This window comes from Streptomyces sp. NPDC042259 (assembly GCF_055582085.1).
Genome location: NZ_JBVJDW010000002.1, coordinates 155998 through 212103, shown reverse-complemented (window position 1 = coordinate 212103; position 56106 = coordinate 155998). Strand labels below are relative to the sequence as shown.

The window sequence follows — 56106 nt, the reverse complement described above, 5'->3', positions numbered from 1 at the left end:
AGGACATGAGCGGGTGTTCCGTCCATGTTTGATGATCAGGCCCGCGCCGCGGTTCCGGATTTTCACGTGACGACCGCCGCTGCATCACCACGACAATACCGGCATACCCGGACCATATTGTCGTCGACTCGGGGATGCCCCCGCGTGGACGGCTCCCGCCAGGTCCGGACGGGGGGTGTGATGGGGGGTTCCGGAACCCCGGCCCGGCAGGCGAGGGCGGACCGGCGGTAACCCGGCGGGAGCCGTACTCGCAGTATCGGCGGGCACGCCGGCGGCCCGCATCCGACACACGACCTGCGGCGGCCGGGGAACGCGGGCCACCCGGTGATCGTCATGACCAGTGACGCGGGCATGATGCACGAGCGCGGCCGCTCGGGCATCAGTCGCGCGACTGGTGAACTGACGAAGGGAGCCCCGATCTCATGGTCCTGGGGCGGGAGCGGGAACGAAGCGAGCTGGCGGCCCTGCTGGACGACGCGCGCGCGGGGCACAGCCGTGCCCTGGTCGTACGCGGCCCGGCGGGCATCGGCAAGAGCACGCTGCTCGACGACCTGGTGAGCGCCGCGCAACCGGACATGCGGGTGCTGCGCGCGGTCGGCGTCGAGAGCGAGGTCGAGCTGCCCTTCGCCGGGCTGCACCAGGTGCTCCGGCCCCTGCTGTCCGGCCTGGACCGCATCCCGGCGCCCCAGGCCGCGGCGCTGCGCGCGGTGTTCGGCCTGGAGAGCACCTCGGCGGACCGCTTCCTGGTGGCCCTGGCCGTACTGACGCTGCTGTCGGACGCCTGCGAGGAGGCCCCCGCACTGGTGCTCGTCGACGACGCGCACTGGCTGGACCCGGCCTCCGCCGAGGCCCTGGTCTTCGTGGCCCGCCGGCTCGAGGCGGAGGGCCTGGCCATGGTCTTCGCCATCCGCACCGGCGCCGGGCGCTTCGACGCACCCGGCGTCCCCGACCTGCACGTCGGGCCGCTCCCCGCCGACGTGGCCGAACAACTGCTGGAACGCTCGGCACCGCAGGCGGTCCGCTCGGTGCGGCTGCGCCTGCTGAGCGAGGCGGGCGGCAACCCCCTCGCCCTGCGCGAACTGCCCGCCGCCCTGGACCCCGACCAGCTCAGCGGCAGCGCCGCGCTCCCCGAGTGCCTGCCGCTCAACGACCGGCTGCAGCAGATCTACCACGGCCGACGGGCGGAACTCCCGACCCGCTACAGCGAGGTACTCCTGCTGGCGGCGGTCGAGAACGACGGGGACCTCGCCGCGATCCTCCGCGCCGGAGGCGACCCGGACGCGGCGATCGCCGGACTGTCCGCCGCGGCCGCGGCCGGGCTGATCGACCTCGGCGAGCAGCGGGTCCTCTTCACCCACCCGCTGATCCGGTCCGCCATCTACCAGGCGGCCTCCCTCACCGAACGCCGTGCCGCGCACCTCGCGCTGGCCCACGCCATGGACGAGGAGGACGAACGAAGGGTCTGGCACCTGGCGGCCGCCACCATCGGTACGGACGACACGGTCGCCGGACTCATGGCCACGCTCGCCGACCGCTCCCGCCGGGCCGGCGGCGCGACCACCGCCAGCCGCGCGCTGCGCCGCGCCGCCGCGCTCGCCTCCTCCCCCCGGGTCAGGGCCCGGTGGCTGATCGACGCCGCCGAATGCGCCTGGACCGCCGCCGAACCCTCGCAGGCCACGGCGCTGCTCGACGAAGCGGAATCCCTGACCTCGACCCCGGAGCTACGGGCCCGCTCCGCCCAGGTGCGCGGTGCCATCACCCACGCCAGCAGCGACCCGGCCATCGCCTGCCGCATCCTGATGGACGGGGCCCGCCTGGTCCTGGAGAGCGACGCCCTGCTCGCCGGGGAGATGCTGGTGATGGCCGCCCGCTCCGCGTGGGTGGCGAACACCCCGCGCCAACTGGGCGAGATAGCCACCCTCCTCGACCGCAGCGACCGCGCCACCAGCGGGGTCAGCGACCACTTCATGGCACAGCTGCGCTGGCTGCGCAGTCTCGCGCCGGAGGAGACACCCATCGCGGTCCCCTGGAGCCACACCCCGCAGGCGTCCGCCGCACGCGTCCCGGCATGGCTGTCCGCCGCGGACCCCAAACCCTGGGTATGGCCACCGGTCTTCCTGCCGCACCTGATGGGAGACACCGCCACCACGCTCGACGCCTACCAGCGCGCCGTCGACACCCTGCGCAGGAACGGCGCGGTGGGTGCCCTGCCGATGTCCGTCGCGCCGCTCGTGGCGCTGCAACTCGTCACCGGCCAGTGGACCGTGGCCACGGCGAACGGCACGGAAGCGCTGTTCCTCGCCGACGAGACCGGGCAGCTCGGGGCCGCTTCCCATCTGCGCGCCATGCTCGCCTGGATCGCCGCGGCCCGGGGCGAGAGCGAACGCTGCCGGGAACTCGCCGCCGCATCACTGGCGATCTCCGTGCCACGGCGGATCGCCTCCTCGATCGCCGTCTCGCACTGGGCACTCGGGCTCAACGCCCTCGCCGAGCGCAAGGCCCCCACCGCGGCCCGGCTGCTGCGGGAGGTCGTCACCCCCGGCGCCCCCGCCGAACACTTCATGATGGGCTGGCTCGTCCTGCCCGACCTCGTCGAGGCGTGTCTGCGCGCCGGGCAGGTGGAGGAGGCGCGCCGGACGCTCCAGGACTTCGAGAGGCAGGCGATCCCCGCCCGGCTGCCGGAACTCCGGGCGACCTGGCTGCGGTGCCGTGCCCTCCTCGCGCCGGACGACGAGGCGGACGCCCTCTTCGGCGCGGCTCTGGAAGCCCCCGCCGCGTCGGCCTTCGACACCGGCCGCACCCATCTGCTGTACGGGGAGTGGCTGCGCCGGGTGCGCCGGATCAAGGACGCCCGGGAGCATCTGCACCAGGCCGTGTCCTCCTTCTCCCTGGTCGGGGCCGAACCGTGGGCGGACACCGCCCGGCACGAACTGCGCGCCGCGGGCGAGCTGTTGGAGGAGCCCGGTACCGACACGGGCGAGGCGTGGAGCGCGCTGACGCCCCGCGAGCGGCAGATCGTCCGCCTCGTCGCCCAGGGCATGAGCAACAGTGACATCGCGGCGCAACTCTTCCTCAGCCCGCGCACCGTGGGATACCACCTCTACAAGGTGTTCCCCAAGCTCGGCCTGACCTCGCGCAGTCAACTGCACGGGCGGAGCGTGCCGCCCGGCGGGCGGGCCGCCGACGGGGCGCTGTGACCAACACCGCGTTCCCCCTCGCGCACCCGTTCGCCCCGGCGGGGGGATCATGTGGGTCGGAGTCCACCAGGGGGGTGGGCTCCGACCGATAGAGGGGTCTGTGTACGTTCATGACACGCCACCGAATACCCGCGTCCGCCCGCAGTGCCCTGTCCGCCGCCCTGGCCGTGGGAGTGCTCGTGCCGCCGGTCGTCGGCGCGGCACCGGCCGCCGCCGCGACACCGAAGGTGACCTGCACCTCGGACAAGGCGGGACTGGCCGCCAAACTCTCCAAGGACATCACCGCGGCACTCGCCGGCCGGTCCGCCACCACCGCGCTCTCCCTGCACGACCAGGGCACGAACACCGTCTGCACCCTGCGCGGGGCCGACCGGTTCGACTCCGCGAGCGTCGTGAAGGTGACCGTCCTCGCCGCCCTGCTGTGGGACGCGAAGAAGACGGAACGGCGGCTGACCGAGCGTGAGTCCGACCTCGCCACAGCGATGATCACCAAGTCCGACAACGACGCCACGAGCGCGCTGTGGAAGCAGCTCGGCGCGACCAAGGTCAAGGGGTTCCTCAAGGCCGCGGGGATGAGCCGGACCGTACCCGGCGACGGCGGCTACTGGGGCCTCACCCAGATCACCGCGGACGACGAACAGAAGCTGATGGACCATCTGGTGCCGCGTCCCGGAGGCACGTCGGTGCTCAGCGAGGCCGCGCGCGCCTACATCCTCAAACTGATGGGGAAGGTCGTCGCGTCCCAGCGCTGGGGCACCTCGGCCGGAGCGCCGGACACGGTGAAGATCCAGGTGAAGAACGGCTGGCTGTCCCGCTCGACGCACGGCTGGCGCGTCCACAGCCTCGGCGCCTTCACCGGCGGCGGCCGCAACTACACCATGGCGGTGCTCACGCACGACAACCGCACGATGGACGGCGGCGTCGCCACGATCCAGGCGGTCGCCAAGGCGGTCCACAAGGACCTCAACCCCACCTCGCTCAAGGCGCCCGGCACCTACACCCCGACCCGCACCCCCCAGGAGGTCGTGCCGCCGCTGCCGCGCGGCTAGTCGACGCGCGTCAGCCCTCGCCCGCGCCCCGGCCGAGGTCCCCGGCGGCCCGCGCGAGGGCCTCGCGACAGGCCCGCACGGCCGGATGCCGGCTGCTGCCGCCGCGCACCACGGTGAACAGCCGGCGCGACCGGGGGCCGCCGGGAAGTTCCCGCAGCGGCACGGCCGGCTGCCGCCCGCACCACAGGAGGTCGGGGAGGAGGGCCACGGCGTGCCCCTCCTCGACGAGCCGCAGATGCAGCAGCATGTCCGAGGACACGTACCGCACGTCCGGTTCCCAGCCGACGTCGCGGCACAGGGCCATCGCCCACCGGCGGGCCGGCGTGCCCTCCGGTTCCATGACCCAGGGCAGACCGGCCGGCCCGCCCGCCGGACCATCCTCCGGCGTCCCGGCGGGCACGGCCAGGCGCAGGGTGTCCCGGCTCAGATCCGTCTCCTCCAGCTCGGGGTGGCGCGGCCGCGGGTGCCCCGGGTACTCCTCCGCGACCACCAGATCGACATCGCGTGCGCGCAGCGCCGACAGCGCCGCCTCCGGCTCGGCCTCGGTGAGGTGCACCCGCAGGGCGGGGTGCGCGGCGCGCAGCCCGGTCAGCGCGGACGGGATCAGGGTCAGCGCCGCGGTCTGGAACGCGGCCAGACGCAGCGTGCCGGTGATACCGGTCAGCGAGGCGGCCACCTCGGCCCGGGCCTGTTCGAGCCGTTCCAGCACGGCCTCGGTGTGGGCGACGAGGATCTCGGCCTGTTCGGTGAGCCGGACCCGGCGGCCGACGGGCTCCAGGAGCGGCACGCCGACCTCCTTCTCCAGCACCGACAGCTGCTGCGAGACCGACGAGGGGCTGTAGGAGAGCGCCGTGGCGACGGCGGCGAGGGTGCCCCGGTGCTTGAGTTCGCGCAACAGCCGGAGCCGGTGGAGGTCGAACATGACGGATCGGGTCCTCGGCTTTCATTCGGTTCTTCCGATGATTATCGGTCGGAAAGGTTCGCTCGACCGATGGACGGTGGCCGGGGGACCGTGGCATTCATGCACACCGACACCTCCTCCGGCCCCGCTCACCGCCCCGCACCCCGGACCGGCGCGGGGTGGTACGCGCACCCCGCCGCCCGGTCCTGGACGTGCCCGCCCGCCGGTCACGCGGTCCGTGCCTTCCACGCCTCGCTCCCGGGGTACGCTCCCACGCCGCTGACCGAGGTCCCCGAACTCGCGGCGGAACTCGGCGTGGGCCGGCTGTTCGTCAAGGACGAGTCGGCCCGGCTGGGACTGTCCGCCTTCAAGGTGCTGGGCGCCTCGTGGGCGGTCCACCGGGCGGTGTCCGCGTACCTCGGCCGTCCGGCCCCCGCGACCTTCGGCGCCCTGCGGGACCACCTCGCGGGCGGGTCCCCGGTGAGGCTGCTGACCGCGACCGACGGAAACCACGGCCGGGCCGTGGCGCACCTCGCGCGGCTGCTCGGCCTGTCGGCGAAGATCTTCGTCCCCACCGGGGTGCACCCCACGGCCGTGGCCGCCATCGCCGCCGAGGGCGCCGAGGTGGTCCCGGTGCCCGGCGACTACGACGCGGCCGTGCTGCGGGCCCGCGACAGCGCGGCGGGCCCGGCGGACATCGTCGTCCAGGACACCGCGTGGCCGGGCTACGAGCGGATCCCCGGCTGGGTGGTCGAGGGCTATGCCACCTTGTTCGCCGAAGTGGACGAGCAGCTGAGCGCCGCCTTCGCCGGGCGGGCCGGGGTGCTCGCGGTCCCCGTCGGGGTGGGCTCGCTCGCCCAGGCCGCCGTCACCCACCACCGGTCCGGCGCCGGTGCCGGGCCCGGGGCGGCGGGCCGGCCGCCGGCCCTGCTGACGGTCGAGCCCGACACCGCCGCCGGACTGCTGGAAAGCCTCACCACCGGGTCCCTCCGCACGGTGCCGACCGGCACCACGATCATGACGGGGCTCAACTGCGGGACGCCGTCACCGCTCGCCTGGCCGTACCTCCGCCAGGGGGTGGACGCGGCGATCGCCGTCGACGACGACGCCACCGCCCGCGCCGCCCGGGACCTCGGCGGCCTGGGCATCCCGGCCGGCCCCTGCGGGGCGGCCTCCCTGGCCGGGCTGCGCGCCGCCCTCACCGGCGACGGCGCGGGCGCGCGCCGGACGGCCCTGGCCGCCGACCGCCACAGCACGGTCGTCCTGCTGAGCACCGAGGGCAGGGACGCCAACCCGCACTGACCGCGAAGGCCCCGGCCCGCCCGGCAGGACACGCCCGGCAGGCACCGGCGGCCGCGGTCGCAGGCCCGCCGGGCCGGGCGCCTATGCGGCCTCGGCGGGCAGGGGAGCGCCGTGCCACCGCCAGGGAGGGGTGACGCGCGGCAGACCGGGCAGCTCCGCGCGGCCGGTCGCCCACAGCAGGGTGCGCCAAGGGTCGGTGTCCGCCGGAGCGTGGGGGAACAGCCGGGCCAGCGCCCGGCCGCACAGACCGGCCGGCGGGTCCCAGACGACCCCCAGCCCCTGGGCGACGTCGTGCGTGTGCAGCAACGTCTCCACGACGCCCATGGCCGCGAAGCCCTCCGGGTCCGCGATCCCGAACGCGTGGTACGCGCGGACCTCGGGGGACGCCGTCCGCACCATGGCCACCAGCAGGGCGCCCGTGGCCTCCAGCACCCGCAGCAGCCCGGCGGGCCCGGCCGCGGGATCGGCGACGATCACATTGGCCGGCGCGCCCGGCCGCCGCGGGGTCCACAGGAACGGTATCTCGCCGTCCAACGGGGGTGCCTCGGGCCCCAACTGGGCGGCGTAGGCGAACAGATCGTCGCTGAGATGCTCGACGGTCTCCCAGCAGTCCCAGTCCAGGGAACCGGCCTTGGCCTTCCAGTCCGCGGCGGGCGCACCGCTCAACGCGGTCACCGCCAGCGCGACGGCCAGGCGCACATCGTCCGCGGTGACGGGCTCTCGGGAACAACCATGTGTTTCAGACATGGCGCGACGGTACCAACGGCCTCCGGTCACCCGCGCCGACCGGCCCCGGGCCGGCGCCCCTAGATCGACTGGTAGCGGCTACGGCCCGGGCTTACATTCGGTTGAGTGGGCCGAAACGTCCACTGACCCTGTCGTGAGGCACGATGCGCCATGACGACCTCCCAGCCGATGGCCGCGAACGATCCGAGCCGGGCGCGGGCCGGCCCCCCGAAGCGGAGCGGCAACGGGATCGCCCTTCTCATCATCGCCTCCTGCCAGCTGATGGTGGTCCTGGACATCACCATCGTGAACATCGCGCTCCCGCACATCCAGAGTTCGCTGAACTTCTCCACCACGAGCCTGTCGTGGGTGATCAACGCCTACACCCTCACCTTCGGCGGTCTGCTGCTCCTCGGCGGCCGCGCCGGTGACATCCTCGGCCGTCGCCGGGTGTTCGTCTTCGGCGTGCTCTTGTTCGTGCTCGCGTCACTGCTCGGCGGTCTGGCACAGAATTCCGGTCAGCTCCTCGCGGCAAGGGCCCTCCAAGGGGTGGGCGGCGCCATCGCCTCGCCGACGGCGCTCGCACTGATCACCACCACGTTCACCGAAGGCCCGGCCCGCAACCGGGCGTTCGGCGTGTTCGCCGCCGTCTCCGCCGGGGGCGGTGCCATCGGCCTGCTGGCGGGCGGGATGCTCGTCGAATGGCTGGACTGGCGCTGGGTCCTCTACGTCAACGTGCCGATCGGACTCGCCATCGCCCTCGCCACGCCCCGTCACATCAAGGAGTCCGAGCGCCGCCCGGGACGGTTCGACCTCGTCGGGGCGCTGACCTCCACCCTCGGTATGGCCCTGCTCGTCTACGGCTTCATCCGGGCCGCGCAGGACGGCTGGCTGGACGGCTTCACGCTGGCCTCGTTCGGGGCGGCCGTGGTGCTGCTCGTGGTGTTCATCCTGGTCGAACGCGGTTCCCGGCAGCCGATCACCCCGCTGAAGATGTTCGCCGACCGCAACCGCGCGGGCACGTACGGCATCATGCTGAGCCTGGCGGCGGCGATCTTCGGCATGTTCTTCTTCCTCACGCTCTTCGTGCAGAACGTGCTGGACTTCAGCCCCCTCCAGGCGGGTCTGGCGTTCCTGCCGGTCAGCGCCGTGATCGCGGTGGGTGCCGGAACAGCCTCGCAACTGCTGCCGAAGTACGGCCCGAAGCCGTTCATGGTGGCCGGCGCGATCCTGGCCGCGGCCGGACTGTCCTGGCTGACGCTCACGGACATCCACTCCACCTACGCGGGCAGCGTCCTCGGACCCATGCTCGTCTTCAGCCTCGGCATGGGCATGGAGTTCGTCTCGCTGACGCTGATGGCCGTCTCAGGAGTGCCCGCCCACGAGACGGGCGCGGCCTCGGGACTGCTCAACGCCACCCAGCAGGTGGGTGGTTCGCTGGGGCTGTCCATCCTCGTCACGGTCTTCGGCACGGTGAGCCGCGACGAGGCCGAGGACCAGGTGCCGCGCTTCCTCGCGCAGGCCACCGCGGCGGAACGGGCCCGGTTCGCGCGGACCGGGCGGCTGCCACGGCCCTGGGCGGACCAGGTGCTCACCTCGGGCGTCTCGGCGGCCTTCATCGCCGCGGCGGCGTTCACGGTGATCGCCGCGCTGATCGCCCTGCTGGCCATCCAGGTACGCCCGTCCGACCTGCGGAACCTCCAGGGCGGCGCCGCTCCCGCCGTGCCGGCGGCCCCGGAACCGGCCGGCGCGTTCGCCGGCCCCGTCCCCGGGCCCGCCGGCGTAGGGGCCACCGCGCGGGAGCCCCGGAAACCGGCCGGCCGTGGGCGGTACGTCGCCGCGGGTGCCGTCACCGCCGCTGCCGCCGCGCTGTTCGCCTTCCTCAACGGCCGACGCGGGAACGGCCCGCACGGACCGCACGGCCCGGCCCGTCCGAAACATTAGCGCGGGACGCCTACGCGGACGGTGCGTCGCGCACCTGGGAGGAGGCCGCCGCCCGGGGATCCGTCAGGGGTCTCTCGGGGTCGGGTCAGGGCTGTTCCCGGATACCTGAATGATCATGCTCGGGGAGACTCGGCCGAGTGAGCCGGCGTCATGGGCGCCGCGCACCCGACCGATCCTCCTGGAGAGCAGCATGAGCCCTTCCACGCCCCGCACGACACGGCTGTCCGCCCTCGCCCTGTCCGTCCTCGCCGTCGCCGCCACCGTGGGCGGGTCCGTCACCGCCCACGCCGCGTCACCGGCGCACACCTCGGTCTCCGCATCCGCGGGACGGTCCTCCTTGGACGCCGGGGCACTGCGTGAGGCGATCACCATCCGGCCCGGCGACCAGGCGACCGGTGCCGTGGCTCTGGTGCACGCGTCGGGGCAGAAGTGGAGCGGTGCGGCCGGGGACGTCCACACCGGCAAGCGGGTATCCGACAAGGCCCACTTCAGAATCGGCAGCATCGCCAAGACCTTCGAGGCGGTCGTGCTGCTGCAGCTCTCGGCCGAAGGACGGGTGGACCTCGACGGGACGGTTCAGCACTACCTTCCGGGGCTGCTGCCGGATACCTTCCAGCCGATCACCGTCCGCCAACTGCTCAACCACACCAGCGGTCTGCCCAGCGACTTCGAGGGCGCACCGGAACCGACCGGCGACGAGCAGATCGCCACCCGCTTCGACTACTTCACCTTCGACCAGGTCATCCAGGGCACGCTGCGTCCCCGGGGCAGGGCCTGGCCCGGCCCGCACTTCGCGCCCGGCAGCAAGCAGGAGTACAACTCCTTCGGCTACCGCGTCGCCGGAAAGCTCATCGAAGACCTCACCGGCCACTCCCTCAAGCGCGAGATCACCGACCGCGTCCTGAGGCCGCTGGGCATGCGGCACACCTCGGTACCGGCGGGCAACGGAACGGTGCCCCGCCCCTATCTGCCCGGATACCTGCCCACCGGCGACGGCACGCTCGTCGACGTCAACGAACAGGGCGGCAACCCCTCCCAGATGATTTCCACGACGGCCGACCTCGACCGTTTCATGACCGCCCTCTTCACCGGCCGACTGCTGCGCCCCGCCCAGAGCGCCGAGCTGCGCGCCCTTCCCCGCGACGCGGACGGCAAGCTCCTGCCCTACGCCAACGGCTCCAACTGCAACACCGGACGCGACAAGGGCTCCGCCTGCTTCAGCGTCGCCCTGATGTCCTTCCCGCTGCCCGACGGCACGCTCATGTGGGGCAAGACCGGGCACGACTACGGATACGCGAGCGGTGTCTTCGCCACCCCCGACCTGAGCCGTCGCGCCGTCTACGCCGTGGGCACCGACTCCTTCGGCGACGGCGCGGCACCCAAGATCACCGGCCGTCTGGCGGCCGCCGCGTTCGGCTCGAACGGCTCGAACGGATAGAACGGACACAACCGCTCCGAGCGTTTCCCGCCCGCGGGCGGCCACGGCCCGACGGCCCGGAAGGGGAGGCTCACGCGCTGCTCCGCCAGCCGTACCGGCTGGTGCGCACCCGACGGCGGAACCCGGCGACCACCGGATGCCTGTCCTGCTGCTCCCGGGACCGCCGGTCGAGCTCCTCCACCAGCCGCCGGGACCGCTCCTCCACGTCCAGCTCGTCCAGGATCCGGTCGATCTCGGTGAGGATCGCACCGTGCAGCTGCCACTGACGCGGGTGCTCCAGCACCCGCACCAGGAGCAGATCGGCGGCCCGGTCCCGGCTGGCGCGGCCCGCGGCCAGCTCGCTGACCAGCCTGTCCTCCGCGTTCTCGGCGTTGGTGCTCACCTGCGTGGTGATCAGCACCGCGAAGCTCTCGACGGCGAGGGCGAGGTGGACGAACACCTCCTTCAACGCCGCCGCCACCTCTTCCTCGAACAACGGCTCGTCCGTCCGTTCCTTGGCGAGGTCGGTCAGCGACCGGCACGTCACCCGCAGCACGACGGCGGCGATCTCCAGGGCGTCCAGACCGGTCCGCAGCACCACCCGGAACAGCTGCCCCTCCTTGACCCGGGGGTTGAGCCGCAGACTGTCCTCGGCCTGCCGGAGTTCGGCGTCCACCTCGACGATGTCGTGGTCCAGCCGACGGGCCTCGTAGAGCCGGGCCGCGGCCTCCGCGACCGTCGTACGGCCGCCGACCTCGTCACCGATGTGCCGCAGCAGCCGGCCCATCCGGCGCGACAACTGCTCGATGGCCTCACTGGCCGGCTGCACCCACACCGGAGGGGCGAAGAAGACATTGAACAACAGCCCCACGACCGCGCCGATCAGCGTTTCCAGCACCCGGTCCCACGCACTCTCCGCCACCCGGGTGACCCCGAGGACGAGCATGGCGCTGATCGCCACCTCGGGAACGAACTCGCCCGCACGGACGAACCGCCCGATCACCAGGGAAGCCAGGATGATCAGCCCCAGGCTCCACCAGGTGAGCCCCACCATGGTGGAGAAGCCGATGGCGATGAACACCCCCACCACCACGGAGTTCACCCTGCGGATGCTGGTGGTCAACGTGGAGTAGAGGGTGACCTGGACGACGAGCAGGGCGGTCAGCGGCGCCGTCAGCGGCACGGGCTCGCTGCTCAGCCACAGTGCCACCACATAGGAGATCACCGCGGCCGTGGTGGACCGCACGGTCTGCGTGACCGCGGGTTCTCTGCCGCGCCGGACGAGCGTCGTCAGGGGATCGGGGAGGTCGGGCACTCTGTGCCTGTTCCCTCTCAGCCGCACCACAGACACCGTCCGACTCGGAGCCACCCGGGTGGCTCCACGCGTGCGACAGGCGGCGCTCCCACCCCGGGCGGAGGCGCCCACACCCCGGCCGCGCTCAGAGCATGCCGGGGCGCCCCGTCCGGCCCCTGTCGGCTTCTCGTGGGGGAGCGGACGGGGGCGGGACCGCGCCGGGAGAGACGGGCGGCCGGAGAACGGCGGTGATACCGGCGGACGTCCAGTGCCCCCGTGCCCCGGGGCGCCCGGCCAGATACCCCGCCGCCTGCCCGGCGGTCCACCCGTGTGCCTCCATGAGACCCGAGGCGAGATGCCGGAGATAGGCGGCGGACGGGGGACGGCCGGCCACCTCGCCGACGGCCCAGGGGGCGGTGAAGGTGAGAACGGGAAGACCGTCCAGGAACCCCGGGCACACCAGCGTCTCGTACCGCCCCGGGCCGATCCGCGCCCGGCCGTGCGCGACCACCTCCCGCAGATCCGTCTCCGGCCCCGGGTCCGTGTACATCTCCTGGGCCGCGATGCCGGAGAACTGCGCCACCGAGACGAGGTAGGCGCGCGCCGGCGCCTCACCCCCGGCGTCGGGATCGTAGAAGGCCCGGCCACCGCCCCAGACGGGCGACTCGGTGGCGAAGTACACGATCCCCGGCAGCAGTACCGCGCAGGAACGCTCGGGCTGCCGGGCGTCCGCGCAACCCGGGTATGTCCGCGCCCCGTCGGGATGCCGGCCTCCGGCGAGGTAGTACGTCAGACGCCGCGCATCCATGTTCGAGCCGTAGGCGGCGTACCAGACACGGCCGGCGGGCCCGGTGAACACGCCCAGGGGTTCGAGCCGTCGCGGGGAGACCGCCGTTCCCCCGGACACGGCCTAGTCCCCGCGCAGGGACGTCAGCCTGAGGCGGAGTTCCACCTCGTGCTCGCCCGACACCGTGCCGTGCTCCTCGACGTCGAAGGCCGCGGCCAGCTTCTGCCGGACCTCACGCACGGGGTGGGCGGGACCGAAGAGGTCCACCGTGACCGGACCGGTCAGGGGCGCGGGAACGGACTTCGCGTCACCGCGCGTCCGGGCGTCGACGATCGTGCACCAGACCACCGGGTTCTCCCCGGTGGACCGCGACGCGCGGGTCTCGCTCCGCGCCGGACCGGTGCCCTCGGGGAACGCGTTCTCCAAGGCGCCGAACACCACGTTCGCGTCCTCGTGCCCACAGTCGGTCAGATGGACACTGACGTGATCCGCACTCTCGGGGGCGCTCATCACCCGTGCTCCTCTGCCGTCGGGGACCCTGCCGGGCCGGAAAACCACTCCCACCGTACGAGGGCAAAGGAGCCTCGGCAGCACGACAGGGCCATCCGTGGCCGTGTCGACCCCCAGGGCGTAATTCGCCGTTGTGCGGGGAAAGGTCGGGAACGGCCGGGGTCGGCAGCGACAGGCCGCCCCGGCGCGCGTTCGTTCACGCGCGGATTCGGATGAGAGGCAAGAGGCATGGCAACAGGCACGGTGAAGTGGTTCAACGCCGACAAGGGATTCGGGTTCATCTCCCAGGACGACGGCGGTCCCGACGTTTTCGTCCACTTCTCAGCCATCCAGACCACCGGGTACAAGGAGCTGCTGGAAGGCGCCCACGTGGAGTTCGACGTCACCCAGGGGCCGAAGGGCCCGCAAGCGGAGAACGTCGTCCCGCAGGACTGAGCCCCGGGCGGGCCGGCCGGGAGCCGCCCGGCGGGCCCGCCCGCAGCAGGGTGTCCGTCAGGGGGGTGGTGAAGACGCGGTACGGGTCGTAGCCGTCGAGCGTGGCCACCGCCCGGTTCCAGGTGGGGTGCGGCCCGTGGCCGAAGGACTCGGGGATCCGCCCGCCCAGCACCGCCGGATCGCGCCAGGCCCCCTCCGCCGTGTGCGCCCATCGCTTGGACCACTCCACCCGCGGCGCCGCGTAGGAGCCGTCGTAGGTGCGGTGGTAGAACGCCTCCAGATCCCGGTAGAAGGAGTGTGACCCGGGGGTCTCCGCGAAGGTGGCGACCTCCACCCAGACCGCCGTGTCCCACTCGGGGCGGTCCTCGCGCGGGCGGACCGCGGAGAGCGCGGGAGCCCGCGCGCCCGCCACGCCGACCTCGGCCGGGTCGTCGAGTCCGCTGACCCGCAGCCAGACGCCGACGTTGACCGGGAACAGACCGCGCGAGCGGTAGTCCTCCAGCAGCCGCTGGTAGAACGCGGCGAACTCGGAGACCACGCGCTGCACCGAGCCCCGGCTCGTCAGGATCGCGTAACTGCACAGGGTGCAGTGCAGGGTGGTCGGCTTGAGGAACAGCAGGATGTTCTTCGACCAGCCCCACACGTCCCAGGACAGGCCGGCCGTCAGGCCCGCCGCGACGGTGGTGTACTGGAGCCGCCCGAGGGCCGGGGTCAGCGCGGGTGCGCCCTTGATGATCCGCTCGGCCAGTTCGGAGACGTCGCGGGGGGTGGCGTTGACGAAGGGGAAGTTGTACGGGGTGCCCACCGGGCGGGACAGCGGGGGGCGGCTCGGGGCGACGCTCCAGACCTGGAGCCACGGGTGGGTGGTGAAGGGGAACCAGTTGACGACGACCCGCCCGGCGCGGTCCAGATATCCGGCCAGACTGCGGGCCGCGGTGGCCTGCCCGGGCGGCGCGAACAGCTCGGTGGCCGGTACGTCGAGATGGCTGACGCAGCGGAGCCGGTAGTTCTCACCCGCCCGCAAGGTGACCTCGGTGAGGAAGGACCGGCCGAGGTGGGTCAGGAACACCGCGCAGTCGGGGTGGGACCGCTCGAAGGTCCGCTCCACGTAAGCGCCCGCGGCGCCGTCCCACACCACGGCCTTGAGCGAGGTCACCAGATTGCTCAGCGAACCGTGGCCGTGCCCCGGCATCCGTCTCTCGCCGTGGGGCGGGACCACGCTGCCGTGCCCGTCGATCGCGAGGACTCCCCCCACGGTCACGGCGCCGATGACGGGCACCGGGGTGAGCCCGAGGCCGTGCCGCTCCAGAAAGCCGAGCAGGGCGTCCATGGTCGCGCCGGGCTGGACCCGCACGGTGGCCGGCGAGAGGGACTCCATGCGCACGGCCGTCAGATGCCGGGTCGTGTCGACCAGGACGACCTTCGCCGCCGCCGGTGTCCCGTCGGCCACGGTCAGCGGTGCCCAGCTGTGCCGGGCGCCGCGGGGCCGTACGGTCCAGCCCCGGCTGCGGGCCCATTCGGCCACCGCGACCACCTCCGCGGCGTCGCGCGGGGCGCAGGTCCACAGTGGGTCCGTCCGGACCTCGCCCTCCCAGTTCTCGTAGACCTCCCGGTACAGACCGAGGGAAGCGGGGAACCCGGGCGGTGCCGCGGCGGCCGCGGCGGCCCGGGGCTCCCGGCCGGCCAGGGTCCAGCCGCCGGCCAGCGCGACCGGGGCGGCGAGTACGGTGCGGCGTGGCACGCCGTCGGCCGGCTGTCGCTCTCGCACCTGACGGCTCCTCACGATCGGATCGGGAGCCGGCGCCGGCTCCCCTTGAGCGCCTTCCGCCCATCAGAGCCCGGTTCCTGCCCCGGGGGCGCCGGAGCCCGCTCATGTTCCCCCGTTCAGGGGAAAGTTCATGAGAACGGGAGAGAACGGGAGGGGAAGGCGCCGCGGGCCGCCTCATGTGTCCAGGAGGGTCCGCAGATCGATGATCTCGTAGCCGCGGGCACGGACGGCGTCGATGATCAGGGGCAGGGCCAGGGCGTCGAGGACGGGCCCGCCGTCCGCGCTGCCGACGTGCATCTGGACGATCTCCCCGGGCGTCAGGGCGGCCAAGGCCCGGTCGACGGCCTTTTCGACCGTCATGCCGCCGGCCGTACCGAGGTAGCCGTTGGTGTCGGCGCTGAATTCGATGTCCGCGAAGCCCAGGGCGTTGACCGCCGCGATCCCTTGCGCAGTGGTGGCGCTGTAGGGAAAGCGGAAGAACGGCAGCGGCTGCGTTCCCGTCGCCTCGCGAAGGGCCCGGTCGGCCCGTGTCACCTCCTCCTGCGCCTCACGTGGGGTGAGTTCGGCGAATCGCGGGTGGCTGTGGGAGTGGTTGCCGATGCCGTGCCCGGCCGCCATCGCCCGGGCCACCGCGGGGTGGCGTTCGGCGAACTGCCCGGTCAGGAAGAACGTGGCCGGGGCGTGCCGCTCGCGCAGCACCTTCAGCACGGTGTCCACCCCGGCTCCGTCCCACGCGGCGTTGAACGTCAGGGCGACCACCGGCCGGGTGGTGGGGATCCGCCGGATCTCCCGGCCGAACAGCCGCCGCACCGGATCGGGGTCGGCGCCGTCCGCCGACGCCGGGGGCACCTCGCGCACCGCGCCGCCGGTCGCCCCCACCGGCCCCACGACCAGGGCGAGCGTGGCCGACAGGGTGGCGAGGAGCCGTGCCGCGAGGGTCATCGATCGGTTCATACCCACCCAACGCGGCGCCCCCAGGACATGACACGGCCGGATACCGGCCGCCGATGCGGCCGTCCGGGCCGCCTCAACTCGTGCCCTGGGCGATACAATTGAGCCCGGACACATCTCCCGTCAGTCCCGTACGAGGAAGGCAGGTCCGTGAGCGGTCTCAACAAGGGGCTCGCAAAGGTCGAGGTGACGCTCAAGTGGGACCCGAGTCCCACGGGCACACCGGCCAACGACCTCGACATCGTCGCCGCGACCTACTCCGCGGGCGATCCGTACGGTGAGCCCGAGTACGTCGTGCACTTCGGCAGCCGGTCGCCCGACGGCACCATCACCCTCAACAGGGACAGCCGCACCGGTCAGGGCTTCGGTACCGACGAGGCCATGACCTTGGAGCTCGACCGGTTGTCCCCCCGGTTCGTCCGTGTCGTGGTGGGCGTGGTCATTCAGCAGGGAGAGGGGCGGAAGACGTTCGGCGAGGTGCCGAACACCGCCGTCCGGGTCCGTGAGGACCGCACGGAGCTGGTGAGCGACGACTTCGTCGGTGTCCTCGACGCCACGGCGGCGACCGTCGCGGAGTTCACCCGGGGCTCCTCGGGCGAGTGGGTGTTCCGCAAGGCCGTCCACGGATTCGACGCCGACCCGGAATCCTTCGTCGCCCTGATGGGCCGCAAGCCGACCTCGCCGTAGGCCGGGTCCGGAAAGCCCCGCCCGGCCCGGGACGCCTGGCCCGCACGCCGGGTATGGCGAAAAGTCATTGGGCAGAACGGGTGTCCGACCAGCAGAATGCCTTCATGAACGACCGGCTCGACGATGTACCCGGCGCCCCCGCGGCGGCCCGGACAGCCCATCACGTCACCACGCCCCTCACCGCGGACCTCGTGCGCGGTGCCCTGGATCTGGAGCGCACCGAGCGGGGGGTGCTGCCGCACCGGCTGCCCGCCCGGGCCCGTGCGCAGTGCGCCGACGGCCAACTGACCATGGCGGAGTCCCAGCCCTCCGGCGTACGGCTGGTGTTCCGCACGCGCGCCACCACCGTCGAGCTGGACGCGCTGCGCACCAAGAACGCCTACCAGGGCGCTCCGCCCCGCCCCGACGGCGTGTACGACCTGATGGTCGACGGCCGGCCCGCCGGGCAGGCCAGTGTGACCGGCGGCAACGTCCTGATGGTGGACATGACCACCGGGTCGGCGGAGCTGCGGCCCGGCCCGGTCGGTACCGTCCGGTTCTCCGGCCTCCCCGACCGCGTCAAGGACGTGGAGATCTGGCTGCCGCACAACGAGATCACCGAGCTGGTCGCCCTGCGCACCGACGCCCCCGTCGAGCCCCTGCCGGACGGGGACCGCAGGAAATGGCTGCACCACGGCAGTTCGATCAGCCAGGGATCCAACGCCGCGAGCCCCAGCACGACCTGGCCCGCGCTGGCCGCCTCCCTCGGCGGTGTGGAACTGACCAACCTGGGCCTGAGCGGCAGTGCCCTGCTCGACCCGTTCACCGCCCGGGCCCTGCGTGACACCCCCGCCGACCTGATCAGCGTCAAGATCGGCATCAATGTCGTCAACACCGACCTGATGCGGCTGCGGGCCTTCGGCCCCGCGGTGCACGGCTTCCTCGACACCGTCCGCGAGGGCCACCCCACCACTCCGCTGCTGGTCGTCTCGCCCGTTCTGTGCCCCATCCACGAGGACACCCCCGGCCCCAGCGCCCCGGACTTCAGCGACCTCGGCGCGGGAAACCTCCGGTTCCGGGCCGCGGGCGACCCCGCGGAGCGGGCCGCCGGAAAGCTGACCCTCAACGTCATCCGGGCCGAACTGGCCCGCATCGTGGAGCAGCGGTCGGCCGAGGACCCGAATCTGCACTACCTCGACGGCCGCGAACTCTACGGTGAGGCGGACCACGCCGAACTGCCGCTGCCCGACCGGCTCCACCCCGACGCCGCCGCACACCGCCGCATCGGCGAACGCTTCGCCGCCCTGGCCTTCGGAGCCGACGGCCCGCTGGCTGCCCGGCGCGGCTGAAACGCCCGGCGCGGCTGAAACGCCCGGCGGGGCTGAAACGCCCGCTCCCGTGGTGCTCCGATCACGGTCGGAGCACCACGGGAGCGGGGGGCCGGGACATCACCCCAGTCGTACGAGCTTCGAGCCGAAGCCCGGTTCGCTCAAATCCTTCCGCAGCGCCACCGGCACCTTCGCCGCGCCCGGCCCGTCGCCCACCGTCAGCACACCGACCTCGGTACCGGCCTTGGCCTCGTGCGGAACGGCCCGGCCGCCGTCGGCGAGCTTGAAGGTGGGCTTGAGCCCCGGCCAGCCGGCGCTCTTGAGATCGGCGGTGGCCACCAGCGGGGTCCTGCCGCCCAGCCCGTCGTCGACGTACCCGACGACCTGGCCCTTCTTCACCACGGTGGCGGAGACGAGGGCGTCGCGGATGCCCGCGATCACCTTCTGGCTGTTGTCCAGCGCGCGCTTGAGATGGGCGTTGGAATCCCCGCCGGCCATGCGCTGATCCATCGTCACTCCGAGGATCAGCTGGTCCTTGTCGTCCACCGTCCGGTAGGCCGCCCACATCAGCGCACCACCGGCCGGCGTGTTCGAACCGGTCTTGATGCCGGCCGTGCCCGGCTGCGTGGACAGGAGCGCGTTGTTGTTGTAGATCGGTTCCTTCAGGCCGGGGATCGTGGCGCTGGGCGTCCGGACGACCTTTCGGAAGACTTCGTTCCGCATGACGGCCTCGGCCAGCTTGAGCTGGTCGACGGCGGTGCTCTTGGTCGACTCCTTCAAGCCGCTGGGGTCGGTGTAGACCGTGTCCTTCATGCCCAGTTCCCGGGCGGCCTTGTTCATCTTCTCGGCGAACGCGTCCTCGGAACCCGCGTCCCAGCGTGCCAGCCGCCGGGCGGCATTGTTACTGGAGGGGATCATCATCATCTGGAGCATCTGCTCCTGCGTGAACCGCTGCCCCTCCTTGAGCGGCACCCTCGACTCGTCCGTCTTCGCGGAATCCGCCTCCGCCTGGGCGTCGATCGTGATCTGCTCCCCGCTCTCGCCCTTCTTGAGGGGGTGGTCCTTGAGAATCACATACGCCGTCATCACCTTGGCGACGCTCGCGGTCGGCATGGGCTTCTGCTCACCGGACGTCCCCAGGCTGCCGGCGCCCACGACCTTCGCCGCGGACTGCCCGTGGTCGGGCCACGGCACGGAGAAGGCGTCACCCCGGAACGTGTAGGACGCCGAACCCTCCAGAGCGAGCGTCGGCTCCGGCAGCGGCCGCAGCAACTGCGCGGTCACCACACCGACCGCGAGCACCACCACCACGGGCCCCCAGATCCGCAACCGCCGGACGACCGAGCGCGTCGGTGTCCGCGGCGGGGCCGGGGTGTTGGTCAACTGCGCCAGCAGGTCGAGCGGGGGCTTCGGCCGCTGCTCCGGCTGCTCGGGCCCGGACAGCGCGCCCGGCCGGGCGGCGTCGGCGGGGGCGGGAGCGACGGCCGGGCCGGGGCCCGCCGCCGCGCGGCCGGGGGTGCCGGCCGCCGGAGGCCGGGGCGGGGTGACCGGCTCGGGCTGCCGCCGCACCGGTGGTTCCGGTGCCGACGTCACGGGCGCGGGCCGGTCGGGCTTCGGCGCGGCCGGCCGGGGAGCGCCGCCGCTCGGCGCGGCCCCGGGCACCGGGCGCTTCGCACCGGTGCCCGGGGTCCGGGCAGTGTCGTCCCCGCCGTCTTCCCCTGCCTCTTCCCCCTGGCCTGTTCCCGCGCCTGTCTCCGCGTCCGTTCCCGTGTCTTCCTTCGTGTCCTCTCCCGCGCCGACGGCGGGGAGCACCGTCGTCTCCTCCGCCGCCGTGTCGGTCCCGCCCGTCGCCCAGCGAGGCGTCTGCCGGGGCCCGGCCGGTTCCTTCGCGGCACTCGACGGAGCTTCGCCCGCCGTCGGCGTATCCGTGCCCGCCGAGAGCGAGCGCCGGGGGTCGGCGCGCGGACCCCGGTCGGTGCGAGCGTCGTCCTCCGTCACCGGGCGCGGTGCCGCGGCCCGGGCCCCGGCCTCGGCCTTCGGCGCGTCGCCCCCCTGCCCCGGGCGCTCGGCTGCCGCCTCCGGTGCCTTTGGGGCGGACGGCGCCTGCGGGGGCCCCGCCTGGGCCCGGTCCTGCTTCGACTCGTCGGGGGACTCGCTCGTCACCGACAGCTCTTTCATACGCCGCACTGCCTTGCCTGTGTTGTTGATGAGGATCCGCGTCCCGGGGCCGTGGCGGGCATGGTGGACTCCCGCGCGCCCCGTCGGCGTACAAGACGGGCGGACATACCTTCTGGTTCCCCGTGGAAAACCCCTATCTGATCATGAAGGGGGTATTCCCCGACCGGCCTCCGCGACGTCGGGCAACCGGTGGCGGGAGCGAGGGCGGCTGCGCCATGCTGGCGCGATGGACGAGGAACCCCTGAGGGACTGGGCGCGGCGGCGCGAGGCGGACCGGGAACGCAAGAAGGGGCGACTGCGCGCGGTGCCGCTGGGTCCGGGGCGGCACCGCGGATTCCATGTGCATCCCCAGGCTCCGCGCGTCATCGAGCAGTGGGACGGCTACGCGTGGACCCCGGTGACCGTCGCGGACGATCTGGCCGCGGCGCGGGGCCTCCTCCATCCCGCGGAGCCCGCCGGGGAACCGGCGGGGGAGTGGGACCGCCCGGCCCCGGGGAAACCGCCCGGGAAGCACCGGAAGCCGGAGCCCACCGACCGCCGGGAGATCTGACGGGCCGCCGCCTCACCGGCCCGCGCGCGCCCCGTGGGCGACGGACAGCCGTTCCACGGCCGCCACGACCCGCGCCGCGCCGTCCTCGGCGTTGATCCGCGCGGCGAGCGCCCGGGCCCGGTGGCGGTAGGCGGGCTCCGCCACGGCCCGTCGCAGGGCCGCCGCCAGCCGGCCGGCGGACAACTGCGCCAGTGGGACGGGCCCGGGCCCGACCCCCAGAGTGGTCAGCCGGTGAGCCCAGAAGGCGGCGTCCAACTGCGCCGGTACGGGGACGGCGGGCACGCCGGCCCGCAGCCCGGCCGCGGTGGTGCCGGCACCCGCGTGGTGAACGACCGCGGCCATCCGCGGAAAGAGCCAGTGATGCGGGATGTCGTCGACGGCCAGCACGTCGTCCCCCGCCACCGACAGCTCCGACCAGCCGGTCTGGACGACCGCGCGGACCTTGGCCGTCCGCAGGGCGGACCCGATGAGGGCGCCCAGCCGTTCGGCGTCCGCGACGACCAGGCTGCCGAAGCCCACATACACCGGCGGCGGCCCCGACGCGAGGAAGTCGACCAGCCGTGGCGGGGGCTGCCAGTCCGGCGGCGGCGACGGCCACCAGTAGCCCGTCACCCGCAGGCACGACGGCCAGTCGGCCGGCCGGGGCACCACACTCGGGGAGAAGCCGTGCAGGACGGGCATGCCCCGCCGGACGGCCCGTCGGCGTTCGGCACCGGCGCCGAGGGCAGGGAGCCCGAGGTCCTCGCGCAGTCCGCGGACGGTGGGCGTGAGGAGCCGGTCGGCGAACGCCTGGACGGCGTGGCCCACGAGCAGATCGCCCCGGCGGCCCAGGGAGCGGGTTCCGGTGAGCACGTGCGGGAACTCGCGGGTGGGGGTGAGCGGCTGGAGGAAGAGCCCCATGGCGGGCACGCCGAGCGCCTCGGCGACGGGCAGCCCCAGCGGCATGGTGGTGGTCGTCAGCAGCAGCAGATCGGTGCCCTGCCGGGCCGCGTCGAGCAGGCCCCGTCCCAGGGCGGGCATGATGACGCGGGCCACGCGCAGCATTTCCATGATGGCCCGCGGTCCGGTCCCGGCGTGCAGGACGCGCTGCCCGGCGGCGGAGGCGAGCTGGGCGCGCGGATCCACGGGCAGGGAGCGGAAACCCAGCCCGGCCTCCCGGACGAGACCGGCGAAGCCGTCGTGGGTGGCGATGGTCACCTCGTGCCCGGCTTGTCGCAGACGGACACCGAGCCCGGTGTAGGGGGCCACGTCGCCACGGGACCCGCCGGTCGCGATCAGGAGTCGCATGGCAGGCAGTATCGCGGAGCGGCGCACCGGTGTACCACCGAGTCGGCGGGACCCGCCGGAATCCGTGCCCCGGCACCCGTCGGCTTCCACCGGGCTCCCGCGCACCGCCACGGGCACGACGGCACGCGGGCGGCCCGCCCCCGGGAGCCGTCGTGCCGCCGTGGCGCGCTACGTGGCGAACGCGCTACTTGACGAAGCGGACCTCGGGGTAGGCGGCCGAGGGCCGGTTCAGCAGCGGGCTCGGACGGCCGCGCAGATGCCGGTCCATGAAGGCGGCCACGTACGCCCGGATGACGGGGGCCGCACGGTCCCCGGCGAGGGTGCCGAAGGCCCGGCCCCGCTGGTTTTCCGGAATCTGCCCGCCGAGGTCGAACCGGCCGTCCAGCCAGGGCACATCGGTGAACGTCATATGGCCGCCGGTGGGCACGTCGAGCCAGCGCTGCCAGCCGGAGAAGTGCCGTCGCCGCTCGCTCCAGTTGGCGTCGGGCACGGGCCCGCCGGACCGCTGGGCGCCGAACAGCAGCACCGGGCGGTGCACATCGCGCGCCGGCGGGGCGGTGAAGAAGTCACCGTCCATGTTGACCGCGGCGTCGACGCGCCGGTCCGTGCCCAGGGCCTCGACGGCGCTCGCGCCGCCGATGGAGTGCCCGGCCACGGCGATGCGGCCGGCATCGACGGGGACGCCGGTGCCCGGCCGGGTCAGCCGGTCGAGCAGGAAGCCGATGTCCTTGACCCGGTTGGGCACGACGCGGCCGGCGTCCAAGTGCCCACAGGTCAGACAGGGTTCGATCCGGCCGCCGGGGAACTCCACCGGGGCCTCGTAGGTGTGGTCCAGCGTGGCCACCACATAACCGCGGCCCGCCAGTTCCTCGGCCAGGGAGGTCAGCGTGAGACGGCTCATGCCGAAACCGGGGGAGAGGACCACCAGCGGGCGGGCACCGGGCGCCGCGGGGGCGTCCACGGTGGCATGGGTGCGCACGGTCGCGAGCGCGTCGGTGCCGAACACGGCGGTGGACAGCGCGGCGGACGCGTACGGGGCCGGGCGGGCGGAGGGCCGCAGGGCCGGATACCACAAGGAAGCCATCAGCTGACGGTGGCCCGCCTCCGGCTTCCACGGGTCGGTCCGGGTGGTGTCCACCAGATGCAGGGACTTGGTGCCGATCAGTTGCTTCCCGGTGGGGGCGGGCAGCACCGGCGAGGACGGTGGGGGCGCCGCCGCGGCGGACGGTATTCCCCCCAGGAGGGCGGACAGGAGGGCGAAGCACGCGGCGGCCGACCGCAACGGAAGACGAGACATGATCACACGCTACGACGGGCCGTGATCCCCCGGGACAAGGGGGGTGGTTACGCGGCGTACCGATGACGAGCGTGGGTACGCGGCGCGTATGGACACCCCTACGCAACCTCACCTCCGCACCGCCCCGACGCACGGGGCGCCATGTTTGAGCACTCCCCGACGGGTAACGCGGTGGGCGAGGTCGATATGACGAACACAGCGCACGGCTCCGACGCTTCGGGGAACGGCGCGGGGAAGGAGCGGAGCGCCGAGAAGGGGCGCCCGCCGTCCGCCGTGGAAATCCTGCGGCTCGCCCGGGCACAGTTCACCGAACTCACCGGCACCCCACCGGAATCGGTGTCCTCCTTCGAACAGGCGGAGGACGGCTGGGTCGTCCGGGTCGAGGTTCTCGAACTCGCCCGCGTCCCCGACACGATGAGCCTGCTCGCGACCTACGAAGTCATTCTCGGGCCGGACGGCGAACTCACCACGTACAAGCGCGTCCGGCGCTACGAGCGCGGGAAAGCGGACCCTTCCTAGCGGCTCGGTCCCCTCGACCGCAGGGCGTCACGCACGTCCCGCGCACACCGACCAGTCAAAGGAGGACCGGACGGCATGAGTGTTGTTCCGGCACAACAAGGCCGCGGTGGCGGCGGCGGTACCAGTGGACTCTACGACGTCCTGGAACTCGTCCTCGACCGAGGCCTCGTGATCGACGCCTTCGTGCGTGTCTCGCTCGTCGGCATCGAGATCCTGAAGATCGACATACGGGTCGTCGTCGCGAGCGTCGACACCTATCTGCGGTTCGCCGAGGCATGTAACCGGCTCGACCTGGAGGCCGGCCCGAACCGGAGCCCCGGCCTGCCGGAGATCGTCGGCGACATGACCGAGTCCGGTGCCCGCGGCAAGACCAAGGGCGCCCTGTCGGGCGCCGCCCAGACCGTCTCGGACGCCTTCCAGCAGGCCCGTGACGAGGGCGAGAGCCGTTCGGAAGCCAAGCCGCGCGCCCGGCGCAGCACGTCGAGCCGCAGGAAGGAGGAGCAGGAGTGAGCACCTACGTCTACGGCATCGCGCGCCGTTCGCACCCCAGCCCCGACGCGGAACTCGCCGGTGTCGGCGACCCGCCGCGACCGGTCCGCACCCTGGCCGAGGGGGACCTCATCGCGCTGGTCAGCGACGCGCCCGAGGATCTGCGGCCCAAGCGCCGTGACCTGCTGGCCCATCAGCGCGTCCTCACCCACGCCGCCGCGACGGGCCCGGTACTGCCGATGCGCTTCGGTGGCGTCTCACCTGACGACGCCGCGGTGAAGTCGGTCCTGGCGGAGCGCGCGGAGCACTTCGAGGAGCGGCTCACCGCCCTCCACGACAAGGTCGAGTACAACGTGAAGGCCTCGCACAACGAGGACGTCGTGCTGCACCAGGTGCTCGCGGAAAACGCCGAGCTGCGTGCCCTGACCGAGGCCAACCGGGCGGCGGGCGGCGGGACGTACGAGCAGAAGATCCAGCTCGGTGAGCGCATCGTGGCCGCCGTCCAGCAGCGCGAGACGCGCGACGCCGAACTCGTCCACGACACGCTCACGGGCGCCGCCACGGCCGTCAGCCGCGGCCCCGCCTCCACCGGCTGGCTGGTGAGCGTCTCGTGTCTGGTCGCCCGCGCCGACACGGACCGGTTCCTCGCCGCCGTCGACGCGCTGATCAAGGACAACCCCCAGCTCGAGGTGCGGCTCAGCGATCCGCTTCCGCCCTACAGCTTCGTGGAGTGACGTCCCATGGGCCTGCTGGGTGAACTGTTCCTGCTCCCGGCGGCACCCATCCGCGGCACCCTCTGGGTGCTCGGACGGGTGGCCGCCGAGGCCGAGCGGCAGTACTACGACCCGTCGGCCGTGACGCGTGAACTCGCCGTCCTCGAGGAGCGGCTGGAGGCGGGCGAGATCGACGAGGCCGAGTTCGACCGCCGCGAGGACGAGCTCCTCGACAGACTGGAGAAAGGCAAACCGTCGACATGAACAACAGGACGGCACTGGGGCTCGCCGTAGGCGCGGGCTATCTGCTGGGACGTACCAAGAAGGCGAAATTCGCCCTCACCGTCGGCACGCTGGTGATGGGCAAACGCATGAACCTCGGGCCGGGTGCCCTGACCGAGTTCGTCACCGACCGGCTGCGCGACAACCCGCAGTTCAAGGAGATCGGTGACCAGCTGCGCAAGGATCTGCGCGGTGTGGGCAAGGCCGCCACCGGCGCCCTCGTCAACCGCCGCATCGACGCGCTGGCGGACCGGCTGCACGAGAGCACCCTCGACGTGCGGGACCGCGTCTCCGGCGTCGCCCCCGCTCGTGACGAGGAGGAGCCGGACGAGGAGACGGACGAGCCCGAGGCGGCCGACGAGCACGAGGACGAGCACGAGGACGCCGACGAGGGCAAGGGCGAGGAGGAGCGGGTGCGCAAGCCCGCCCGCAAGCCGGCGGCCCGGCAGGCCGCGAAGAAGCAGGCTCCGAAGAGTCCGAAGAAGAAGCCCGCGGCCCGCAGGGCGGCCCCGTCCAAGGGAGGCCGGTCCCGTGACTGACACCAAGAGCGCGGGGAAGGGCCTGCTGGGGACCGTCGACGCGAAGACGGCCGACCGCCTCAAAGCCGAACTGCGCGACTACGCGCTCGCGCAGACCGAACGCGCGCTGGCGGGTCTCGGCCGCAAGCTCGGCGAGAGCACCGTCAAGCTCAACGACATCGCGGAGGGCCGCAGCCCGGGCTTCGCCCGGCTGGCCCTCGACGGCGGCCGCAAACTCGCCGAGGGCAAGGGCCCCTTGCGGGCCGGAGTGGAGATCGGGGCCGCGCGCCTGAAGGACGGCGCGAAGGACATGGTCAAGGGCATCGGAAAGGCCGGCGGCGGGCTCCGCAAGCAGGGACGCAAGGGCGGCGGGCGCAAACCCACCGTCGTCATGGAGTCCGTCGACGTCGGCGTGCCGGTCCGGGTGGCCTACGACCAGTGGACCCGGTACCAGGACTTCCCGGCCTTCGCCGAAGGCGTCGAGGACGCCGGCGCCGTGGACGACACCGGCTCCGAATGGGACCTCAAGGTCTTCTGGTCCAGCCGCCACTGGACGGCACACACCACCGAGCAGATACCCGACGAGCGGATCGCCTGGACGGCCCGGAGCGCGAAGGGCACGGGCAAGGGCGTCGTCACCTTCCACCCGCTCGCCGAGAGCCTCACCAGGATCCTGCTGGTCATCGAGTACTACCCCAAGGGGCTCTTCGAGCGGACCGGCAACATCTGGCGTGCCCAGGGCCGTCGGGCACGCCTCGACCTCAAGAACTTCGCGCGCTACATCGCACTGCGCGGCGAGGCGGAGGAGGGCCGGCGCGAGGAGATCCGCGACGGGGAGGTCGTCCGGGAGGACGACGACCCGCCGGCGGACGACGAGGAGTCGTACGCCGCCGAGGACGCCGACGAGGCCGACGACGAAGCCGGGGAGGCCGAGGAAGCGGAATACGACGACGCATACGAGGACGAGGACGACCAGGGCGTCGAGGAAGACCTCGACGAGGACGACGACATTGACGCCGAAGACGCCGCCGAAGACATTGACGAGGATGCCGACGAGGGCGACGCCGACGAGGACGAGCGCGGACGCCGCGGCCGGAAGAGCCGTCGATGACGATGCCGAGCCGACTCCCCGACCCCTACGTCCCCGACGGGGCGAGCGCCAACCTCGCCGACATCCTGGAACGCGTCCTGGACAAGGGCGTCGTCATCGCCGGGGACATCCGTATCAACCTTCTCGACATCGAACTGCTCACCATCAAGCTCCGCCTGGTCGTCGCCTCGGTCGACAAGGCGAAGGAGATGGGGATCGACTGGTGGGAGACCGACCCCTCCCTGTCGAGCGGCGCCCGGCGGCGTGAACTCGCCGAAGAGAACGAGAGGTTGAGGGAGCGGATCGCGGCTCTGGAGGCGGGGACGTCCGACGCGTCGGCCGAACGGGAGGAATCGCGATGACGAAGCTGTGCTACGTATACGCCGTGACCCGCCCGTTCGACACCGCCCTGCCCGAGGGTCTGGTGGGAGTCGGCGGTGGGGCCCCTCGGCTGCTGGCCCACGACGGCCTCCTCGCCGTCGTCGGTGACGTACCGGCCGACGACTTCGCCGAGGAACCGCTGCGGGCCCGGCTGGAGGACCTCGACTGGCTCACCGCGACGGCCCGCGCCCACGAAGCCGTGATCGGGTCCCTCACCGCGGTCACCTCCCCGCTGCCGCTGCGTCTGGCCACGGTCTGCAACGACGACGAGGGGGTGCGGCGTCTCCTCGACTCCGGGCGCGAGCGTTTCACCCGGTCCCTGGAGCGCCTGGACGGGCGCGTCGAATGGGGGGTGAAGGCCTATGCGCGCGAAGCCCCCGAAGCGCCACGCGAGGACCCCGAACCGGCGGGGCAGACGAATCCGGCAGGGCCATCGAGCCAGTCGGGGCAGCCGGGTGCGGCCTCGGGCCGGGACTACCTGCGGCAGCGGCTGCGGCAGCGCAATGCCCGGTCGAGCATCCTGGCGGAGGCGGACACCGGTTCCCGGCAGCTCCACGAGGAGCTGTCCCGGCGCGCGGAGGACGTCCGCGTGCACCGGCTGCAGGACGCCCGGCTGCCCGGTGTGCCGCGCGGCAACGTCCTCAACGCCGCCTATCTCCTGCCGCGTGAGCAGAGCGAGGCGTTCGTCGAAGAGGTACGGCGGCTCGGGGAACGGAGCACCGGGATCCGGGTCGAGCTGACGGGCCCCTGGGCGCCGTATTCGTTCGCCGATGTGGCCCGCGACCCGGCCCACGACGGAAGCGAGGGACGATGAGCCTCGCCCCGCACGGACAACGCGAGGTGAGCCTCGTGGACCTGCTCGACCGGCTGCTGGCGGGCGGCGTGGTGCTCACCGGGGACCTCACCCTGCGCATCGCCGACGTCGACCTGGTACGCATCGACCTGAACGCGCTGATCAGCTCGATCGGACCCAAGGTCGCCTCGCCTTTCGAGCCGTTCGACGACGAGGAGGAGGGCGTATGAGCCGACGGGTGGAACTCGGCCCCGACACGGTGGAACGCGATCTGGCGCAACTGGTCCTCACCGTGCTCGAACTGCTCCGGCAGCTGATGGAGCGCCAGGCACTGCGCCGGGTGGAGATCGGTGACCTCGCCGCGGACCAGGAGGAGCGCATCGGCATCACGCTGATGCTGCTGGAGGACCGGATGACGATCCTGCGGGAGAGGTTCGGGCTCCGGCCCGAGGACTTGAACATCGACCTCGGCCCGCTGGGCCCCCTCCTGCCCCGGGACTGACCCGGAACCGACGCCCGGAACCGGCCCGGATGCGACCCGGGGCCGGCCCGGGGCGTCGCACGGTGTACGACCACCGGAGTAGGGCCCGGGCCCGTTACGGCCGGGGCGGCCGCCGACCTAGCCTCGGGCCATGGACACAGCGAACGGGACACTCGACGAAGCCCTGGCACGACTGCACGCCTCCGGTCCCGAGTACCGGGGATATCTCAGCAACCACGGACCGATGACGGTGGAGGCCCTGGCCCGCCGGGGCCGGGCCGACGCCGTCCACCGCTGGCTCGACGCGTACGAGACGAGGCTGGAGGACGTCCCGGGCCCGCGGGCCCGGATCTCCGAGGGCACGTGGCGGGAGGCGCTGGGGGATCCGCGCCGGGTCACCGACTGGACCACGTACTTCTCCCGCCAGGTGGCCGTGCGCCCCTGGCGGGAGGTACTGGCCGAGTGGTGGCCGCGGCTGCTGCCCGGTATCGCCGGTGCCGCCGCGCACCCCGTGATCCGCGTCGGCCACGCCGTACGCACCCTTCTGGCGGAGGGCGACGACACACCACGCGTCGCCGAACTGGCCCACGCGCTCGGGTACTGGGCGGCCCGGCACACGCGACTTCCGGTGTCCGTGCGCCCCTCCGGCCGGTCCACGCCCGCCGAGGCTCTCGCCGCCCTGCCCCGCGCCACCGACCCGAGCGGGCCCCCGGTGGAGCGGTACCAGCTGCTGCCCGGCACCCCGGGCTGGTCGCGGGCCGCGGAATCCCTGCACGTCCCCACGGCCCCGCAGGCCGTTCACGACGAACTGACCGCCCTCGTACGGGCGGCCACCCTCCACTACGGCGCGTACGGCCACGGCAACCCGGTCATGCTGGTCCACGCCGCGACCGCGCCGAGCGCGGTGCTGCGCACCCTGCCCGCCCTCCCGCACGAACTGTGGGGCCCTTCGTTCACCGTGGCCTGGACGGTGAGCGCGGCCATCACCTCCGTCTACGCCGCGCACACCCCCCGGCCGGTGTCCCCCGACGCCTCCTCGATGACCCCCGAGGAGGTCTTCGAGGAGGCCGCCCGAAGTGGCGACGCGCACGCCATCAAGTTCGCGGACACGGCCCTGGACGTGGCCGCCACCAGCCAGGACGGTGACAGCCGCGCCCTGTCGGCCGCCCTGAAGGCGGTCCGGCTGATCGAGGCGGACGGCTGACACCATGCCGGGCCCGCCCGCCCCGGGCGGGCGCTCGTCAGGGAGCGGCGACCACGGCACGCGAACGGTCGGCGGCGATCCGCACCGCGAAGGCGGCCAGCGCGGTGCCCATCGCGTAGCGGTGGATCCTGGCCCACAGCGGGCGCCCGGAGAAGAACGCGGAGACCGAACCCGCGGTCAGCACGAACACACCGTTCATGACGACACCCACGATGATCTGGGTGAGACCCAGCACCAGGCTCTGCGCCGCCACATGCCCCTTCTCCGGCTCGACGAACTGCGGCAGCAACGAGACGTACAGAATGGCGATCTTCGGGTTGAGCAGGCACGTCAGCATCCCCATGCCGAACAGCCTGCGGGGCCGGTCGGCTTCCAGCTCACGGGGGGAGAAGACGGACGACCCGCCCGGCCGCACGGCCTTCCACGCCAGCCAGAGCAGATACGCCGCACCGGCCAGCTTCAACGCCAGATAGATCTCCGGGACGAGCGAGAACACCGCCGCGATCCCGGCGGTCGCCGCCACCAGATAGATGAGGAAGCCGACCCCGACCCCGGCGAGGGAGATCATCCCCGCCCGGTATCCCTGGGACACCGAACGGGACACCAGGTAGATCATGTTGGGCCCGGGGGTGATCACCATGCCGAACGCCACGACCGCGATGCCCACTATCGCGCTGATGCTGACCATGTACGTCTCCTCAGTCTCCGAACGCCTGATAATGCCGACACGGGGGAGGGAACGCTTGATCGATTGAAATGCTTCCCTTGGCGGCGGGCGATCTGACGCCTCACCAGGGGAGTGCGCTGGTGCGGGGTGGCAGGAGGGCGGTCCGAGACGGCCGGCCGGACGCCAGGAGCGGAACCGCTCCGGCCCGGGCCTCGTCATAGCGGCGCAGTACCAGACGGGCCACGGCCTCGTGCGCGCCCAGCGGCGCACCGGTGACGCACGCGCCGCAGTCCGCCGCCCGCCGGGCGAAGAACCCGGGCGCCAGCAGGTAGGGGGCCACCGCGGTGCACCGGTGGCCCCGTGCCCGCAGGGCGGCGACGGCCTCACCGGGCGTGGGGGCCGCACCGCCCGACGCACCGCCCAGGTACGACGGCACCACCGGGCAGCCCAGCCGGGCCTGGAGCAAGCGCGCCGTCTCGGCCGTCGCGGCGTTCGCCGCCGGGTCGCGGGAGCCGGCGGCCGCGAGGACGACGGCCCCGCCCCGCGCGTGCCCCGCCCGGCCGGCCTCGCGCAGCCGGTCGGCGAGCGCCGTCACCAACAAGGGGTCCGGGCCGAGGACCCGGGCCACGGGAGCCCGCACGAATCCGGCGGTGGCCAGGGCGGCGGGGATGTCGGTGCGGACGTGGTAGCCGGTGCCCAGCAGCAGCGGCACCACGACGGGGGTGTCGCGCAGCCCTTCGAGGGTCTCGTCCAGGCCGGGAGCGCCGTGGTCGAGGAAGCCGGCCCGCACCCGCAGCCCCGGCCGCAGTCTCCGCACCTGCCCCAGGAGCCGCCGGACGGTCCGGATGCCCGCCGGGTCCCGCGTGCCGTGGGCGACGGCGACCAGCACCGGGGTGCGCGGGGCACGAGAGGCGGTCATCCGGCCCCCACCAGCCGGTAGCCGCGCTTGGGCACCGTACGGACCAGGCCCGCGTGCGGCCCCAGGGCCGACCGCAGGCGGGCTATCGCCACCTCCACCGCGTGCTCGTCGGCGCGGGCGTCCGGCCAGACCCGGCGCAGCAGTTCACCGCGGCTGAGCACATGGCCGTGCCGTTCGGCCAGGGCCCGCAGCAGGGCGGCGAGCAGCGGTGGCAGCCACTCCGCCGTGCCGTCGTGGAGCAGCGCGTTGCCCTGGAGCACCAACCGCCCGGGCGGGGGCAGGAGTTCCAGCCGGCCGCGCCCCGGCAGGACGTCACCGAGGGTGCGCACCAGCGAGCCCAGCCGGCCCCGCTCCGGGCAGTGCGGCCGAAGTCCCAGCTCCAGCAGCGGCCGTGCGCAGACCGTCCCCACGCACACCCCCAGCACGTCCCCGCGCAGCGCCGCCAGCAACGCGTCGCGGCGGCCCAGGGCGGCGGCCGTCTCCAGCAGGGCGACCACCGCCGGGGCGCTGGTGAAGGTCAGGGCGTGCACCTCGCCGCGTACGGTCGCCTCCACCAGCCTCCGCAGCGCCTCGGGGTCCTGAGGCGGACCCCACCGGTAGACCGGTACCTCGATGACCTCCGCGCCGCGCTCGCGCAATGCCGCGGCGAAGCCGTCGAGCGGCGCCCCGTGTTCCTGGATCGCCACCCGCCGGCCGCGCAGATCCCGGGCCAGCAGCCACGTCAGCAGCTCGTGATTGGCCTCGGAGGCGGGGGAGTAGGCCTCGTCGACGCCGCTCGCCCGCACCGCCCCGGTGGCCTTCGGCCCCCGGCTGATGACGGTGGCGCCGCGGCACAGCCGCGTGAGGTCCGCGCCGACGCCCCACCCCTCGGCGGTGCTCATCCAGCCGCGCCAGCCCAGCCCCGTGGTGGCCACCATGTAGTCCAGCGGCCCGGCGAGGCACCGCTCGGTGGCCCGGCGCAGTGCCGTGTCGTCCTCCAGCGGGACGATGCTGAGCGCGGGCGCCTCGATGACCCGGGCACCGCGCCGGCGCAGCAGCGCCACCAGCTCCTCGCGACGACGTGCGGCCGTGACCCCGATGGTGAAGCCCGTCAGCGGCCCCACGGGCGATTCGTTCAGTGGCGCGGTGGCCGTGCGGGTAGTCCTCATGAGTGCAGCCTCCGCGCCCGGTGTTTCCACCGGATTGCCTCGCCGTCACACCCGGGTGAGATCCCCGGCCGCTCTGTTACCGCACATGTCGTGGACATCACCACGGTCTCCGGGCGGTATGAGGAACCCGTACCCCGCGCGCAACATCGCGGACGCCGCCGTGAAACGGCCGGGGACGAACCTCGTCGGTATGACGACGACCGACACGCACTGCCCGTACTGCGCACTGCAGTGCGGCATGGGGCTGCGACGCCCTTCCCCCGGCGCCGGGCCCGGCGTGCCTCCCGTGGAGGTCGTCGAGCGGCCCGGCTTCCCCGTCAACCAGGGCGCGCTGTGCGGCAAGGGGCGAACCGCCGCGGCCGTCCTGGACCCGGCCGTGCGGCTGACGTCCCCGCTCGTCCGCGACCCGGCTACCGGCACGCTCGTCCCGGCGTCCTGGGACGAGGCCCTCGGGCGGGTCGCGGCCGGGCTGAAGGAGGCCGCCGCCCGTTACGGGCCCGAGGCCACCGGAGTCTTCGGCGGCGGCGGCCTGACCAACGAGAAGGCCTATCTGCTGGGCAAGTTCGCCCGTGTCGTGCTGCGCACCCCGCACATCGACTACAACGGACGGTTCTGCATGTCGTCGGCCGCCGCGGCCCACCGGGCGGCGTTCGGCGTCGACCGGGGGCTGCCCTTCCCGGTCGAGGACATCGCCACCGCCGGGTGCGTCATCCTGGTCGGCGCCAACCCCGCCGAGACCATGCCGCCCCTGCTGCGGTACTTCACCGCCCTGCGCCGCAACGGCGGCCACCTGATCGTCGTCGACCCGCGCCGCACCCGCACCGCCGAACAGGCCGACACCCACCTGCGCCCGGTCCCGGGCACCGACCTCGCGCTCGCCCTGGGACTGCTGCACCTGGCCATCGCCGACGGCCACCTGGACGAGGAGTTCATCGCCGGCCGCACCACCGGTTTCGAGCAGGCGCGGGCGGCGGCGATGGCGCACTGGCCCGAGCGGGTCGAACAGCTCACCGGCGTACCGGTGCCGCGGATGCGCGAGGCGGTCCGGAGGTTCGCCGAGGCCCCCACCGCGATGGTCCTCACCGCCCGGGGCGCCGAGCAGCACAGCAAGGGCACCGACACCGTCGGCGCGTGGATCAACCTGTGCCTGGCCACCGGCAAGGCCGGCCGGCCCGGCAGCGGCTACGGCTGCCTGACCGGGCAGGGCAACGGCCAGGGCGGCCGCGAACACGGCCAGAAGGCCGACCAGCTGCCCGGCTACCGCTCCCTCACCGACCCGGCCGACCGCGCCCATGTCGCGGGGGTGTGGGGTGTGGACCCCGCCACGCTGCCGGGCCCGGGGGTGAGCGCGTACGAGCTGCTGGACGGCCTCGGCACCCCCGGCGGTGTCAAGGCCCTGCTGGTGGCGGGCTCCAACCCGGTGGTCTCCGCGCCGCGCGCGGCCCACGTCACCGAACGCCTCGCGGCCCTGGACTTCCTCGCCGTCAGCGATGTCGTGCTCTCGGAGACCGCGGCACTGGCCGACGTGGTCCTGCCCGTGGCGCAGTGGGCCGAGGAGACCGGCACCACCACCAACCTGGAGGGCCGGGTCATCCTCCGCCAGGCCGCGCTCACCCCGCCCGACGGGGTCCGCACCGACCTCCAGGTGCTGCACGCACTCGCCGCGCACCTGGGCGTCCCCCAGGGCTTCCCCGAGGACCCGCAAGAGGCGTTCGAGGAGCTGCGCCGCGCCTCCGCGGGCGGCCCCGCCGACTACGCGGGCATCAGCTACCCCCGCATCCGGGCCGAGGACGGCGTCTTCTGGCCCTGCCCCCACCCCACCCACCCGGGCACCCCGCGGCTCTTCCTCGACCGGTTCGCCACGCCCGACGGCCGGGCCCGCTTCGCCGCCGTCTCGCACCGCCCGGCCGCCGAGGAACCCGACGCCCACTACCCGCTGCACCTGACCACCGGCCGGGTCACCGCCCAGTACCAGAGCGGGGCGCAGACCCGGCGCGTACCCGAACTCAACGCCGCCGCGCCCGGCCCCTTCGTCGAACTGCACCCCCGCCTCGCCACGCGCCTCGACGTCACCGAGGGGCAGCTGCTGGCCGTCACCAGCCGCCGCGGCCGGGCCCTGGCCCCCGCCCGGATCACCGACGCCATCCGCCCCGACACCGTCTTCATGCCGTTCCACTGGCCCGGCGCGGGCCGCGCCAACACCCTGACCAACCCCGCCCTCGACCCGGTCTCGAAAATGCCCGAATTCAAGGTATGCGCCGTCCGGGTGGAGAAGGCGAACACCGGAGAGCAGTCATGAGCCCCCACCGGATCGCGGTCATCGGCGCCGGCATGGCCGCCGCCCGCCTCGCCCGACAGCTCCAGGCCCACAGCGCCCCCGGCCACATCGAGCTGACGCTCTACGGCGCCGAACCCCACGCCCCCTACAACCGGACCCTGCTCACCGAGGTTCTCACCGGCCGCTACACCGCCACCGACCTCCCCTACGGCGAGGGCACCACGCTCCGGACCGGCACCGAGGTCGTCACCCTCGACGTGGACGCGCACAAGATCGTCCTCGCCGACGGTGAGCACGCCGCCTACGACACCCTGGTCCTGGCCACGGGCGCGAGCCCCGTGCTGCCACCCCTGCCGGGCTCGCGCACCCCGGACGGCGCTCTCCTCGGCGGTGTCCACCCGCTGCGCACGCGCACCGACTGCCGCCGGATCGCCGACGCCGCCGCCCGCGCCGAACGGGTCGTCGTCATCGGCGGGGGAGTGCTGGGCGTCAGCACGGCGAGGGCCCTCGCCACTCTCGGACCGCGCGTCGACCTCGTCCACCGCGGCCCGCATCTGATGGAGCGCCAGCTCGACGCCGAGTCGGCGGCGGCACTGCGCCGCCAGCTGACCGGCCTCGGTATCGCCACCCACCTCGGCGACCGGTCGCCCGCCCTGCACGGCACCGGCCACGTGAGCGCCGTCGCCCGCGCCGACGGCCCCCGCCTGGCCGCCGACCTCGTGGTCCTGGCCTGCGGGGTCCGCCCCCGCACCCGACTGGCCCGGGCCGCCGGGCTCGACGTGCGCCGGGGAATCGTCGTCGACGACCGCCTGGCGACCTCCGCCCCCGACACCTACGCCCTCGGCGACTGCGCCGAACACCGGGGTGTCGTCCACGGTCTGGCCGACCCCGCCTGGCGGCAGGCGGACACCCTGGCCGCCCTCCTCTCCGGCGCCGACCCGCACGCCCGCTACACCGGCGCCCGCCCCCTGACCCGGCTGACCGCGGGCCCCGTGCACCTGGCCGCCCTCGGTGACCCGGCCGCCGACCGGCACCGCGACCACGAGGTGCTGCGCCTCGCGGACGCCACCCGCGGCACCCACAAGAAGCTCGTCCGACGCGGCGACCGCCTGGCGGGCGCCGTCCTCCTCGGCGACCTCACCACCATCGGCGACCTGCTCGCCGTATGGCAGCACGACGAGGACCTCCCCGCCGACCCCCTGTACCTGATCCACGAAGGAGCACGCCCGTGACGCCACCGACCGACGCCACCGACAGCCGCAGCAGCCTCGTCCTGGTCGGGCACGGCATGGTCGGCCAACGCTTCCTGGAAGCGCTGTACGAGAACGAGGACGCCGACCGCCGGTGGCGCGTCACCGTACTGGCCGAGGAACCCCGCCCCGCCTACGACCGCGTGCACCTCACCGCCACCTTCACCGGCACCGGCGCGGAGGACCTGGCCCTCACCCCGCCCGGCTTCCTCGACTCCCACGGCATCGACCTGCGCCTGGGGGACCCCGCCACCGCCATCGACCGGGACCGGCGCACCGTCACCACCGCCTCCGGCGCCCGGATCGGCTACGACGCACTGGTCCTGGCCACCGGCTCGTACCCCTTCGTACCTCCCGTCCCCGGCCACGACGCCGACGGCTGCCACGTCTACCGCACCATCGAGGACGTCACCGCCATCCGCTCCCGCGCCGCGGGAGCGCGCACCGGCGTCGTCGTCGGCGGCGGACTCCTCGGCCTGGAGGCCGCCGGAGCCCTGCGCGCCCTGGGCCTGCACACCCACGTCGTCGAATTCGCCCCCCGCCTGATGGCCCTCCAGATCGACGACGCCGGCGGCGCGGCACTGCGCCGAAAGATCGAGGAGCTGGGGGTGTCCGTCCACACCGGAGCCGCCGCCGAACGGATCGACACCGACGCCGACGGCCGGGTCCGCGCACTGGCCCTCTCCGACGGCACCGTCCTCGACGCGGACCTCGTCGTCTTCTCCGCGGGCGTACGGGCCAGGGACCAGCTCGCCCGCGACTGCGGCCTGCCCGTCGGCGACCGCGGCGGCATCGTCGTCGACAGCGGCTGCCGCACCGCCGACCCCCGCGTCCACGCCATCGGCGAATGCGCCCAGGCCGCCGACGGGCGCGTCTACGGGCTGGTGGCCCCCGGCTACGCCATGGCGGAGACCGCCGCCCGCCGACTGGGCGGCGCCGAGCGCGACTTCACCGGCGCCGACACCTCCACCAAACTCAAACTCCTCGGCGTCGACGTCGCCAGCTTCGGCGACGCCCACGGCACCACCGAAGGCGCCCTCGACGTCGTCTACGCCGACAGCCGGGCCGGCGTCTACAAAAAACTCGTCATCGGCCCCGACGGCACCCTGCTCGGCGGCATCCTCGTCGGCGACGCCGACTCCTACGCCACCCTCCGGCCCCTCACCGGCAGCGGCACCCCCCTGCCCGTACCGCCCGAACAGCTCCTGCTGCCCACCTCGGCCGGCCCCTCGGGCGGCCCGGTGGGGGCCGCAGCCCTGCCCGACGACGCCGTCGTCTGCTCCTGTCACAACGTCAGCAAGGGCACGATCCGCACCGCGGTCGGACAAGGCGGCTGCGCCACCGTCGCCGCGGTCAAGAAGTGCACCAAGGCCGGCACCGGCTGCGGCAGCTGCGAGAAGATCCTCACCACCCTGGTCACCGACGAACTCGCCGCCACCGGCGGCGAGACGGCCCGGGGGCTGTGCGAGCACTTCACCCACACCCGCGCCGAACTGTACGAGATCATCCGGGTCAAGGGCATCACCACCTTCACCCGGCTCCTTACCGAACACGGCAGCGGCCAGGGCTGCGCCGTCTGCAAACCCACCGTCGCCTCCATCCTGGCCACCCTCGGGGACACCCCCTACATCCTCGACGGCGAACAGGCCGCCCTCCAGGACACCAACGACCACTTCCTCGCCAACCTCCAGCGCAACGGCTCCTACTCCGTCGTCCCCCGCGTCCCCGGCGGCGAGATCACCCCCGACGGGCTCATCGTCATCGGAGAGATCGCCCGCGACTTCGGCCTCTACACCAAGATCACCGGCGGACAGCGCATCGACATGTTCGGCGCGACCGTCGACCAGCTCCCCGCCGTCTGGCGCCGCCTGGTCGACGCCGGATTCGAGTCCGGCCACGCCTACGGCAAGGCCCTGCGCACCGTGAAGTCCTGCGTCGGGCACACCTGGTGCCGCTACGGCGTCCAGGACTCCGTCGCCCTCGCCATCGACCTCGAACTGCGCTACCGGGGCCTGCGCGCCCCGCACAAACTCAAGTCCGCCGTCTCCGGCTGCGCCCGCGAGTGTGCCGAGGCGCAGAGCAAGGACTTCGGCGTCATCGCCACCTCCACCGGCTGGAACCTCTACGTCGGCGGCAACGGCGGCATGACCCCCCGCCACGCCGACCTGCTGGTCCAGGACGTCGACCGCGCCACGCTCGTGCGCACCATCGACCGCTTCCTGATGTTCTACATCCGCACCGCCGACCGGCTCGAGCGCACCGCCCCCTGGATCGAGCGGCTCGACGGCGGCCTCGACCACCTGCGCGCCGTGATCATGGACGACTCCCTGGGCATCTGCGCCGAACTCGACGAGCTGATGGCACGTCATGTGGACACCTACCAGGACGAATGGGCCGCGACCCTGGACGACCCCGAACGCCTGCGCCGCTTCGCCTCCTTCGTCAACGCCCCCGGAACCCCCGACCCCGCCGTGCGCTTCGTCCCCGAACGCGCCCAGATCCGGCCCGCCCGCCCCGGCGACGTGGACGACACGGCCACGCCCCTCATCGCCGGCCCCGCCCTGAAGGTGCGTACCGCATGACCGACACCGCCCCCGCCCCCGCCGGCCCCGCCACCCTCGCCCCCGAACCCCCGCTCCGCGCGGACCCACCGGGGCACGCGGCAGGCCCCGCCCCCGCCCCGGACGCCCTCGTCGAGATCGGTGACGGCGACAGCTGGACGACCGTCTGCCGCTACGGCGACCTCACCCCCGGCCGGGGCGTCACCGCTCTCGTCGGCGGCGAACAGGTCGCCCTCTTCCGCGACGCCACCGGGGCGCTGTACGCGCTGGCCAACCTCGACCCCTTCAGCGGCGCGCACGTCATCTCCCGGGGGGTCACCGGCAGCCGCGCCGGCACCCCCGTGGTGATCTCACCCATGTACAAGCAGGAATTCGACCTGCGCACCGGCGTCTGCCTCGACGACGACGGTACCGACGACCGCGCCCCCGCCACCTTGCGCACCTGGCCCGTACGGACCACCGGACCGGCCACCCCACCACCACCGGCGCCGCCCGCCCGGCCGAGGGCCCGCACCCTCACCGAATGGCGTCCGGAGGACCCCGGCTTCTGGGAACGCACCGGCGCCCGCGTCGCCAGGCGCAATCTCTGGCTGTCCGTCCTCACCGAACACATCGGCTTCTCCATCTGGAGCATGTGGTCGGTCCTCGTGCTCTTCCTCGGCCCGGAGTACGGCATCGACGCCGCCGGGAAGTTCACCCTCACCGCCGTCCCCACAGCCGTCGGCGCGGCCCTGCGCCTGCCCTACACGGCCGCGGTCGGCCGCTTCGGCGGCCGGAACTGGACGGTCGTCAGCGCCCTGCTGCTCCTGGTCCCCACCGCGTTCGTCGCCGTCGTCCTCGAACCCGGCGTCTCCTACTCCACGCTGCTCGTCGCCGCGGCCGTGGCCGGTGTCGGCGGCGGCAACTTCGCCTCCTCCATGGCCAACATCAATGCCTTCTATCCTCAGCACCTCAAGGGCCGTGCCCTGGGCATCAACGCGGGCGGCGGCAATCTCGGAGTACCCGCCGTGCAGCTCGCCGGCCTGCTGATCCTCGTCACCGCCGGTGCCGCGCACCCGCGCCTGCTGCCCCTGATCTACCTCCCGCTGATCGCCCTGACCGCGGTCGTGGCCGCCTCGCGCATGGACAACGTGCCGGTCACACGGGAGGCCGGACACGCCCTGCGCGAGATCACCCGGGACCGTCACACCTGGGTGATGTCCCTGCTGTACCTCGGTACGTTCGGCTCGTTCATCGGCTTCAGCTTCGCCTTCGGGCTGGTCCTCCAGGCACAGTTCCACCAGCAGCTCGACACCCCCGTCAAGGTCGCCTGCCTGACGGTGCTGGGGCCGCTGCTCGGCTCGCTCGCCCGGCCCGTCGGCGGCACCCTGGCCGACCGCCACGGCGGCGCGCGGGTGACCCTGGCGGCCTTCGCGGCCATGGCCGTCGGCACCGTCCTCATCCTCACCGCCTCCCGGCTCCATCTCCCGGCGCTCTTCCTCGTCGCGTTCGCCGCGCTGTTCGTCCTCAGCGGCATCGGCAACGGCTCCACCTATCGCATGATCCCCGCCCTCCACCGGGCCAAGGCCCGCCACCGTGCCCCGGCCGTCGGCGCCGTCGGAGCCGAGGCCACCGCCCAGCGTCACGCCACCGCCCTGATCGGCCTCGCGGGCGCGATCGGCGCCTTCGGCGGGGTGCTGGTCAACGTCGCCTTCCGGCAGAGCTTCCACACCGCCCACAACGGCGACGCGGCGTACCTCGCCTTCCTCGCGTTCTACGTCGCCTGCTCGGCCCTGACCTGGACCGTGTACCTGCGCCCGTCCCCGCACCGGCTGAGCGGGGTCTGACCCGCCCCGGGCCCCGGGCACCCGATACGGCCCCGGCACCGGCCGCCGCGTCGAGGGCGGCGGCCGGTGCCGGCACGGCGGTCCGGGGCCCGCTACCGCCCGGCCGGTGCGGCCGCTTCGAGGTCGCCGACACCGCCGGACATGATGGTGCGCACATGCTCGGTGATGTGCTCGGCGGGCCAGTCCCACCACGCCACCGCCAGCAGCCGGGCGATGTCGGACGCGCCGAACCGGGTGCGGATGAGCCGGGCCGGGTTGCCGCCCACGATGCCGTAGTCGGGAACGTCGTCGACGACGACGGAGCCGGAGGCGACGATCGCGCCGTGCCCGATGCGGACGCCGGGCATCACCATCACGCCGTAGCCGAACCACACGTCGTTGCCGACCACGGTGTCCCCCCGGCCGGGCAGCCCGGACAACAGGTCGAAGTGCTCGGCCCAGGAGCCGCCCAGGACGGGGAAGGGGAACGTCGAGGGGCCGTCCATCCGGTGGTTGGCCCCGTTCATGATGAACCGCACCCCGGTGCCCAGCGCGCAGAACTTCCCGATGACGAGCTTCTCCGGCCCGTAGTGATAGAGCACATTGCGGCTCTCGAACGCGGTCGGCTCGTCAGGGTCGTCGTAGTAGGAGTACTCCCCGACGTCGATCAGCGCGGACGTCACCAGCGGCTTCAACTGCACGATGCGCGGCTGGTCGGGAAACGGGTGGAGCGCGGTGGGATCGGCGGGAACGCGGGGCACAGGCCATCACTCCAAATGGTTGCAGAGAGCACCCATCATGCCGTGCGCCGTCCCAGGGACGGCGGCGGCCGGTCTTCCGGCTGACGGGGGAGCGTCAACCCTGGTGGGAGACCACCTCGCGTTGCCGGTGATGTGCGGCTGTGTTGAAGTGGAGCCGACCGTAATGTCTCCTATGCGGCCGCGGCGGTGCACGGGCCGCGGGGCGAGGTCGGACCATGGACGACTATCTGCGCGCACCGGGACACCCCGGCGCCGTCCCGCACGGTGACGCCCCGGCGGGCCGCCGTGTCTGACGCCCCGGCCGACATCCGACGGCGGAAGATCACCGGCGCGAAGGTCTTCGCGAGCGACTACCGCCCGCGCGACCTCGCCGACCAGGGGTGGCCCGCCGACTGCGCCCACGCCCTGCTGCTGCGCAGCAGTCACGTCGACCGGCCCTACCTCGGTCTCGACCTCGGCCCGCTCCCCGCCGAGCTGCGGCCCGACACCCTCGTACGGGCCCAGGACCTCACCTCCCCGCCCTACCGCAACCAGATCTCCGCCGAGTCCGTCCAGGCCCTGCTCCCCGAAGGAGAGGTGGCCGACTACCTCGGGCAGCCCGTCGCCATCGCCGTCTACGGCGACTTCCCACGCTTCCGCCGGGCGGCCCGGGAACTGCGCGAGGACGCCGGCCCCCTGGTCTACGGGCCGCCCACGGCGACCGGCCCGGCGCCCACGCCGGCCCAGGAACTGGAGGAGTGGACCCACCTGCGGTTCACCGGTGCCCAGCGCCAGGCCCACTTCCTGCTCGACACCACGGTTCCCCAGGGCTATTCCCACTGGAACCGGGGGCGGATCAGCACCTACGACGGCACCTCCTTCCTCCGCGACGGCCAGCCCGACACCGAGGCGGACGAGCTGTTCACAGCCCTCGAAGCCGAACCGGCCGACCCCGCGGAGACCCAGCTCGTCACGACGACCTTCACCCAGCAGACCGACCCCGCGTTCCTGGAGCCCGAATCCGGACTCGGCTGGCTGGACCGTACGACCGGCACCCTGCACCTGCTCCTCGGCACCCAGTCCCCGCACGGCGACGTGCCCGATGTGCGCAGGCTCGTCGGCGCCGGCAACCCGTTGGTGAAAGCCGTCCGGTTGACCACGACCGACAGCGGCGGCGGCTTCGGCGGGCGGGACAAGTCACCCTTCACCTTCTACCTCGCGCTCGCCGCGGTCTTCTCCCCGGTGCCGGTCCGGCTGGCCTACGACCGGCGCGAACAATTCCAAGGCGGCCTCAAACGCCACGGATCCGCCGTCCGCAGCTGGGTCCGCACCGGCCCCGACGGACGACTGCGGGCCATGCGTTCCTTCATCGTCCTGCGGGGCGGCGTCGAGGCCAACCTCAACGGGGCCGTACTCGGACTGGCGGCCCTGCACGCCACCGGCCCCTACCGCGTCCCCCGCGCCTCCGTCCACGGCATCGTGCTCGAACGGCCCATCCCCGCCGTCGGATCGATGCGGGGATTCGGCATCCCCCAGGTCGCGTTCAACCTCGAAACCGCCCTCGACCGCCTCGCCGTGCTCCGCCTGGGCACGGACCCCATCGCCTTCCGGCTCGCGAACGTCCTGCGCCCCCGCACCGGCCCGGACCCCGACGAAGGCGACGTCGACCTCGCCGGAACACCGCTGCGGTTCCACGTCGCGACCGCCGAGATCTGCGCCGCCGCGCGGGAACACCCCTTGTGGCGCACCCGCAACGACCCCCGGCCGGCCGACGGCACCCTCTACGGCGTGGGCTTCGCCTGCTGCATGGAAGCCTTCGGCACCAGCCAGGACAGCGTCTACAGCGCCGTTCACCTCACCGACGACGGACGCGTGGAGGTCTGGGGGCAGAACGTCGACATGGGCCAGGGAGCCCGCCGCTCCCTGGAGCACGCCGCCCAAGAACTCCTCGGCGCGCCCGTGGACGTCCGCCTCGGCGTGGTCGGCCCCTTCGAGAAGTTCGAAAAACAGGTCGACGACCTGGGCAAACACCGCCCCGCGGGAATCAAGCTCGCCCACGGCGCCAGCAGTGCCTCCAAAACGGCGTTCTTCCACGTACACGTCCTGCGGGAGACCTGCCGCGCGCTGCTGCGGCTGCGGCTCGTCCCGGCGGCGCGCACGCTGCTGGGCATGCCCTCCCTCGCCGACGACGTGCTGCTGGCGGCCTGGCAGGACGGCGCCTTCCGCCTGCCCGGCCACCCTGCCGTCACCCTGCCCGCACTGGCCGCGGAACTCCGGCGCACCGGCCAGGCGGCCTACGCCATCGCCCACGGCTACTTCTGCAACGGCTGGTCCGGGGCCACGTTCCGCGTCGACGGCACCGAGCACGCGATGGACATCGACGCCCTCGGCTTCGCGCCCACCCCCGAAGAGCCGGTCGTCCTCCCGGAGTACGCCGGACCGCTGCGACCGCCCCCCGGCGAAGGGCCGGGGAAGGCGACGGTCCCCCGGTCCCTGTACGCGGCGGCCGGCCATCTCGTCGGCGTGCGCATCTCTCCCCGGCAGGGGACGATCCGGGTCGTCGACGCCGTCACCTTCCTCGACGCCGGCGACCCCCTGCTGCCGTCCGTGATCGAAGGACAGGTGGAAGGCGGACTCGCGATGGGCATCTCGCACACCCTCTACGAGGAACTGCCCCAGGAAGCGGGCACCGGCCCCTTCGTCAACTTCGACCGCTACCGGTTGCCGCGCTACGCCGACGTCAACGCGATCCGACGGGAGACGGTCCTCGTCCCGCTGCCTCCGGACGGTGTGCTGGCGGGCAACGGCCCCGTGCTGCGCCACAAGGGCATCGGCGAGGCCACCATGACGACCGTCAGCCCCGCCATCGCCAACGCGGTCGCGCACGCCCTCGGCCACACCGGTGACGGCTGCTGGCCCACGACCACCCCGATCCGGGTGGCCGACCTCCCCCTCCCCGCCGGACGGCCGTGATGCGCGAACCGGAGACCGAACTCGACCTCACCGTCAACGGCACCCGCCACACCGGACGGGACGTCCCGGGCGACATGTCGCTCGTGCACTTCCTGCACGAGGACCTGGGACTGACCGGCACCAAGATCGGCTGCTCGATCGGCGAGTGCCGCGCCTGTACCGTCGCCGTCCGCACCCGCCCCGGCGCCCCGCTGGTGACCCGGCAGTCCTGCATGACGAGCATGCGGCACGTGCGCGGCTGGGACGTCGTCACCGTCGAGGGGCTCGCGACGGGAGACACCCTGCACCCGGTCCAGGAGGCGTTCCTCGAACGGGACGCCTTCCAATGCGGCTACTGCGCACCGGGGTTCGCGATCGCGGGGCACGTCGCCGTGGAACACGCCGGGGAGGAGAGCGACGAACAGGGCGTGGAAGGGCTCGTCGACGCCGTGCTCGGTCCGCACGTATGCCGGTGCACCGGCTACCACCGGTACCGGGAGGCGGTCGTCGCCGTCGCGACGGCCGCCACGGACGAGCACCGGGCCCAACCGGCCCCCACGCGGGAGACCGGCCCGCCCGCCCGTACGACACCGGCCCGGGCGGCGACGGCCCGTCTGTCGGCCGGGGAAGCCGACGCGCTCGGGTACACCCCGCTCTTCGACGACCCGACGCTCGAGCTGGTCCGGCTGCTGCGCGACGGTGCCGAGATCGAACACTCCCTGCTCGTCCAGTACCTGTACGCCGCCTTCTCGGTCAAAGTTCCCCGCTACGCCCATCTGGCGGGCTGGCCCAGCCACCGCTACGGCGGCCGGCCGCTGCATCTGATGGGGGTGGCGATCGAGGAGATGACACACCTCGACATCGTCAACGGCCTTCTCGTGGCACTGGGTTCGGCCCCCCACCTCGGGCGGCAGCAGTTCCCGTACGAGAAGGACATCTATCCCTTCGACTTCGCGCTGGAGCCGCTGAGCCTCCAGACCCTCGCGAAATACGTCTACGTGGAGGCCTCACCGGACGCGGTCGACCCGGACCGGCCGCACACGCCCGAGGACCGTGCCTTCATCGAGAAGCTCTACGAGGTGCTCGGCGCGGGCAGACGGGCGCGGCCACGCCCCAACCAGGTCGGCAGCCTGTACCGCAAGGTCGCCAGAGTGCTCGCACTGCTGGAGAAGCGCGAACCCGACCGCCTGGACTACCCCGCCTGGCAGGCCCGGCTCGACGTGCTCCGCGAGGAGGGCGAGAGCGAGCACTTCGACCTGTTCCGCGCGCTGTTCGAAGGGACCCACCCGGCTCTGCTGGGCGCACGGGAGGTGTGGGATCCCACCAGCCCGGACCACCCGGTGATCCCCCTCCACCACGCCACCGGTCTCCCCCCGTCCGGTGAGCCCGTCCGCGACGAGACCGTACCGGCCCTGCGTCATCTGGCGAATCTGCACTACTGGGCCGTCTGCATGCTCCTGGACCAGTCCTACCGGCGCGGCGGGCAGTTCCACAGCGCGGCCCGCCGCCATATGACCGGCCCCCTGAGAAGCCTCGGCACCGCCCTCGCCCACCTCGGCGAGGGCGTGCCGTTCGACGCGTTCGTCGCGGGCTACGCGCCCGGACGGGACGAGCGGGAGAACCTTCTGCTGAGCCGGAGCATGGTGAGCCAGACGGCCATCGCCCAGGAGCGCTACGCACGGCATCTGCCGCCCGACTACGCGCACACCTGTGCCTGGGAGACCCTCTGGGAGCTGTCCCTCGTGGAATGAGGGGGGAAAGAAGGGGGAGCGAAGGGGGAACGAGGAGAGGCGCGCACAATGGTCCGATGACGAAATTGATCACACCGGATGTGCGGGTGCACGCGTCGTTCGTCGACGCCATGGACGAGTTCGCGGCGGAGGGCCGGGGAGGCCCGGACGACAACTCGATGGTCGGCAGGGCTCTGCGCGCGTACGGCACCCGGTGGCGTGACCCCCATGTCTTCGCGGACTACGTGGCGGCGGTCCGCGCGGACGCCCTCGCGGACACCCCCCGCCCCGAAGGCCACGTGCCGTGCACCACCTTGTGGTACACCGCCGGGGACACCTACCTGGGCCGTCTGGGTATCCGCCCGTTCCTGACCCCGCCGCTGCTGGAATGGGCCGGCCACATCGGCTACGACATACGGCCCTCCGCGCGCCGCCGCGGGCACGCCACGGCGATGCTGCGCGCCGCGCTCCCGGTCGCCCGTGACCTCGGCATCGACCGGGCACTGATCACCTGCGATCCGGACAACGTCGCTTCCCGCAAGGTGATCGAGGCCTGCGGCGGGGTCTATGAGGACCAGCGACGGCAAAAGCTGCGCTTCTGGGTCCCCACGTCCGGCGAGTAAGGACGCGGGGCGGGGGAGGGGAGGGGCGCCAGCGGTCCCACGCGGCACCGAGCCCGTGCTCGTGGTAGCGCGTGCGCATTCTCGGTCGGACGACAAAAGAGGAATACCCCGGACGTATTGACGGCCGGGGTATTCCTCTGCGTATATTGGAGAATTCCATGCCCAGACAGAATCGCGGCATGGAGAAGCGTTATGAAGCCATGCTATCCGGGTGGGAGCGAAATTGTCAAACGAGAATTGGGCACAGGAGCAGGAATTCATCGAACTGCTCCACGACCGCCTCGCCGAACTGCGAGCCGATGCCGAGGCGTCGGTGCGGCACGCCCTGGCTCCGACGGGCAACGGACTTCAGGCGCGCCTCGAACGTGATGTGCTGGTCGCCGAGCGGTCCGGGCTCCTCGCGGCCTTCGACGCCGGGGAGAACGGACTCTGCTTCGGCCGGCTGGTGTTCCGGGACGGACGCGACCACCACATCGGCCGCATCGGCATCCGGCGCGACGACGAGGACCGCACACCGCTCGTCGTCGACTGGCGGGCGGAGGTCGCCCGCCCCTTCTACCTCGCCACCGCGCACACCCCCATGGGCCTGCGCCGCAGGCGCCACCTGACCACCGAGGGGCCCCGGGTCACCGCCCTGCACGACGAGATCCTGGACCTCGCCGACACCCTGCGCACCGGCCATGAGGGAACCGACGCGGACGCCGTCCTGCTCGCCGCGCTGGACGCCTCCCGCACCGGCCGGATGCACGACATCGTGCAGACCATCCAGGCCGAGCAGGACCGCATCATCCGCGCCCCGCACCACGGCGTCCTCGTCGTGGAAGGCGGCCCCGGCACCGGGAAGACCGTCGTGGCCCTGCACCGCGCCGCCTTTCTCCTCTACGCCCACCGCGAGCAACTGGCCCGCCGTGCCGTACTGATCGTCGGGCCCAACCCCGCGTTCCTCGGCTACATCTCGGAGGTGCTGCCCTCACTCGGCGAGACCGGCGTCCTGCTCGCCACGCCCGGCGAGCTCTTCCCCGGCGTCAAGGCCACCGGGACCGACACCCCCCGGGCCGCCGCCGTCAAGGGCGGCGCCGCCATGGCCGACGCGCTGGCACGATTCGTGCGGGACCACCAGATGCTGCCCGACCCCGTGACCGTGATCGAGCACGAGGACGGCGAACTGCTGCTGGACGCCGAGATCGCCCGCGAGGCCCGGCGCCGGGCGCGCGAGACCAGGCTGCCGCACAACCTCGCCCGCCCGTACTTCGCGTTCCGGGTCATCGACGCGCTGACCGCGCAACTGGCCGACCGGATCGGCGCCGACCCCTACGGCGGGCCGAACTTCCTCGGCCCCGACGACCTCGCCCAGCTCGGCAAGGCCGTCGCCACCAGCCCCGGCGTACGCTCCGCCATCGAGGAGCTGTGGCCCGTCCTCACCCCCGAGCGCGTGGTCGCCGACTTCCTCAGCGACCCCGTGCACCTCCCGGAAGCCGACGCGCGGGCCATCCGCCGCACCGGAGGCGACTGGACCCCCGCCGACGTCCCGCTGCTCGACGAGGCCGCCGAACTGCTCGGCGAGGACGACGCGGCGGCCCGCGCGGCCGCCGAGGCCGAGCGCCAGGAGCGGATCGCCTACGCCCAGGGCGTCCTCGACCTCAGCTACGGCTCCCGCACCCAGGAGTTCGAGGACCGCGACGACGAGGAATCGGAGGTGCTGGCCGCGCACGACCTGGTCGACGCGGAACGGCTCGCCGACCGGCACGAGGAGGCCGACCACCGCAGTGCCGCCGAACGCGCCGCCGCCGACCGCACCTGGGCCTTCGGTCACATCATCGTGGACGAGGCGCAGGAGCTGTCCGCGATGGCGTGGCGGCTGCTGATGCGCCGTTGCCCGACCCGCTCGATGACCCTGGTCGGCGACCCGGCGCAAACCGCCGAACCGGGCGGTTGCGGCGCGTGGGAGCCGATCCTCGCGCCGTACGTCGGCGACCGCTGGGAACACATCAGGCTGGGGGTGAACTACCGTACGCCCACCGAGATCATGGAGGTCGCCGCCGATGTGATCCGGTCCGTGGACCCCGCCTTCGAACCCCCGCGCTCGATCCGCTCCACCGGCGTACGGCCCTGGGCGCGGCACACCGAGGACCTGCCCGGCGCGGTCGCCGAGGCCGTCGCGCGGGGAACGGGCGAGGAAGGCCGCCTGGCGGTGATCGCCCCGCGCGGCCACCACCCCGCCCTGGCCGCGGCCCTCCCGGCCGCTTCCACCGGCCCCTCCCCGGATCTGACCAGCCCCGTCGTGCTGCTCGACCCGAGGCAGGCCAAGGGCCTGGAATTCGACACGGTGATCGTGGTGGAACCGGGGGAGTTCGGGGTGAGCGACCTGTACGTCGCGCTCACCCGGGCGACGCAGCGCCTCGGCGTGCTCCACACGGCGGCGCTGCCCGCGGGACTCCGGCGGCTGCGGGCCCCGGCCGACACGGTGCCCGGCCGGTGGCCGCTCGGCCGGTGACCCGGGTCTGGGATTCGTCGTCAGCCGGACGGACCTGAGCCGTCCGGGTCCGGCGATCCCGCCGTTGTCGGTCAGCGAAGCGATGCGGGCCGGGCGACGAAGCGGGCGAGTTCCTCGGCAGCGTCGCGGGGCAGGGCGGCCACTGCTGCCTCCGGCAAGGCCGCGACCACGGCGTGCAGCCGCGTCTTGAGGTCCGGAAACGGGGCCCAGGCCGAAGCGGGGGCGTTCACGGCGGCAAGCAACAGGTCCCCCTCGTAGAAGCAGGCGTCAAGCAGCGGCTCCTCAAGCAGCGAGAACACCGCGAGCGGAAGAACGTACGGCAGTGCCACCTGTTGCGAGACGAGAGTGCGCAGATCCGCCGGACCGAGTTCGCCCAACGGAACCTGCCGCAACTCATGCACCTCGCGTACCAAACGGGTCGCGTCAGAAGCAGGAGGCGCCCAGTGAGGGGGGTCCAGCTCATCGAGCGTGCGGTCGAGGTGCGGCAGATGGTCCATGAGGTTCATTGTCGCCGGAACAGCGACTCACGCGGAGCGCGGGGCGGGCGGCCGGCCCCATGGCGCCTCCAGTGCCGTGCGCAGGGCATCGGCATTCTCCCGGCCGATCCGCTCGGCGAGCCGCTCTTCCAGCCGTTCGAGGATGAGGCCGGCCTCGTGGTGGGCCCGTTCCCCTTCCGCGGTACGCCGGATCAGCCGCTGCCGGGCCGAGGCGGGGTCGGGGGTCTGTTCGAGCAGTCCGGCGGCGACCAGGCCGTGCACGGCCTGGTGCGCGGTCTGACGGGTGACGCCCATGCGCCGTGCGAGCTCCGAGATGGTGGTGCCCTGGTCGTCCAGCGCGGCGAAGAGCTGTACCTGTGTCGGGGACACAGGTGTCGCTCCGCCCGCTTCCAGGGCTGCCAGCAGCCCTTCTTCGAACCAGCGCCGGGCGTCGCCGAGCAGCTGGGGGAGATTGCGGCGGGTGGATTGCATCTGTTCCTCACGAGGACGGAAAGCGGGACCGGGTCACCTTCACGGCTTGCCTGCCCGAACCCTTTCATGTCAGGCTACCTGACAATTCGAACGGGGCAGATCCGAGGAGAAGAAGACATGACCATCGAGTACGCCACCCGCTACCGGCGGGCCTCACGCATACCCGCGGAACCGGGCAAGCCCTACTTCATCGAGAAGGGCGAAGGGGACCGCGCCCACCTGTTCGGCGACCTGATCACCATCTACGCCGGTGGCGAGCAGACCGAGAACACCTTCAATTTCTTCACCGTCGAAGGCCCCAAGGGCGACATCATCCCGGCCCACCTGCACACCGACACCCACGAGGTCTTCTACATCACCGCCGGCGCCGTCCGGCTGTTCGTCGAGGACACCGAGGGTGAGCAGCAGGAGAAGCTGCTCACCCCGGGCGACTTCGGCTTCGTGCCCAAGAACTGCCGGCACGCCTACCGCATGGAGCGCCACCACAGCCAGGTCGTGGGCGTCGCCGCCGGGCCCGGCGGCACCTTCGAGCGGTTCTTCGAGAACTTCGGCGCGCCCGCCGAGCAGCTCGGTCTGCCCGCCGAGCCGGTCATCCCGGAACCGCACAAGTTCGCCGGGGTTCCCGAGCAGTACGACGTGCGCTTCCTGCCCGACCACCAGTGGCGGACCCGGTGACGGCGGCCGGGCCCCGGTCCGGGAACTGATCGCCGCGGCCCGCGCCCCCGCACGCACGCGGCCGGCACCCCCGCCGGACGGGCCGGCTCGGGCTGGGCTCAGCCAGAACCAGCCCCCGGGGAAGATGAGGACGCACCCGGCACGGGCACCCGCCGCGGGCGGCAAGCAGGCCCGTGGCCGAAGGGCCGCCGGCCAGGCCTACGGCTTTGCCGAGTCCATTCCCGGACGGGCCTGCCGCCACAGCCCCCGGGTGAAGTCGGGGATGGCCTGCGGCGCGCCCTGTGCCTTGATCGAGGCATGGCTGAGCGGCACCGGAGCGGTCCAGGTGGCCCCGTCGTACACGTCGAAGTCGGGTACCAGGCCCAGCCGCATGCACTGCATCAACCGGAAGACCATGATGTAGTCCATGCCGCCGTGCCCGCCGGGCGGATTGGCGTGCTCCTTCCACAGCCAGTGGTCCCACTTCTCGTACCGCTTGAAGTCGCCCCACTCTTCGTCGGACATGTCCGGCTCCAGATAGATCCGCTCCGGGTAGTCCTCGAAGACGCCCTTGGTGCCGCCCAGCACGTTCAGACGGCTGTAGGGATGCGGATTGGACACCGCGTGCTCCAGCCGGATGACGCGGCCCTTCGCCGTCTGGACGAGACTGATCGACATATCGCTCTGGACGTAGCTCTCCTTCCAGCTCGGGTCGCCCGGCGGCATGTGCCGCGCGCGATAGGCGGCCAGACCCAGGGCGGGGGAGCCGAACGTGGTGATGCGCACCGCGCGGTCCCCGCGGTTGACGTCCATGTAGTTGGCGACCGGCCCGAATCCGTGGTTGGGGTAGACGTCGCCCTTGAGCCGGGTGTGCCAGAGCCGCCGCCACGGGCCCTCGTAGTACGTCGGCGAGAACATCAGGCCGCGCAGATCGTGGATGTAGGCGCCCGCGCCGTGCAGGAGGTCGCCGAAGAGGCCCGCGTGGGCCATGCGCAGGACCCGCATCTCGTTCCTGCCGTAACAGCAGTTCTCCATCTGTATGCAGTGCCGGCGGGTGCGCTCCGAAAGGTCCACCAACGTCCACAGCTGGTCGAGTTCCATGGCGAGCGGACACTCGACGCCGACGTGCTTGCCGTTGCGCAGCGCGGCCTCGGCCATGGGGAAGTGCCATTCCCAGGGCGTCGCGACGTAGACGAAGTCCAGATCGCCGCGCGCGCAGAGCTGCTCGTAGTCGTCGTCGCCCTTGGTGTAGAGCGCCGGCGCCGGCCGGCCCGCGGCCGTGACCTTGGCGGCGACCTTCTCCGCCTTCGCTCTGACCGGATCGCACACCGCGTTGACCTGGACCCCGGGCACGGCGAGGAACAGGTCGGTCATCGCGTCGCCGCGATTGCCCAGGCCGATGATTCCGACCCGGACGGTGCCGCGCCGCTCGAACGGCGTACCGATCATGGTCTTGCCCTGACGGGCCGGCCAGGCCGGCTCGTCAGGGGCGTGCGGGGCGGCCGCGGCGCTCGTCGCGCCGAGACCACCGAGCCCCACCCCGAGTCCGGCGCCGGCGGCGCCCGCGGACCTCAGCACGGTGCGACGGCTGACCTCGGGGTCCTCACGGTGGTGCTGCTGCGGGGCTGGCTCGTGCATCGGTCCTCCCGGGAGCTGATGATGAGCTGCACGTGCGTGAACGTCGGTAAGGACCTTGACGGTTGAGGCGGACGCAGCGCAAGAGGCCCTGGGGGCCGGAGCGGGCGAGAGCCCCGCCGCCGGTGCCGGCCGCGAGGGCGCCGCCGGACACCCGGGGGCCCCGTCACCGAGACGGCCATAGCCCGATTGGTTCGAATCCGGCCGCCATCGGCTTCATCGGGTCCGCGACCGGTGATGTGTTGTACCGGGGATCATCGAAGGAAGGGTCTCTATGCGCAGTCAACTGTTCAGACGCGGCGTGCGGACGGCGGCCGTCGCCGCACTCGCCTTCGCCACCACCGTGGGCGGAGCGAGCGGCGCCACCGCGCAGCGGCACGGTACGTCCCCGGTCGACGTCACCGTCAACGCCTCCGGCATCAAGGCACCGCACCACCACCGGAGCGGCCGGGTCGCCTTCCGGGTCTCGACCGACGCCAAGGACGGCCGTCAGCTCCAGGTCGTCCGCCCGCACCACGGCGTCCACATCCACCGGGTGCTCCGGGACCTGGCCGACGCGGTCAGCGACACCCCGTCCAAGGCCGCGGCCGGAATGCGGGCGTTCGAGGCCGAGGCCGAGGCGCTGGGCGGAGCCTTCGTCACCCGGAAGGTCCACGAGGAATTCATCACGTCGATCCCGGCCGGCACGGTCTACCTGCTCGACTTCACGGCGTTCCTGGCCCACCCCACGAAGCCGGTGATGACGTCCCTCGAACTGCACGGCAGGCACGGCGGGCACCACAGGGACCTGACGAGGTCGCCGCACGCCACCGTGACCTTCCGTGACACCGCCGCGGGACCGCGTTTCCGGACCGAGGGACTGCACTCCGTCCACAAGCCCATCCTGTTCCGCAACCCCTCGTCCGAGATCCACGAGGCGCAGATCCAGCGGGTCGTCGCGGGTACCACCGACCGCACGCTCGGGAAGTACTTCGCCGCGATGGCGAAGGGCAAGCAGCCGAAGTCACCGTTCACCGGTCTGCCGGTGGGCTTCGGCGGTATCTCGCCCGGTCACACGGCACTGCTGCACCTGCACGGCCTGAAGCCCGGGACCTACGCGCTGACCTGCTTCGTCCCCGACGAGGACAGCGGTCGGCCGCATGCCTTCATGGGGATGTACAAGATCGTTCATCTTCGCTGAGCGGGTGCCGCCGACAGAGGTCATCGGGAGTGCCCCGCGCACTCCCGATGACCTCTTCTCATGCCGCGGCCTTCTCGAACTCGCTGGTGAAGGTGGCGCAGAAGGCCTCCAGGTCACCGGGCTTGCGGCTGGTGACGAGCGTATTGGGGCCGCCCTGGCAGACCTTGACCTGCTCGTCGACCCAGGTGCCGCCCGCGTTGCGGATGTCGGTGCGCAGGCTGGGCCACGACGTGAGCGTCCGGCCCCGCAGGACATCGGCCTCGACCAGGGTCCAGGGGGCGTGGCAGATGGCCGCCACGGGCTTGCCCGCGTCGAAGAACGCCTTCGTGAACGCCACGGCCCGCTCGTCCATCCGCAGGGCGTCGGGGTTGGCGACGCCTCCGGGCAGGACCAGCGCGTCGTAGTCGTCGACGCCGGTGTGGTCCAGGTCCGCGTCCACGGCGAAGGTGTCGCCCTTGTCCAGATGGTGGAACGCCTGGATCCGGCCGGATTCGGTGGACACCAGCCGAGGGGTGCCGCCGGCGTCGAGTACCGCCTGCCAGGGGTCGGTGAGCTCGATCTGCTCGACACCTTCCGGTGCCACCAGGAACGCGATCCGCAGGGTGCTCATCATGGGTCCTTTCGTCGTTCGGAAATCGGTGAGGGCGGGTGACGAGGGGGAGTGGCGAGGGCACGCGGCTACGCCCCACGCCGGTACGGGTGACCGGCGGGCGGCCGGGGAAAACCTTCGTCCGACCGGAATCCCCTCGAACGGACACGCGCGGGCTACTCCTCCGGCTTGTGGCGGTGCAAAGCCCAGCCGGGCAGCCCGAACCAGCACAGCACCAGCCAGGCGACCACCCCCGCCACCAGGTAGGGCACCGCCGCGTTGTGCAGCGCGATCCGCAGGATCAGCAGCAGCGCCGAGGTGACGGTGGCCAGGAGCAGCACGACTCCGATCATGGTCAGCCGGCCGGCCCAGACGACGGTCTGCGGCTTCATCCGGCGCCCGCTCACGATCCGGTGGAAGGAGACCGGGCTGACCAGGGCACCGGTGGTGGCCGCGCCCAGGACGACCGTGACGACGTAGATGACGTGATCGGTGTCGTCCAGGGTGGCGAAGCGCGGGGTGAAGACCACGGTCAGCAGGAACCCGAAGAGGATCTGCACACCCGTCTGTGTGACGCGGACCTCCTGGAGCAGTTCGTTCCAGCGCCGGTCCGCCCGTTCCTCGGGTGACTCGTCGCGCCCGCGGTGTCCTTCCCCGCCGGGCCCGGTGACACCGCCCCGCCCTCCGGTCGTCGTCATGCGGTTCCTTCCTTCCTGCTCCCTCGCGGCGGTCCTGTCACCGCGACGCGATGCCCGGCGCTCTCCTCAGCTTGCGCCGGACCCGCCCGTGGGGCGGACCCGGCGCGGGCGTGAGCGGGGAGCGCGATGGTGTGCGCAGTCCGCTCCCGCCGGTCCGCCGCCCCGGTGTGCCCGGGCGCGCGGACGGAGGCCGTCATCCGGTCGGCTGCCCGCTGATCGGCTTCGTTACGCCGTTCGATATCCCCATGTCAGGGCGGGTCCGCGGCCGGAGCGGGGCAGGGTGTGCCGAAGCCTCCCGCCCGTCCGCCGATGCCCTCGTCGAACCGCGCGAGATTTCCCGTCATGACGCGCGCGACAAGGGGAACAAGGAAACCGAACACGTCAGGCCGAGTGCGGTTGCGGACCTCGTGGGCCGCCCACAGGGTGGGTTGCGAAGGCAGCCGCCTTCCGACAGAGAAGGAGACCGGACGATGAGCAAGGCAAAGGGCAAGGCCAAGCAGGTCAAGGGAAAGCTCAAGGAGTCGGCCGGCCGCGCCATGGACGACAAGCGGATGGAAGCCGAGGGCAGCGCCGAGAAGGTGCAAGGCAAGGCCCACGAGACCGTGTCGGACGCCAAGAAGAAGCTCGGGCACTGACACCGCCGGATTCGGCGACCGATACCGGACCGGTACGGACACGGTAAGGACCGGAGAACATGCCTCAAGGATCAAGTCCGAAGCGTGAACGGCAGTACGAGCACATCAAGGAGAGCGCCGAGGACCGCGGCGAGAGCACGAAACGGGCCAAGGAGATCGCCGCCCGCACCGTGAACAAGGAACGCGCGCGCTCCGGTGAGTCCCGCACCGCGAGCAAGAGTTCCACCCAGGACATGTCCTCCTCCAAGCGGGGCGGACAGCGTTCCCACAGCGGCGCCCAGGGGCCGACCTACGATCAGCTCTACGCCGAGGCGCAACGCCGCGACATCCATGGCCGCTCGTCGATGAACAAGGCAGAACTCAAGCGTTCCCTGGGACGCTGAGGAGCCACGGGCCACACGTCACCGCGGCCGTTCCTTTGGGGAACGGCCGCGGTGACGTGTGGCCGCCGCCTCGCGCGCCGGCACGCGTGTCCGTGGGTTCGGGGGGGGGGGGGGTGGGGAGAGTCTAAACGAACCCCACC

51 protein-coding genes are annotated in these 56106 nt (G+C 72.8%); 32 read left to right on the top strand and 19 right to left on the bottom strand.

The features are described from left to right. The first annotated feature begins 422 nt into the window (after positions 1-422). Together ACZ6MA_RS06190 and ACZ6MA_RS06185 are read left to right on the top strand one after the other, a co-directional pair. Positions 423-3197 carry a helix-turn-helix transcriptional regulator gene (locus ACZ6MA_RS06190; RefSeq protein WP_469431494.1) on the top strand — a complete coding sequence of 925 codons (2775 nt, stop codon included), beginning with the start codon at positions 423-425 and terminating at the stop codon, positions 3195-3197. A gap of 110 nt (positions 3198-3307) precedes the next feature. After that, on the top strand, positions 3308-4246 hold the full coding sequence (locus ACZ6MA_RS06185) for a serine hydrolase (protein ID WP_469431492.1): 939 nt from the start codon (positions 3308-3310) through the stop codon (positions 4244-4246). A 10-nt stretch (positions 4247-4256) separates the two neighbouring features. Here ACZ6MA_RS06185 and ACZ6MA_RS06180 read toward each other — a convergent pair whose 3' ends face one another. Next, positions 4257-5168 (bottom strand): LysR substrate-binding domain-containing protein, encoded by a 912-nt coding sequence (locus ACZ6MA_RS06180; RefSeq protein WP_469431491.1) that lies wholly within the window; start codon positions 5166-5168, stop codon positions 4257-4259. 99 nt (positions 5169-5267) lie between these two features. On the opposite strand from ACZ6MA_RS06180, the gene ACZ6MA_RS06175 reads away from it, so the two are divergent. Next, positions 5268-6449 carry a diaminopropionate ammonia-lyase gene (locus ACZ6MA_RS06175; protein ID WP_469431490.1) on the top strand — a complete coding sequence of 394 codons (1182 nt, stop codon included), beginning with the start codon at positions 5268-5270 and terminating at the stop codon, positions 6447-6449. 81 nt (positions 6450-6530) lie between these two features. Here ACZ6MA_RS06175 and ACZ6MA_RS06170 read toward each other — a convergent pair whose 3' ends face one another. After that, entirely contained in the window at positions 6531-7196 is a 666-nt protein-coding gene (locus ACZ6MA_RS06170) for a hypothetical protein (RefSeq protein ID WP_469431489.1), read from the bottom strand. Between the two features lie 168 nt (positions 7197-7364). Between ACZ6MA_RS06170 and ACZ6MA_RS06165 the strand changes: the two genes are divergently transcribed. Together ACZ6MA_RS06165 and ACZ6MA_RS06160 are read left to right on the top strand one after the other, a co-directional pair. Further along, positions 7365-9119: an MFS transporter gene (locus ACZ6MA_RS06165; RefSeq protein WP_469432256.1), complete on the top strand. Its 1755-nt coding sequence runs from the start codon at positions 7365-7367 to the stop codon at positions 9117-9119. Between the two features lie 190 nt (positions 9120-9309). Beyond that, on the top strand, positions 9310-10557 hold the full coding sequence (locus ACZ6MA_RS06160; protein WP_469431487.1) for a serine hydrolase domain-containing protein: 1248 nt from the start codon (positions 9310-9312) through the stop codon (positions 10555-10557). Between the two features lie 70 nt (positions 10558-10627). Here ACZ6MA_RS06160 and ACZ6MA_RS06155 read toward each other — a convergent pair whose 3' ends face one another. The 3 genes from ACZ6MA_RS06155 to ACZ6MA_RS06145 form a co-directional block, all read right to left on the bottom strand. Beyond that, complete coding sequence (locus ACZ6MA_RS06155; RefSeq protein WP_469431485.1) at positions 10628-11851, bottom strand: FUSC family protein; 1224 nt, start codon at positions 11849-11851, stop codon at positions 10628-10630. Between the two features lie 124 nt (positions 11852-11975). Next, positions 11976-12737, bottom strand: coding sequence for a histone deacetylase (locus tag ACZ6MA_RS06150; RefSeq protein WP_469431484.1), 762 nt, complete (start codon positions 12735-12737; stop codon positions 11976-11978). A gap of 3 nt (positions 12738-12740) precedes the next feature. After that, complete coding sequence (locus ACZ6MA_RS06145) at positions 12741-13127, bottom strand: hypothetical protein (protein WP_469431482.1); 387 nt, start codon at positions 13125-13127, stop codon at positions 12741-12743. A 228-nt stretch (positions 13128-13355) separates the two neighbouring features. On the opposite strand from ACZ6MA_RS06145, the gene ACZ6MA_RS06140 reads away from it, so the two are divergent. After that, positions 13356-13562 (top strand): cold-shock protein, encoded by a 207-nt coding sequence (locus tag ACZ6MA_RS06140; protein WP_469431480.1) that lies wholly within the window; start codon positions 13356-13358, stop codon positions 13560-13562. Here the strand turns inward: ACZ6MA_RS06140 and ACZ6MA_RS06135 are convergent. After that, positions 13510-15330, bottom strand: a complete 1821-nt coding sequence (locus ACZ6MA_RS06135; RefSeq protein WP_469431479.1) for a cholesterol oxidase substrate-binding domain-containing protein — start codon at positions 15328-15330, stop codon at positions 13510-13512. The two genes, ACZ6MA_RS06140 and ACZ6MA_RS06135, sit on opposite strands and share 53 nt — an antisense overlap. A 174-nt stretch (positions 15331-15504) precedes the next feature. Beyond that, complete coding sequence (locus ACZ6MA_RS06130) at positions 15505-16272, bottom strand: polysaccharide deacetylase family protein (protein ID WP_469431478.1); 768 nt, start codon at positions 16270-16272, stop codon at positions 15505-15507. A 159-nt stretch (positions 16273-16431) separates the two neighbouring features. Here ACZ6MA_RS06130 and ACZ6MA_RS06125 point away from each other — a divergent pair, with 159 nt between their 5' ends. Together ACZ6MA_RS06125 and ACZ6MA_RS06120 are read left to right on the top strand one after the other, a co-directional pair. Continuing rightward, positions 16432-16968, top strand: coding sequence for a TerD family protein (locus ACZ6MA_RS06125; protein ID WP_469431477.1), 537 nt, complete (start codon positions 16432-16434; stop codon positions 16966-16968). Between the two features lie 104 nt (positions 16969-17072). Beyond that, positions 17073-18296 (top strand): GDSL-type esterase/lipase family protein, encoded by a 1224-nt coding sequence (locus ACZ6MA_RS06120; RefSeq protein ID WP_469431475.1) that lies wholly within the window; start codon positions 17073-17075, stop codon positions 18294-18296. 99 nt (positions 18297-18395) lie between these two features. On the opposite strand, the gene ACZ6MA_RS06115 is transcribed toward ACZ6MA_RS06120, so the two are convergent. Beyond that, the gene (locus ACZ6MA_RS06115) at positions 18396-20438 is read right to left on the bottom strand and encodes a D-alanyl-D-alanine carboxypeptidase family protein (RefSeq protein WP_469431473.1); all 2043 of its coding nucleotides are present in this window, start codon (positions 20436-20438) and stop codon (positions 18396-18398) included. Positions 20439-20679: 241 nt separating this feature from the next. Here ACZ6MA_RS06115 and ACZ6MA_RS06110 point away from each other — a divergent pair, with 241 nt between their 5' ends. Further along, positions 20680-21003: a DUF6087 family protein gene (locus tag ACZ6MA_RS06110; RefSeq protein WP_469431472.1), complete on the top strand. Its 324-nt coding sequence runs from the start codon at positions 20680-20682 to the stop codon at positions 21001-21003. Positions 21004-21015: 12 nt separating this feature from the next. On the opposite strand, the gene ACZ6MA_RS06105 is transcribed toward ACZ6MA_RS06110, so the two are convergent. Then, positions 21016-22290: a glycosyltransferase gene (locus ACZ6MA_RS06105; RefSeq protein WP_469431471.1), complete on the bottom strand. Its 1275-nt coding sequence runs from the start codon at positions 22288-22290 to the stop codon at positions 21016-21018. A 184-nt stretch (positions 22291-22474) separates the two neighbouring features. Then, a complete protein-coding gene (locus tag ACZ6MA_RS06100) occupies positions 22475-23587 on the bottom strand; it encodes an alpha/beta hydrolase family protein (protein WP_469431470.1) in 1113 nt (370 codons plus the stop codon). A 186-nt stretch (positions 23588-23773) separates the two neighbouring features. Here ACZ6MA_RS06100 and ACZ6MA_RS06095 point away from each other — a divergent pair, with 186 nt between their 5' ends. The 11 genes from ACZ6MA_RS06095 to ACZ6MA_RS06045 all read left to right on the top strand — a co-directional run bounded on the left by ACZ6MA_RS06095 (position 23774) and on the right by ACZ6MA_RS06045 (position 30057). After that, the gene (locus tag ACZ6MA_RS06095; RefSeq protein ID WP_469431468.1) at positions 23774-24106 is read left to right on the top strand and encodes a gas vesicle protein GvpO; all 333 of its coding nucleotides are present in this window, start codon (positions 23774-23776) and stop codon (positions 24104-24106) included. 75 nt (positions 24107-24181) lie between these two features. Beyond that, on the top strand, positions 24182-24616 hold the full coding sequence (locus ACZ6MA_RS06090) for a gas vesicle structural protein GvpA (protein ID WP_469431467.1): 435 nt from the start codon (positions 24182-24184) through the stop codon (positions 24614-24616). Further along, entirely contained in the window at positions 24613-25329 is a 717-nt protein-coding gene (locus ACZ6MA_RS06085) for a GvpL/GvpF family gas vesicle protein (protein ID WP_469431465.1), read from the top strand. Before ACZ6MA_RS06090 ends, ACZ6MA_RS06085 begins: the two co-directional genes overlap by 4 nt. Positions 25330-25335: 6 nt before the next feature. Beyond that, on the top strand, positions 25336-25572 hold the full coding sequence (locus tag ACZ6MA_RS06080; RefSeq protein WP_469431463.1) for a gas vesicle protein GvpG: 237 nt from the start codon (positions 25336-25338) through the stop codon (positions 25570-25572). After that, positions 25569-26129 carry a DNA primase gene (locus ACZ6MA_RS06075; RefSeq protein WP_469431461.1) on the top strand — a complete coding sequence of 187 codons (561 nt, stop codon included), beginning with the start codon at positions 25569-25571 and terminating at the stop codon, positions 26127-26129. The genes ACZ6MA_RS06080 and ACZ6MA_RS06075 overlap by 4 nt, the downstream gene beginning before the upstream one ends. Next, positions 26122-27219: an SRPBCC family protein gene (locus ACZ6MA_RS06070; protein WP_469431459.1), complete on the top strand. Its 1098-nt coding sequence runs from the start codon at positions 26122-26124 to the stop codon at positions 27217-27219. Before ACZ6MA_RS06075 ends, ACZ6MA_RS06070 begins: the two co-directional genes overlap by 8 nt. Continuing rightward, complete coding sequence (gene gvpJ / locus ACZ6MA_RS06065; protein ID WP_469431457.1) at positions 27216-27560, top strand: gas vesicle protein GvpJ; 345 nt, start codon at positions 27216-27218, stop codon at positions 27558-27560. The genes ACZ6MA_RS06070 and gvpJ overlap by 4 nt, the downstream gene beginning before the upstream one ends. After that, entirely contained in the window at positions 27557-28393 is an 837-nt protein-coding gene (locus tag ACZ6MA_RS06060; protein ID WP_469431456.1) for a GvpL/GvpF family gas vesicle protein, read from the top strand. The genes gvpJ and ACZ6MA_RS06060 overlap by 4 nt, the downstream gene beginning before the upstream one ends. Next, positions 28390-28602 carry a gas vesicle protein gene (locus tag ACZ6MA_RS06055; protein WP_469431455.1) on the top strand — a complete coding sequence of 71 codons (213 nt, stop codon included), beginning with the start codon at positions 28390-28392 and terminating at the stop codon, positions 28600-28602. Before ACZ6MA_RS06060 ends, ACZ6MA_RS06055 begins: the two co-directional genes overlap by 4 nt. After that, positions 28599-28874 carry a gas vesicle protein K gene (locus ACZ6MA_RS06050; RefSeq protein WP_469431454.1) on the top strand — a complete coding sequence of 92 codons (276 nt, stop codon included), beginning with the start codon at positions 28599-28601 and terminating at the stop codon, positions 28872-28874. The genes ACZ6MA_RS06055 and ACZ6MA_RS06050 overlap by 4 nt, the downstream gene beginning before the upstream one ends. Before the next feature lie 130 nt (positions 28875-29004). Then, positions 29005-30057 (top strand): questin oxidase family protein, encoded by a 1053-nt coding sequence (locus tag ACZ6MA_RS06045; protein WP_469431452.1) that lies wholly within the window; start codon positions 29005-29007, stop codon positions 30055-30057. Between the two features lie 37 nt (positions 30058-30094). Here the strand turns inward: ACZ6MA_RS06045 and ACZ6MA_RS06040 are convergent, their stop codons facing one another. From ACZ6MA_RS06040 to ACZ6MA_RS06030, 3 genes are all read right to left on the bottom strand, one after another. Next, on the bottom strand, positions 30095-30745 hold the full coding sequence (locus ACZ6MA_RS06040; protein WP_469431450.1) for a LysE family translocator: 651 nt from the start codon (positions 30743-30745) through the stop codon (positions 30095-30097). Positions 30746-30845: 100 nt separating this feature from the next. Continuing rightward, positions 30846-31643, bottom strand: coding sequence for a sirohydrochlorin chelatase (locus ACZ6MA_RS06035; RefSeq protein ID WP_469431449.1), 798 nt, complete (start codon positions 31641-31643; stop codon positions 30846-30848). Beyond that, on the bottom strand, positions 31640-32791 hold the full coding sequence (locus tag ACZ6MA_RS06030) for a uroporphyrinogen-III synthase (RefSeq protein WP_469431447.1): 1152 nt from the start codon (positions 32789-32791) through the stop codon (positions 31640-31642). The genes ACZ6MA_RS06035 and ACZ6MA_RS06030 overlap by 4 nt, the downstream gene beginning before the upstream one ends. Positions 32792-32981: 190 nt before the next feature. Here ACZ6MA_RS06030 and ACZ6MA_RS06025 point away from each other — a divergent pair, with 190 nt between their 5' ends. The 4 genes from ACZ6MA_RS06025 to nirD are packed head-to-tail and all read left to right on the top strand — an operon-like array spanning position 32982 to position 40706. Continuing rightward, on the top strand, positions 32982-35090 hold the full coding sequence (locus ACZ6MA_RS06025) for a molybdopterin oxidoreductase family protein (RefSeq protein WP_469431445.1): 2109 nt from the start codon (positions 32982-32984) through the stop codon (positions 35088-35090). Next, positions 35087-36301, top strand: a complete 1215-nt coding sequence (locus ACZ6MA_RS06020) for an NAD(P)/FAD-dependent oxidoreductase (RefSeq protein WP_469431443.1) — start codon at positions 35087-35089, stop codon at positions 36299-36301. Before ACZ6MA_RS06025 ends, ACZ6MA_RS06020 begins: the two co-directional genes overlap by 4 nt. Then, a complete protein-coding gene (gene nirB / locus ACZ6MA_RS06015) occupies positions 36298-38901 on the top strand; it encodes a nitrite reductase large subunit NirB (RefSeq protein ID WP_469431442.1) in 2604 nt (867 codons plus the stop codon). The genes ACZ6MA_RS06020 and nirB overlap by 4 nt, the downstream gene beginning before the upstream one ends. Continuing rightward, positions 38898-40706 carry a nitrite reductase small subunit NirD gene (gene nirD, locus ACZ6MA_RS06010; RefSeq protein ID WP_469431441.1) on the top strand — a complete coding sequence of 603 codons (1809 nt, stop codon included), beginning with the start codon at positions 38898-38900 and terminating at the stop codon, positions 40704-40706. Before nirB ends, nirD begins: the two co-directional genes overlap by 4 nt. Before the next feature lie 92 nt (positions 40707-40798). On the opposite strand, the gene ACZ6MA_RS06005 is transcribed toward nirD, so the two are convergent. Continuing rightward, a complete protein-coding gene (locus ACZ6MA_RS06005; RefSeq protein ID WP_469431439.1) occupies positions 40799-41446 on the bottom strand; it encodes a CatB-related O-acetyltransferase in 648 nt (215 codons plus the stop codon). Positions 41447-41731: 285 nt separating this feature from the next. Here ACZ6MA_RS06005 and ACZ6MA_RS06000 point away from each other — a divergent pair, with 285 nt between their 5' ends. The 4 genes from ACZ6MA_RS06000 to ACZ6MA_RS05985 all read left to right on the top strand — a co-directional run bounded on the left by ACZ6MA_RS06000 (position 41732) and on the right by ACZ6MA_RS05985 (position 49224). After that, entirely contained in the window at positions 41732-44398 is a 2667-nt protein-coding gene (locus ACZ6MA_RS06000; protein WP_469431437.1) for a xanthine dehydrogenase family protein molybdopterin-binding subunit, read from the top strand. Further along, positions 44398-46128, top strand: a complete 1731-nt coding sequence (locus ACZ6MA_RS05995) for a 2Fe-2S iron-sulfur cluster-binding protein (RefSeq protein WP_469431436.1) — start codon at positions 44398-44400, stop codon at positions 46126-46128. The genes ACZ6MA_RS06000 and ACZ6MA_RS05995 overlap by 1 nt, the downstream gene beginning before the upstream one ends. Before the next feature lie 56 nt (positions 46129-46184). Next, positions 46185-46730, top strand: coding sequence for a GNAT family N-acetyltransferase (locus ACZ6MA_RS05990; protein WP_469431435.1), 546 nt, complete (start codon positions 46185-46187; stop codon positions 46728-46730). A 223-nt stretch (positions 46731-46953) separates the two neighbouring features. Further along, positions 46954-49224, top strand: coding sequence for a HelD family protein (locus ACZ6MA_RS05985; RefSeq protein ID WP_469431434.1), 2271 nt, complete (start codon positions 46954-46956; stop codon positions 49222-49224). A 71-nt stretch (positions 49225-49295) separates the two neighbouring features. Here ACZ6MA_RS05985 and ACZ6MA_RS05980 read toward each other — a convergent pair whose 3' ends face one another. Continuing rightward, entirely contained in the window at positions 49296-49721 is a 426-nt protein-coding gene (locus ACZ6MA_RS05980) for a contact-dependent growth inhibition system immunity protein (protein WP_469431433.1), read from the bottom strand. Positions 49722-49748: 27 nt separating this feature from the next. Then, on the bottom strand, positions 49749-50192 hold the full coding sequence (locus tag ACZ6MA_RS05975; protein ID WP_469431431.1) for a MarR family winged helix-turn-helix transcriptional regulator: 444 nt from the start codon (positions 50190-50192) through the stop codon (positions 49749-49751). 117 nt (positions 50193-50309) lie between these two features. Between ACZ6MA_RS05975 and ACZ6MA_RS05970 the strand changes: the two genes are divergently transcribed. After that, positions 50310-50867: a quercetin 2,3-dioxygenase gene (locus ACZ6MA_RS05970; RefSeq protein ID WP_469431430.1), complete on the top strand. Its 558-nt coding sequence runs from the start codon at positions 50310-50312 to the stop codon at positions 50865-50867. A gap of 198 nt (positions 50868-51065) precedes the next feature. Here the strand turns inward: ACZ6MA_RS05970 and ACZ6MA_RS05965 are convergent, their stop codons facing one another. Then, positions 51066-52484, bottom strand: coding sequence for a Gfo/Idh/MocA family protein (locus ACZ6MA_RS05965; RefSeq protein ID WP_469431428.1), 1419 nt, complete (start codon positions 52482-52484; stop codon positions 51066-51068). A 271-nt stretch (positions 52485-52755) separates the two neighbouring features. Here ACZ6MA_RS05965 and ACZ6MA_RS05960 point away from each other — a divergent pair, with 271 nt between their 5' ends. After that, positions 52756-53661, top strand: coding sequence for a hypothetical protein (locus tag ACZ6MA_RS05960; protein ID WP_469431427.1), 906 nt, complete (start codon positions 52756-52758; stop codon positions 53659-53661). 58 nt (positions 53662-53719) lie between these two features. Here ACZ6MA_RS05960 and ACZ6MA_RS05955 read toward each other — a convergent pair whose 3' ends face one another. Further along, complete coding sequence (locus ACZ6MA_RS05955; RefSeq protein ID WP_469432255.1) at positions 53720-54262, bottom strand: type 1 glutamine amidotransferase domain-containing protein; 543 nt, start codon at positions 54260-54262, stop codon at positions 53720-53722. Positions 54263-54426: 164 nt separating this feature from the next. Beyond that, positions 54427-54948 (bottom strand): DUF6328 family protein, encoded by a 522-nt coding sequence (locus ACZ6MA_RS05950; RefSeq protein ID WP_469431426.1) that lies wholly within the window; start codon positions 54946-54948, stop codon positions 54427-54429. A 470-nt stretch (positions 54949-55418) separates the two neighbouring features. Here ACZ6MA_RS05950 and ACZ6MA_RS05945 point away from each other — a divergent pair, with 470 nt between their 5' ends. Both ACZ6MA_RS05945 and ACZ6MA_RS05940 read left to right on the top strand, forming a co-directional pair. Continuing rightward, complete coding sequence (locus tag ACZ6MA_RS05945; RefSeq protein ID WP_469431425.1) at positions 55419-55583, top strand: CsbD family protein; 165 nt, start codon at positions 55419-55421, stop codon at positions 55581-55583. Positions 55584-55642: 59 nt separating this feature from the next. Continuing rightward, positions 55643-55966 carry a plasmid stabilization protein gene (locus ACZ6MA_RS05940; RefSeq protein ID WP_469431423.1) on the top strand — a complete coding sequence of 108 codons (324 nt, stop codon included), beginning with the start codon at positions 55643-55645 and terminating at the stop codon, positions 55964-55966. Positions 55967-56106: the final 140 nt, after the last annotated feature.

Bases quoted from the DNA above. Each gene is read 5' to 3' on its own strand.
- ACZ6MA_RS05970 (WP_469431430.1), top strand. From the start codon at position 50,310: ATGACCATCGAGTACGCCACCCGCTACCGGCGGGCCTCACGCATACCC.
- ACZ6MA_RS05990 (WP_469431435.1), top strand. From the start codon at position 46,185: ATGACGAAATTGATCACACCGGATGTGCGGGTGCACGCGTCGTTCGTC.
- ACZ6MA_RS05995 (WP_469431436.1), top strand. From the start codon at position 44,398: ATGCGCGAACCGGAGACCGAACTCGACCTCACCGTCAACGGCACCCGC.
- ACZ6MA_RS05975 (WP_469431431.1), bottom strand. From the start codon at position 50,192: ATGCAATCCACCCGCCGCAATCTCCCCCAGCTGCTCGGCGACGCCCGG.
- nirD (WP_469431441.1), top strand. From the start codon at position 38,898: ATGACCGACACCGCCCCCGCCCCCGCCGGCCCCGCCACCCTCGCCCCC.
- ACZ6MA_RS06130 (WP_469431478.1), bottom strand. From the start codon at position 16,272: ATGACCCTCGCGGCACGGCTCCTCGCCACCCTGTCGGCCACGCTCGCC.
- ACZ6MA_RS06175 (WP_469431490.1), top strand. From the start codon at position 5,268: ATGCACACCGACACCTCCTCCGGCCCCGCTCACCGCCCCGCACCCCGG.
- ACZ6MA_RS06050 (WP_469431454.1), top strand. From the start codon at position 28,599: ATGAGCCGACGGGTGGAACTCGGCCCCGACACGGTGGAACGCGATCTG.
- ACZ6MA_RS05965 (WP_469431428.1), bottom strand. From the start codon at position 52,484: ATGCACGAGCCAGCCCCGCAGCAGCACCACCGTGAGGACCCCGAGGTC.
- ACZ6MA_RS06180 (WP_469431491.1), bottom strand. From the start codon at position 5,168: ATGTTCGACCTCCACCGGCTCCGGCTGTTGCGCGAACTCAAGCACCGG.
- ACZ6MA_RS05960 (WP_469431427.1), top strand. From the start codon at position 52,756: ATGCGCAGTCAACTGTTCAGACGCGGCGTGCGGACGGCGGCCGTCGCC.
- ACZ6MA_RS06055 (WP_469431455.1), top strand. From the start codon at position 28,390: ATGAGCCTCGCCCCGCACGGACAACGCGAGGTGAGCCTCGTGGACCTG.
- ACZ6MA_RS06100 (WP_469431470.1), bottom strand. From the start codon at position 23,587: ATGTCTCGTCTTCCGTTGCGGTCGGCCGCCGCGTGCTTCGCCCTCCTG.
- ACZ6MA_RS06185 (WP_469431492.1), top strand. From the start codon at position 3,308: ATGACACGCCACCGAATACCCGCGTCCGCCCGCAGTGCCCTGTCCGCC.
- ACZ6MA_RS06080 (WP_469431463.1), top strand. From the start codon at position 25,336: ATGGGCCTGCTGGGTGAACTGTTCCTGCTCCCGGCGGCACCCATCCGC.
- ACZ6MA_RS06170 (WP_469431489.1), bottom strand. From the start codon at position 7,196: ATGTCTGAAACACATGGTTGTTCCCGAGAGCCCGTCACCGCGGACGAT.
- ACZ6MA_RS06140 (WP_469431480.1), top strand. From the start codon at position 13,356: ATGGCAACAGGCACGGTGAAGTGGTTCAACGCCGACAAGGGATTCGGG.
- gvpJ (WP_469431457.1), top strand. From the start codon at position 27,216: ATGACGATGCCGAGCCGACTCCCCGACCCCTACGTCCCCGACGGGGCG.
- ACZ6MA_RS06095 (WP_469431468.1), top strand. From the start codon at position 23,774: ATGACGAACACAGCGCACGGCTCCGACGCTTCGGGGAACGGCGCGGGG.
- ACZ6MA_RS06025 (WP_469431445.1), top strand. From the start codon at position 32,982: ATGACGACGACCGACACGCACTGCCCGTACTGCGCACTGCAGTGCGGC.
- ACZ6MA_RS05950 (WP_469431426.1), bottom strand. From the start codon at position 54,948: ATGACGACGACCGGAGGGCGGGGCGGTGTCACCGGGCCCGGCGGGGAA.
- ACZ6MA_RS06160 (WP_469431487.1), top strand. From the start codon at position 9,310: ATGAGCCCTTCCACGCCCCGCACGACACGGCTGTCCGCCCTCGCCCTG.
- ACZ6MA_RS05945 (WP_469431425.1), top strand. From the start codon at position 55,419: ATGAGCAAGGCAAAGGGCAAGGCCAAGCAGGTCAAGGGAAAGCTCAAG.
- ACZ6MA_RS05940 (WP_469431423.1), top strand. From the start codon at position 55,643: ATGCCTCAAGGATCAAGTCCGAAGCGTGAACGGCAGTACGAGCACATC.
- ACZ6MA_RS06165 (WP_469432256.1), top strand. From the start codon at position 7,365: ATGGCCGCGAACGATCCGAGCCGGGCGCGGGCCGGCCCCCCGAAGCGG.
- ACZ6MA_RS06060 (WP_469431456.1), top strand. From the start codon at position 27,557: ATGACGAAGCTGTGCTACGTATACGCCGTGACCCGCCCGTTCGACACC.
- ACZ6MA_RS06020 (WP_469431443.1), top strand. From the start codon at position 35,087: ATGAGCCCCCACCGGATCGCGGTCATCGGCGCCGGCATGGCCGCCGCC.
- ACZ6MA_RS06075 (WP_469431461.1), top strand. From the start codon at position 25,569: ATGAACAACAGGACGGCACTGGGGCTCGCCGTAGGCGCGGGCTATCTG.
- ACZ6MA_RS06105 (WP_469431471.1), bottom strand. From the start codon at position 22,290: ATGCGACTCCTGATCGCGACCGGCGGGTCCCGTGGCGACGTGGCCCCC.
- ACZ6MA_RS06035 (WP_469431449.1), bottom strand. From the start codon at position 31,643: ATGACCGCCTCTCGTGCCCCGCGCACCCCGGTGCTGGTCGCCGTCGCC.
- ACZ6MA_RS06030 (WP_469431447.1), bottom strand. From the start codon at position 32,791: ATGAGGACTACCCGCACGGCCACCGCGCCACTGAACGAATCGCCCGTG.
- ACZ6MA_RS06110 (WP_469431472.1), top strand. From the start codon at position 20,680: ATGGACGAGGAACCCCTGAGGGACTGGGCGCGGCGGCGCGAGGCGGAC.
- ACZ6MA_RS06045 (WP_469431452.1), top strand. From the start codon at position 29,005: ATGGACACAGCGAACGGGACACTCGACGAAGCCCTGGCACGACTGCAC.
- ACZ6MA_RS06090 (WP_469431467.1), top strand. From the start codon at position 24,182: ATGAGTGTTGTTCCGGCACAACAAGGCCGCGGTGGCGGCGGCGGTACC.
- ACZ6MA_RS06190 (WP_469431494.1), top strand. From the start codon at position 423: ATGGTCCTGGGGCGGGAGCGGGAACGAAGCGAGCTGGCGGCCCTGCTG.
- ACZ6MA_RS06145 (WP_469431482.1), bottom strand. From the start codon at position 13,127: ATGAGCGCCCCCGAGAGTGCGGATCACGTCAGTGTCCATCTGACCGAC.
- ACZ6MA_RS06040 (WP_469431450.1), bottom strand. From the start codon at position 30,745: ATGGTCAGCATCAGCGCGATAGTGGGCATCGCGGTCGTGGCGTTCGGC.
- ACZ6MA_RS05980 (WP_469431433.1), bottom strand. From the start codon at position 49,721: ATGGACCATCTGCCGCACCTCGACCGCACGCTCGATGAGCTGGACCCC.
- ACZ6MA_RS06120 (WP_469431475.1), top strand. From the start codon at position 17,073: ATGAACGACCGGCTCGACGATGTACCCGGCGCCCCCGCGGCGGCCCGG.